The sequence below is a fragment of the Myxococcus guangdongensis genome, assembly GCF_024198255.1.
In the GTDB taxonomy this organism is placed as follows: Bacteria; Myxococcota; Myxococcia; order Myxococcales; family Myxococcaceae; genus Myxococcus; species Myxococcus guangdongensis.
Window position 1 is genome coordinate 115,343 of record NZ_JAJVKW010000004.1, and the last position, 57,355, is coordinate 172,697.

Consider the following 57,355-nt stretch of genomic DNA (forward strand, 5'->3'; position numbering starts at 1 on the left):
AGCTGACTTCGCGACGCTGGAGTTCGCGCGTCTCCTGCGCGGTGACGGCGTCGAGCTGTGCGGAGGTGATGCCGAGCTCGTCGATGACCTCGGGGTTGAGGACGCGCGTGCCGCCCGTGGCGATGGCGCCCATCGCGAGCTCCTCGTGGCCGGGCGTGCCCAGCTTGCGGACGATGAAGACGTCCAGCGGGGCGCCGAGCGCGCGGGCGACTTCGTAGGCGACGGGGACGCCGCCGCGTGGGAGCGCGAGCACACGGGTGTCGGGACGGTGGGCGTGACGGATGAGCAGCCGCGCGAGGGCCCGGCCTGCCGTGGAGCGATCCTGGAACGCGGGCCCTTTCATGCGTGGCTCCTTGGCACGTGCGTCGGGCACCTGCCTCCAGGTCTCAACGTGGGCATGAAGGCCATGGCTGTGAACGGTCGAGGACCTCGGATTCATGCCCCCTGCTCCGGGAGCGGCGGCGTGGCTCCTCACGGCGGACTGACCCGGATGATCTGCGTGCAAGTCGATGAAGGGCGTTCGGTCTGCTCACGCTTGAAGGTCATTCCCAGGGGAAGCACGAGGAGCGTGAGGACGATGAGCATCAGCGCTATCCGAGCGGGGGGCGCGTCATCGGAGGACAAGCCATCGAGCGCGCAGGCCACTGTCGCCAGGAGGAGCGGAATCATGAAGACCAGCAGGACGATGGTGTAGCGAAGGGTCGACGTATCCGTGCACAGACTCGAGATCACGGCGATGACCAGGCAGAACTGCCCGAGGCGTTTGCTGCGCAGTGCGTTCTCACGGAGGGCTCGTTGATGCGTGTCAGGGGGCATGCAGGGCTGATTGGCAAACCGCATGCCCGCGCCCATTCAGAGGGAGCCCTGCGAGTGACGCGTGTTCCTGACAACGGTGTTGCCACCGGGTGTCACCGTTGATGACACTGTTCGAAGGGATTGAAGGGCACCCATGACGACTCTGCACAACCGAGGTCTTTGGCCTCATGAGGTCATCAGAACCCGTACGAAGATGTTCCTCGAGGGGGCGGATGGATGCGGGCAGGCCGAGGCATTGCTTCGGATGGCTGTCGAGAGCATGGCTACCACCGGTGATGGTCCCGAGCGGCTACCCGTCGTGCTTCGGAGCTGGCCAGGCCCCGTGTTCGAGATGACCTGTCCCTGGCAGTTTGCTCCGTCGGGGTTTCTGAGCTGTCCAGGCTCATCACTCGCCTTCATCGACATGAGGATGCTGACGCTGCCTGTTGGCGGACCGCCGACCTGGGCGCTCATCCAGGCTCCAGGCGTGATCCTCAACGCGCTGTCCTCGCGAGTCCTCCTGCAGACCTCGAGCAGCGATGCGCGCCGGGAGAGTCACTACTCCCGAGGCGGCCTCATCTCACCCTCACAGGATTCGAGGACGGGTCCGTCGAACGGCTCACGCGTCGTGTTCGAACTGGACCCACTCTTCTTCAATGAAGCCGCGAGAGCACATGCACACTCGGATGAAGTGCTCGACGCGCTCGCGGCCCGGTTCCCCTGGCTGACCATCGCCCAGCGCGCATCGGATGTGCGCGCGGGCGACCCGTGGTAGCCGAAGAGCGGCTCTACGCGATGATGTTCGGCTTGCCCGGTTGCCCGGGAAGCGGCGGGTCATGAATCCCCGGCGGCGAGATGTCCGGTGGCAGGGGAGGCTCGATCTCCGGCGGCTGCTTGCGCGGCGGCTCCTCGGCGGGCGGCTGCCGGAAGGGCGGCTCCTGCTGAGGGTGCCGAGGGTCCGGCTCCTTGACCGGCGCGTTGGGCTCGGGCTCGGGAGGCAGGGGCGTCGGGTGCGGCGTCCCAGGAATCGGCGGCTGCTGCGTGGGCATTCTTGCGGCGCTCCTTGAAGGGATTCGGTCCGTCTGCCCGCTCAAGGTGTGCACGCCCGGCCATGCGGGCACCTTCCCGCACACACTCACGCGCAGCACCCAGGCACTCGTGCCCGTCACGAGCGGCGGCCGTGCCCTCGGGGCGTGGCTCGGACGTCCCGTGGCTGCTGCACCGCGCCACGTCCGCCTTCAGTTTCTCCCGATGGGACTTATCGACAACCCAACAGGAGGCACTTCATGAAGGCAGCCATTTGGGGGCTCGGGGGACTGGGGCTGGGCGTGGGGCTGATGTACTGGAGCGATCCACGCAGCGGTCGCTGGCGCAGGTCTCATCTGCAGGGCAGGGCCGTGCACGCCGCCCACGAGGCCGGCTCCGCGGTCGATGTCGTCCGCCGCGACCTGGCCCAGCGCTCACGCGGCCTGTTCTTCGAGTCCGTCAGCCGCTTCCGCTCGGAGACCGTCGACGACGTCACGCTCACCGAGCGCGTCCGCGCGGCCCTCGGCCGGGTCTGCTCGCATCCGGGCTCCGTGAAGGTGTCCGCCAGGGACGGCATCGTCACGCTCGAGGGCTCCATCCTGCTCGAGGAGCTCAAGCGCGCCGTGCCCGCCCTGGGCCGCGTCCGTGGCGTGCGTGGCGTGGACAACCGACTGCTTCCCTTCGCCCAGTCGGGCCGTCAATCCGAGCTCCAGGGCGGCATCGCGCGGCGACGCCCCTTCGGCTCCAAGCACTGGTCCCCCTCGTCACGCTTCTTCGGCGCGCTCGGAGGCATCTCCCTCGCATCCTGGGCGCTCCAGCGACGCGGTGTCCTGGGCTCGTTGCTGGGACTCGGTGGCGCGGTGCTCGGCATCCGCGCGCTCAGCAACCTGGAACTGCGCCGGCTCACGGGCATCGGCGTGGGACCCCGCGCCATCACGCTGCACAAGGACATCACCGTGAACGCGCCCGTGGAGGAGGTCTTCGCCTTCTGGGACGCGATGCAGAACTTCCCGCGCTTCATGACCCACGTGGACGAGGTGCGCGTCGACGAGCGCGGTCGCTCGTACTGGAAGGTCCGCGGCCCCGCCGGCCTCCACTTCGAATGGGAAGCCATCGTCACAAGGCGCGTCCCCCATCAGCTCCTCGCCTGGAAGAGCGTGAAGGGCACCTCGGTGGAGAACGCCGGCGTCATCCACTTCGAGCCGACCGCGAAGGGCGGCACCCGCGTGGACATCCGCCTGTCGTACAACCCGCCCGCCGGCGCCATCGGCCACGCCTTCGCCCGCCTGCTGGGCGTGGACCCCAAGCGGCAGATGGACGACGACCTCTTGCGCTTCAAGTCCCTGCTCGAGCGCGGCAAGGCCACGGGCCACGAGACGGTGACGCGCGAGTCCCTCGCTCCGAACCGGAGCGGGCGCACCTCGCTGATGCACTGAGGCGACGCCGTCACCCATCCACGCAGGATTTGCGCGCCCAGGGACACGAATCCCGAGGCGCGCATTTCTTGCGCGTCGCCGGGTCGCCCGGACCCGCTGCGGGCTGGCGCGTTGCTTGCTGCGGAGTTCCTCGTCCGATGTGGGGCGAGCGGTTAAGGTCCGCCCCGAAACCATGGCGGAAACCTTGTTCGAGGAGCTGAAGCGGTACGTGGGGTTCGGAGCGCGGGACGAGCTGTCACTCGTCGGCCTCCACGCCCTCGCGAAGCCGCACTTCCCCCGCATCTCGCGCGTCTTCTACGACCGCATCCTGGAGCACGAGGGCGCCCGCCAGGCGCTCGAGGGCGGCGAGAGCCAGGTGGGCCACCTGCGAGGCACGTTGCAGGTGTGGATGGACCAACTGCTGCGCGGCCCGTGGGATGAGGCGTACTTCGCGCTGCGCTGCCGCATCGGTCGCATGCACGTGCGCATCTCCCTGGAGCAGCACTACATGTTCGGCGCGATGAACGTGCTGCGCCAGGAGCTCAACGCCATCATCGACACGACATTCACCACCCAGCCCCAGGTGCTCCACGACACGCGCGCCGCGCTGGGCCGCATCCTCGACCTGGAGCTGGCCATCATGCTCCACACCTACCGCGAGGATCTGCTCGCGCAGCAGGCGCGTACGGAGCGCCTGGCCACCTTCGGTCAGCTCGTGGGCTCCATCGGCCACGAGCTGCGCAACCCGCTGGGCGTCATCGAGACCTCGCTCTACATCCTGCGCAACCGCCAGGGCGCCACGGTGGACGAGCGCACCGCCAAGCACCTGGACCGCATCGGCGAACAGGTGGGCATCGCCAACCACATCGTCTCTGACCTGCTCGACATGATTCGCGACCGCCCCCTCCAGCGGCAGGAGGTCTGGCTGGACGAGGTCTGGCAGGAGGCCCTCAAGGCCGTGGTCCGTCCCGAGGGCGTCCGCGTCAGCGCGGAGGGTCTGGTGTCCCTGCCCGCGGTGCACGGCGACGCGGGGCAGTTGCGCCAGGTGTTCGTCAACCTGCTGGAGAACGCGGTGCAGGCGCTCGAGGAGTCCGGCGGGGACGTCTCCCTCCAGGGTTCGACGAGCGACGCGGGCCACGTGGAGCTGGTGCTGGAGGACTCGGGGCCCGGCCTCAGCGAGGCCATCCGCGAGCGCCTCTTCGAGCCGCTGATGACCACGAAGGCGCGAGGCATCGGCCTGGGCCTGCCGCTCGTGCGCCGCATCCTGGAGCGGCATGGCGGCTCCATCTCCTACGCGCCCCGGGACGGCGCGGGCGCCCGGTTCGTGATTCAGCTCCCCAAGTCCCCCGAGGAGGGCACGCGTGCGACGCTACCTCCTGCTGGATGACAACCAGGCGTTGGCGGAGAACCTCGCCGAAATCCTCCGCGACGAGGGCCACCAGGCCACCGTCGTCTCCACGGGCGACGAGGCCCTGCGCGCGGTGGGCGTCACGCGCTTCGACGCGCTGGTGACGGACATGCGCATGCCGGGCATGAGCGGCGCGGATGCGGTGCGCAGCATCCGACGCGTGGACCCGGGCATCGCCACCGTCGTCATGACGGCCTATCCCCGCGAGGACGACCTGGAGACGGCCCGGCGCGAGGGGCTGCTCGCGGTGCTGCCCAAGCCCGTGCCCATCTCCACGCTGATGGAGCTGCTCGCCAACGCGCGACGCGACGGGCTGGTGGTGGTGGCCGAGGACGACCCGGCGCTCAGCGACAACCTCTCCGAGCTCCTGCGCGAGCGGGGCTTCTCCTGCGTGACGGTGAGCTCCGCGCTGGACACGGAGCTGCTCTCCTGCGCGACGCCCTTCGCCGCGCTGGTGGACCTGCGCATGCCGGGGGGCCCGGACGGCGAGGCGCTGCGTCGCCTGCGCGCGCGCTTCCCCCGTCTGTCCACCTTCGTCATGACGGCCTGGCCGGACCTGGCGTTCCTCGGTGAGGGCGTGGACGTCTACGCCAAGCCCTTCGACACCGGCGCGCTCATGGGCGCGCTGGAGACCGCGCACGCCGCGCGCCCCGTGCCCTCTCCATGACCGAGCCCAACGCCCAATCCCCCGCGCGCGTCCTCGTCGTGGATGACAACGCGGCGTTCCTGGACAACCTCGATGAGTTGCTCGGCGACGCGGGCTACGTGGTTCACGCGGCGTCGACCTGTCGGGGCGCGCGGGAGAAGGCCCGCGACGGCTTCGACGTGGCGCTGGTGGACCTGCGCCTGCCGGACGGTGACGGCACGGCGCTGGCCGCGGAGCTGAAGGAGGGCGCGCCGGATTCGGAGGTCGTGCTGCTCACCGGCTTCGCCACGTTGGAGACGGCGGTGGCGGCGGTGCGCGCGGGCGCGTGCGCCTATCTCATGAAGCCCTGCGCGCCGCGCGAGCTGCTCCTGACGCTGGAGCAGGCGATGCGGCAGGTGCGCCTGCACGCGGAGAAGCGCGAGCTGGCCCGGCGCGCGCAGGTGACGGAGAAGCTGGCCGCGGTGGGGACGATGACCGCGGGGCTGTCCCACGAGATTCGCAACCCGCTCAACGCCGCGGCCCTCCAGCTGTCCGTGCTGGAGCGTCGGGTGCGCAGGTTGCCGGACCACCAGCAGGGCACGTTGCTGGAGCCGCTCTTGCTCGTGCGCGACGAGATTCGCCGGTTGGACCACATCCTGGAGGACTTCCTCCAGTTCGCCCGGCCTCGCGAGTTCCGCCCCGGCTCCGTGGACGTGAAGGCGCTGGTGCGCCGCGTGGTGGACCTCCTGAGCAGTCAGGCGGAGACGCGCAAGGTGTCGCTGACGCAGGTGGTGCCGGAGTCGAGCCTGCCCGCGCTCTCCGGTGAAGAGGAGCGGCTGCGGCAGGTGCTCATCAACCTGTGCCTCAACGCGCTGGAGTCCACGCCCGCCGGCGGCCACGTGACGCTCACGGTGGGCACCGAGGACACGCGCGTGTGGCTCACGGTGGACGACACGGGCTCGGGCGTCCCGGAGGCGATGAGGGACCGCATCTTCGAGCCCTTCTTCACCACCAAGGCGCAGGGCTCCGGGCTGGGGCTGCCCATCGTCCACGCCATCGTCACGCAGCACGGCGGGACGCTGGAGGTGGGCACCGCCCCGAGCGGCGGCGCCCGTTTCCTCTTGCGGCTCCCGGTGGCGCGCTAGGACGACGCGCCGCCGGAGGCTCCACTTCAGAAGCCGGCGACGGGCGGCCTCACCACGCTGGAGGCGGAGACGCTCGCGCAGAGGATGCAGGCGCTCTGGTTGGAGCCGTCCGCGCGCGTGCCGGGCTTGTCCGCGCTGGCGAACTGCTGGTCCCTGCCGCCACCGGGCTCGTTGGTGAACCAGATGTCGAACTCGTAGTGCACGGGCACCGGCTTGCCGTCGAGCGTGGCGGGCGCGTAGCGCCACGTCGTCAGGGTGCGGATGACGCCCTCCTCCAGGCCGGAGAGGCTCTGCAGCGACTTGCAGTTGGTGACGCTGCCCTCGGCGGTGATGGTGCACCGGGTGACGATGGCGCCCTTGGGCACGGCGGAGATGCGCGAGCGCAGGTTCTGGGTGATGTCCTGGAAGGCGAGCCGCTGCCCGGACACGAAGCGGGGCGGGGTGATGCCGGGCCCCAGCGAGAAGACGCCGTCGTCCTCGGGCTGGGGGCGGGGGGGCGTCGGCGCGGCGGGCGGCGTCGCGGCCGGAGTGAGCGCGGGGAGCGCCGCGGTCATCACCTGCATCGAGATGCTGTCGTGCTCCACCTGCGCTTCGTCCACCGGGGCCTGGTCCACCGGCGCCGTGTGGCCCTGCGCGGCCACGGCCTCGGAGGGGACGGTGGGCTCCACGTCGAGCGGGTAGGGCGTCCTGGGAAGCTGCGTGCGCGCAATCCCCTGCGTGTCCGGGATGAGCAGCGGCCGGGGGCTGCGCTCGCGCGCCGGCCGGGGCGTGGAGGAGACCTTGTGGAGCACGCGCGTCGAACGGCTGGACGGCTTGGTGGTCAGGTCGAGCGGGAGGATGCGGGGCGCCGGAGCCACCAGGGGCCGATGCACGGGCGGCGTGACTTCCGTGAAGGCGCGCTCGTGCGTCGCCAGCGGTGCCACATCCAGGGCCTGGGGCGCCACGGCCATCGCCGTCAGCGGCACCTGCGAGGAGCCCAGCGCGACGGCCAGCGCCGCGCCACCCAGTCCACTCACCAGCCTCCACGAGCGACGCGGCGCCCGCGCGTCGGGGACCGCCAGGAGGCGCCGGATGCGGCCCAGCAGCGAGCCCCCATCCGCGCCCAGGGCGAGCAGGGCGGACGGCGGCGCGCGCAGTTGCTCGATGTGCGCCAGCGCGCGGGCATAGAGGACCGCGTCGCCGCACGACTGCACGGCCTGGTCATCGGCGCAGTGCTCGCGCTCCTCGCGGATGCGGTGGGACAGCCACCAGACGGCCGGGTGGTAGAACAAGAAGGTCTCCACCAGCGCCTGGAGCAGGTTGACCAGGTAGTCGTGCCGCTGGATGTGCGCGAGCTCGTGGGAGAGCACCGCCTCCAATTGCTGGGGCGACAGCCCGGTGATGGCCCCCGCGGGCACGAGGATGAGCGGACGCCACAGGCCGATGACCTGGGGTACGTCGATGCGCGTGGACGCCATCAGCCGCACGGGACGCGACATCCGCAGCTTCGTGAGCGCGCGCTCCATCGCCTCGCGCCAGACGCTGTCGGGCTCGCGGGTGTGCAGCCGCGACAGCCGCTGCGCCGCGTACCAGGAGACGAGCGTCCGGGCCGACAGCAGCAGCACGCCGACACACCATGCCGGCAGCAGCCAGGGCCGCAGCAGCTCCAGCCAGGTCACCGTGACCTCGGCCGTGGGCGCGAGGTCCGCCACCACGACCTCCCGGGCCACCGCCGCCGCCGGGGCGAGCACCTGGGGGGAAAGGCCTGTCGACAACGCGGCGACCGGCGCCTCCATGAGGGTCCTCAGGAAGGTCACCAGCGGCAACACCGCCATGGTCGCGAGCCCCAGGCACGCGACGACATAGCGCCCCTTCGCCGAGCGGCGCGACATCATCGCCAGCAGCCCCGCCACGACGAGGGCCACCGCGCCGCCCTGCCAGACGAAGTCGATGAGGGCCCGTTCCAGCGCGTCCAGCACGTGCATCACTTCCCCCGCCTCTCGTGCTCGTCCAGCAGCTTCCGGATCTCCGCCAGCTCCTGCGCCGAGGCCCGCTTCATCGACAGGGCCTGGGCGACGACGCTCGACGCGGAGCCCCCGAAGGCGCGGTCCATCAGGTCGCGCAGCAGGTCGCGCTGCGTGCGCTTCTGGCTGAGGGCCGCCTCGTAGACGTGCGTGCGCTCACTCTCGTCGCGCTGCACCAGCCCCTTCTCCGTCATGTTCTGGAGGAGCTTGAGGACGGTGGTGTAGCCGGTGTCCTTCTCCTGCGTGCCTCGGAGGGACTCATGCACCTGCCGCACGGTGCTGGGCCCCAACTGCCAGAGGACTCGGAGGATGGCCAGCTCGGCGCGCGTCGGCTGCGGTGGAACGGGCGTCATTCGGGAAAGTATTACGACGTGTGTCGTATCTGTCAACGACGCACGTCGTAGATGCCCGGGGCGGGACACCGCGTCAGCGGGAGGAGGGGTGTCCCGGGCCGGGGGTCAGGACTCCGCGGCCAGGTCCGGGCCGGTGGGCTCGTCGCCGTCGAGCCGGGCGGGGGCGCCGTCCGACTGGGCGCCGTACTCCTTGAGGCGGTACTGGATCTTGCGCACGCTGATGCCCAGCACCTCCGCCGCGCGCGAGGTGGAGCCCTGCACCATCTCCAGCGTGCGCAGGATGGCCTCCCGCTCGATGGCGGCCAGCGTGGCGCCGGGGATGAGCGAGCCCTGGCTGGTGCCCGAGGGCCGGGGGCCTCTCAGCACCGGGGGCAGGTCATCGGTGGTCAGCTCCTGACCCTGGGTGAGCACCACCGCGCGCTCGATGGCGTTCTCCAGCTCACGGATGTTGCCCGGCCAGTCGTGCGCGAGCAGGGCCTGGAGCGTGCCCGGGGCCAACCCCCGGACCTGCTTGCCGTAGGAGTCGCCGTACTTCTCCAGGAAGTGGTTCACCAGGGCGGGGATGTCGCTCTTGCGCTCGCGCAGGGGCGGGAGCGTCACGCTGACGACATTGAGCCGATAGTAGAGGTCCTCGCGGAAGCGGCCCGCCTTCACCTCCGCGGCCAGGTCGCGGTGCGTGGCCGCCACGATTCGCACGTCCACCTTGAGCGTCTGGGTGCCGCCCACGCGCTCCAGCTCGCGCTGCTGCAGCACGCGCAGGAGCTTCACCTGGACGGTGGGGGAGATCTCCCCGATTTCGTCCAGGAACAGCGTGCCGCCGTCGGCCAGCTCGAAGCGGCCCTCCTTGCGCGCGATCGCGCCAGTGAAGGCGCCCTTCTCGTGGCCGAACAGCTCGCTCTCCAAGAGGCTCTCGGACAGCGCGGCGCAGTGCACGCGGATGAAGGGCTTGTCGCGGCGGGGCGACTCCTGGTGCAGGGCCTGGGCGATGAGCTCCTTGCCCGTGCCGGACTCGCCGAGGATGAGCACCGTGGCGCGCGTGCTGGCCGCGCGGCGGACGACGTCGTAGATGCCCTGCAACTGCGGCGACTCGCCGATGATGTCGTGGAAGCGCCGCACGCGGGTGCGGACCTGGTCTCTGAGCGCCTCCGCTTCCTGGCGCAGGCTGCGCTTCTCCAGCGCCTTGGACAGGGTGACGAGCACCTGGTCCGCGTCCAGCGGCTTGAGCAGGAAGTTGTCCGCGCCGGACTTCATCGCCTCCACCGCCATCTCCACGCTGGCGAAGGCCGTCATCATCACGAACGTGGCGTCGCTGCCCTGCTCGCGCGCGGCGCGCAGCAGGCTCAGGCCATCCATCTTCGGCATGCGCACGTCGGTGAGCACCACCGCGGGGGAGAAGTCCGCCACGCGCGCGAGCGCCTCGGCGCCGTCGGCGGCCTCGGCCACGTCGTAGCCCTCCTCGTTCAGGATGGTGGCGATGGCTTTGCGGGCGTTGTCCTCATCGTCGACGACCAGGATGCGCTGTGCGGACATAGGCGGGGGCTCGGGGTCAGGGGAGTGCGAGACTCTGGGTTTCGCGAACGACGGGGCGGGCGGCGCGGGCATGCCACGTCTCCACCACGGGCTCGATGCGCGGGGATATCTGGATGACGGAGCTGGGGAAGCAGTGCGCGGGCAGCTCCGAGAAGATGCGGCGTACCACCTCTGCCTCCGAGTCGGTGGCCACGGCGACGTGGGGGCGGACGATGATGTCGGTGAGGTGCGGCGTCTGGCCGGGGCTCGCCACCAGCCGGGCCACCGCGCAGCTCTGGTAGAAGAGGATGGACACCTCGGCCTCGCGTGCCCGCTCGAGGAAGGCCAACAGCGTGCGGCCCTCGACGGCGCCCACCAGCAGCGTCTCCGGGGCCCAGCGGCCGGCCTCCATCGCTCCGGGTTCCACCAGGGGCAGGCCGATGGGGACGGGGGGCGCACGGTCGCTCGTCAGGACGGCGCCGTGGTCGCCTTGCCAGTAGAGGCGCGTTTCGTACTCTGTGACGGTAACGGATGTCATGGGCGTTCCTTCCGCCAGGCCCTGTGCCGGCATTGCCCTTTCAACCCGTGTGCCGCGACGGTGCTTCATGGTGGACCCAGACTTCGCCCTGGAGTCCTGGCGGTGCGGGCGAGGGTAGCTCATGGCAGCCCGAAGATTCGCAGGACAAAGGGGCCTGTCGCGCTGACCAGCAGACAACCGGCCACCATGAGGGGAAGTCCCAACCGCAGCAGCTCCGAGGTCTCCAGTCCCTCTCCCGCGGCCATGGCGTTGGGAGGTGTGCTGATGGCGAAGGGGATGCCGAACGCGCACCCCATGGCGACGAGGATGGGCGTGGACGCGGAGGGCTCCACGCTGAGCGCCAGCGGCATGAGGAGCGCGGCGGTGCCGGTGTTGCTCATCAACGCGGACAGCGCCGCGGCGACGACGACGAGCGCGCCGAGCCGGGCCGCCTGGGGCCACGTCTCCAGGCTCGCGCCGTCGAGCGCATGGGCCACCAGGCCCGAGTGCTCCAGCAGCTTCCCCAGCGCCAGTCCCCCGGCGATGAGCAACAGCGTGGACCAGTCGAGCTTCTTGAGGTCCTCGCGCTCGAGCAGACGCGTACCGAAGAGCAGCGCGGTGGCTCCCAGGGCGACCACGGGAGCGGGCACGCCGTGCACGGGCTCCGACAGCCAGGCCACCACGCAGGCGGCGCTCACCCAGAGCACCCGTCGGCCGCGGCCGTCCAGCGAGCGCGTGACCTGTGCGGGCAAGGTCAGGGTGTCGCCCAGGCGGAAGCGCAGCAGCACCAGGCCGAAGCCGAGCACCAGCATGAGCGCCGTGAGAGGCAGGGCGAACGCCATCCAGCCCGCGAAGGTGACGTGCGCGTAGGCGCTCGCGGCGGACACCGCGAGCGCGTTGGGGCCGCTGCCCACGGGTGTGGCCATGCCGCCCAGGTTCGCGCCCAGCGCCACGCCCGCGAGCAGCGCGGGCCGCAGGGACGTGCCTGGAGCCGAGGCGAGCAGCACGGGACGGAGCGCCGCGAGCATCATCGCCGCCGCGGCGACGTTGGACATCCACATGGAGAGGAACGCCACGCCGCCCATCACGAACAGGAGCAGCCGCCGGGGGCGTCCGCGCGACAGGCGCACCACGTGGCCCGCCACCGCCGAGTCGAGTCCGTGACGCATGGCCGCGACCTCGAGCGTGAAGCCGCCCAGGAAGAGGATGAGCACCGGGTCCGCGCACCAGGTGAGCACGGACGCGAGTGCATAGTCCTTTCCCAGCGGGCCGAGCACCACGGGCGTCGCCCCGAGGAGCAGCAGCGTGGGGACGAACGGCGGCACCAGTTCGGTGAGCCACAGGACCAGACAGACGCCGGCCACCAGCACCGTGCGCGACGCCACCTCGCCCTGCCCCCCGAACGCGGACAGCCACGCCACCGCACCGAGCCCCACCAGCGCCAGCGCGGGCCGCACCCAGCGGCGCCCAGGCGGCGAGGGCGCCAGGTCGGGCGAGGGGGAGGTGAGGGCCTCGGCTTCACGCATCGAGGCGAGGGGAGCGTTCATGGCGGCGGGCAGTGGCGCGGCGGAGCAGGGGCCTGCGTCGAGGGCGCGTTCGTGTCGGGGTTCAGTGCTGCGGTCGAGTGGGGCGCTGCGTCCGGGCCGCGTTCATGTTGGGGACCCGCGATGCGGTGGAGAGGGCGCTCTGCATTCGGGAGACGCGTTCGTGTCGGGGTTCAGTGCTGCGGTCGAGCGGGGCGCTGCGTCCGGGCCGCGTTCATGTTGGGGACCCGCGATGCGGTGGAGAGGGCGCTCTGCATTCGGGAGACGCGTTCATGTCGAGGCCTTGGTGCAGTGCGGATTGGGCGCCTCTTGCGTCAGGAGCACGTTCGTGGCGGAGGTCCGCCGATGCGAGGACGCTTCGTCCTGGTCGGAAGCTGCTCGGCGGGACGAGTCGACGAGGGACCGCGGTCCCTCGTCAAAAGAGGCTCAGGCGTTGAACTCGCGCGCGAGCTCGCGGCGGTCTTTGTCCTCGATGAGGTGTTGCGCGTAGCGCACCAGGTCCGCCTCGGTGATGAGGCCCAGGAGCGTGCCGTCGCCGCTCACCACCGGCAGGCAGCCGAACTTGTTGCGCAGCATCATCACCACCGCGTCGCGCAGGGACGCCTCGGGCCCCACCGTCGTCACCTCGCGCGTCATGATGTCCGCGGCCCACAGCGGCTGGGCGGCTGGATCATTCGCGCTCGTGGCCGCCGCCCGCAGCAGGTCGCGGTGGGTGATGAGCCCCACGAGCTTGCCCTGGCGCACCACGGGCAGGTGCCGGATGCGGTGCAGCCGCAGCAGCTCTTCCGCCTTGCCCAGGTTCTGTGTTTCCTTGAGCGTGACCACCTCACGTGTCATCAGCTCTCCGACGATTTGCATGGGGCGCTCTCCAGGTGAGGGGGGATGCCGGGAGTCATTGCAGGACGGGGGCCAGCCCTGGTCCCCTCGGGACACGGTGATTGCGGCCCGTGGCGCGCGCAAGGTTTGCGCGTCGAGGGGGCGCCCCGCATTCCTTGCGCCCGACTGTTCGCCGGGCCGCGCCGGCCTCCGCCCCCAGGCCGGGTTGAACCCCGTCTCCATGTGCGCTAGATGCTCACCCAGTCGCTAGGGGTGCCCCTTGGAAGGGGCTGAGACGGCCGCGCGGCGCGGCCAACCCTTGGAACCTGAACCGGGTCATACCGGCGGAGGGAAGCGGCCCGAAGCCTCCTTCCGTGGGGCTTCGTCTGCCTTCCCGCCCGTCCTCGAGGAGAGAGAGATGAGCGGAGCATCCAAGAGCCTGAAGGTCGATGGGAAGGTGTTGGAGGGCATCAGTCGCGGCCCCCTCCCGGCCTCCCGCAAGGTGTACGTGAGCGGGGAGCTGCACCCGGACGTCCGCGTCCCCCTGCGCGAGATTTCGCAGACGCCCACGCGGCACGGCCACGGCCCTGACGCGCGGCAGACGCCGAACCCCGCGGTGCACGTCTATGACTCCAGCGGCCCGTACACGGACCCGGAGGCGGACATCGATTTGCGCCGGGGGCTGGCGGCGACGCGCGAGGCGTGGATTCAAGCGCGCGGCGACACCCACGAACTGGAGGGCATCACCTCCGAGTACGGCCGTCAGCGTGAAGCGGACCCGCGCCTGTCGGGCCTGCGCTTCGGCCACCGCCGCAAGCCGCGCGTCGCGCGGACGGGCAGCAACGTCACCCAGTTGCACTACGCCCGGCGCGGCGTCATCACCCCGGAGATGGAGTACGTGGCGCTGCGCGAGAACCTGCGCGTGGAGGCGTCGCTGTCCGCGCAGCACCCGGGACACTCGTGGGGCGCGTCCATCCCGCGCGTCATCACCCCGGAGTTCGTCCGCGACGAGGTCGCCCGGGGCCGCGCCATCATCCCCGCGAACATCAACCACCCGGAGCTGGAGCCGATGATCATCGGCCGCAACTTCCTGGTGAAGATCAACGCGAACATCGGCAACTCCGCCGTCACGTCCTCCATCGAGGAGGAGGTGGAGAAGATGGTGTGGTCCATCCGCTGGGGCGCGGACACCGTGATGGACCTGTCCACCGGCCGCAACATCCACGAGACGCGCGAGTGGATCCTCCGCAACGCGCCGGTGCCCATCGGCACGGTGCCCATCTACCAGGCGCTTGAGAAGGTGGGCGGCAAGGCGGAGGACCTCACGTGGGACATCTACCGCGACACGCTCATCGAGCAGGCCGAGCAGGGCGTGGACTACTTCACCATCCACGCCGGCGTGCTGCTGCGCTACGTGCCCCTCACCGCGAAGCGCCTCACGGGCATCGTCAGCCGAGGCGGCTCCATCCTCGCCAAGTGGTGCCTCGCGCACCATCGCGAGAACTTCCTCTACACGCACTTCGAGGAGATCTGCGAGATCATGAAGGCGTACGACGTCAGCTTCAGCCTGGGTGACGGGCTGCGGCCGGGCTCCATCGCCGACGCGAACGACGCGGCGCAGTTCGGCGAGCTGGAGACCCTGGGCGAGCTGACGAAGATCGCCTGGAAGCACGACGTGCAGACGATGATCGAAGGCCCGGGGCACGTCCCCATGCACCTCATCCAGGAGAACATGACGAAGCAGCTCGCGGTGTGCGGCGAGGCGCCGTTCTACACCCTGGGGCCCCTGACGACGGACATCGCGCCCGGGTACGACCACTTCACCAGCGGCATCGGCGCCGCGATGATTGGTTGGTTCGGCACCGCGATGCTCTGCTACGTGACGCCCAAGGAGCACCTGGGGCTGCCGGACCGCGACGACGTGAAGGAAGGCGTCATCACGTACAAGATCGCCGCCCACGCCGCCGACCTGGCCAAGGGGCACCCGGGCGCCCAGGCGCGCGACAACGCCATGTCCAAGGCCCGCTTCGAGTTCCGCTGGGAGGACCAGTTCAACCTCTCCCTGGACCCCGAGCGCGCCCGCGCCTTCCACGACGAGACGCTCCCCGCCGAGGGCGCCAAGGTCGCCCACTTCTGCTCCATGTGCGGACCCCAGTTCTGCTCCATGAAAATCACCCAGGAGGTTCGCGACTACGCCGCGAAGACCGGAGTCTCCGACGACGCCGCGTTGGGGACGGGGATGGAGGCGAAGGGGGAGGAATTCAAGAAGGCGGGCAGCGAGTTGTATCGCTGAGCAAGAAACCCGGAATCGAGGGCGTCAAACGACGCCGCGCCTCACCTGTCCGAGACGTGACAATCAGAGTGTGTGCATGCCATGGTAGGTGGGCATGGGCGCGGTGTTCGCGCCCTCGATGATCGGGAGGGGAGACTTCGTGGAGACTCCGCCGAGGGAACAAGTGGGTTCGTACATCACCGGCACGCCGATGCCGACCCAGGACGAGAAGACGATGGCGCTGATTGCCCATATGGGCACCATCCTGGGCAACTTCGTGGGACTGGGTTTCGCCGTTCCGCTGGTGCTGATGCTGACGAAGGGCAAGGAGTCGTCCTTCATCCGTGAGCACGCGGTGGAGTCGCTGAACTTCCAGATCACCATCTTCATCGCCGCGGTGGTGGCCTCCATCACCCTGTGCGTGGGCATCGGCTTCGTCCTGCTGCCCCTCGTCGGCGTGGTGGCGCTGGTGTTCTCCATCATCGCCGGCCTCAAGGCGAACGAGGGTCAGCTGTACAAGTACCCGTTCGCCATCCGGTTGGTGAAGTAGTCCAGCACGGGCTCCCACGGGAGCCCTGGTTGCACCCGGGCGGGCCATGCGCGAGTCGCGGGCCCGCCCGTCGTGTTCCTGGGGTGCGGCCTCAGCCGCCGATGCCCATCATCGACAGCAGCGTGGCGCCGTTGCCGGGCTCGGTGAAGCGGTGGCCCTCCGGCTTGTCGCCCAGCGCGGCGCGGATGGCGCGCGCCAGCTCCACGTCGGTGGCGCCTCCACGGATGAGCTGGTGCAGCGGCGCCTGCGCGCGTCCTCCGAGGCAGCTCCTCAAATCCCCGTTGGAGGCCACGCGCACGCGATTGCAGCCGCCGCAGAAGTTCTGGGTGAGCGGTGAGATGAACCCCACGCGTCCCCCCGGCGCGCGCCAGTACCGCGCGGGTCCGGAGGTGATGGAGTCCGCGGCCGCGCCCGTCTCCTCGGGCTCTGGCGACAGCGCGAGGCCCTCGCCGCGCAGCCGCTCGATGAGCTCCGCGGTGGGCACGGGCTTGCCCTGTCCGAAGGGCATCAGCTCGATGAAGCGCGGGGTGAGGCCTCGCGCGTGTGCGTACTCCACCAGCGCCCGGGCCTCGTGGTCGTTCACCCCGCGCATCACCACGACGTTGAGCTTGAGCGAGCCGTAGCCGACCTGGGCCGCGCGGTCGATGCCGGCCAGCACCGCGTCGAAGTCACCCTGCTTGGAGATGCTCCGGAACGTCTGGGCCGACAGCGTGTCCAGGCTGATGTTGAGCTGGTCCACCCCCGCCTCGCGCAGGGGCGCCGCCAGCGACGCCAGATGGCTGGCGTTGGTGGTGATGGCCAGGTGCTGGATGCCGGGGATGCTGGCGATGCGCCGGGCCACCTCCAGGATGTCCGGGCGGATGAGCGGCTCGCCGCCCGTCAGTCGCACGCGGCGGATTCCCAGGGCCGCGAAGAGGGAGGCGATGCGCCCGAGCTCCTGCGCGTCGAGCAGGTCCTTCTTCCCGCCCCACGACGCCGGAGAGCAGTACGTGCAGCGGAAGTTGCAGCGGTCCGTGATGCTCAGCCGCAAATACGTCATGCGGCGCCCCTGCGCGTCCAGCAGGGGCGGAGCGAGTGGATCCGTGGGGAGGGCGGGCATCGTCACGGGCGGCCTGACCTCGTAACAGCCGACTCGCGGCTGTTCATCTCATTCCCCGACGGGCTCAGCCTTCGCTGCCCGTCGCGGAGCGGATGGCGGTGACCTTCGGCTCGGTCGACTCCGCCGTGTTCGAGCGCGGGGGGGCGGGGACGGTCTCCAGCTCGTCGTCCAGGTCCGTCAGGCGGGCGAGCTCCGCCTCGGCTTCGTTCGCCTCCTGCTCGGCCACGGGGAGCTGGAGCTTCTTCTTCTTCATCTCCTCCTTGATGTGGATGAGCCCTTCCTCGCCGATGTCGAGGAACGCGCGCACCACCTCCGGATCGAACTGCGTGTTCGCGCAGCGGCGGATCTCCTGGATGGCGTTGGCGAACGTCGTGCCCTTGCGGTACGGGCGGTCGCTCGTCATCGCGTCCAGCGTGTCCGCCACGGCGAAGATGCGCGCGCCGACGTGGATCTCCTGCCGCGACAGGTTGCGCGGATAGCCCGCGCCATCCCAGCGCTCCTGGTGCGACAGGACGATGGCGGACGGCGTGGACAGGAACGGGATGGCCTGGATCATCTGGAAGCCGATCTCCGGATGCTTGCGCATCTCCAGCCACTCGTCCGGCGTCAGCTTGCCCGGCTTGAGCAGCACCGCGTCCGGCACGCCAATCTTGCCGATGTCGTGCAAGAGCGCGCCGCGGCCGATCTCCTCCAGCTCCTTGCCCTGGATGCCCATGCGCCCGGCGATGGCGGACGTGTAGCTGACGACGCGCTGCGAGTGGTCGCTCGTCTCGTGCTCACGCGCGTCCAGCGCGGCGACCAGGGCGAGCAGCGTGTTCTGGTAGGTGTTGGCGATGTTGTGCAGCGCGCTTCTCAGCTCCGCCGTGCGGTCGCGGACCTTGCGCTCCAGCTTCTTCTGGTAGCGCTTCCGGGCCATCTCGATGCGGCGCTTGGCGAGCGCCCGCTCGATGGCTCGGATGAGGTCCGTCAGCTTCGGTGGCTTGAGCAGGTAGTCCACCGCGCCACGGCGCAGACAGTCCACCGCGGACTCCGTGTCCCCATAGCCGGTGAGCATGATGACGGACGTGTCCGGCAGTCGCTCCCGCAGGTTCTCCAGGAGCCAGAGGCCGTCCTTGCCCGGCATCTTCATGTCGCTGATGACGAGCGGGGTGTCCTCTTCGCCCGCCACGTCCAGCGCCATCTCGGCGCCGCTCGCGACGACGCAGTTGTAGCCCTCTTCACGCAAGAGGACCGAGATGACGTCTCGCACGGAGTCGTCATCGTCGACGATGAGGATTCGGGGTGGTGCAGGGGGGATGGCTTCCACGGCGGGAGATTCTAGAGGTTTCCGGGTTTCAATGGCGAATGCGTCAGGGAAATTACCACCTTCCTCCACTTGCAGGTTGACAGTCCAGTGCGGCGGTCCAGAAGGCGACCCTGGAAGGCAGGGCGAGCAGGCGGGCGGAGCCCTTCGGGCAGGTGGGATGCGAGGCGCTCAGGCGCGGGCCCGGACGCCTCCTCGATCATAGCGGAACGGAGCGAGGTCCAGGGTGGTGCGCTCCCCGAGGACCGCCTGGGCGACGAGCTTCGCGGTGATGGGGGCCAGGAGGATGCCGTTGCGGAAGTGTCCGGTGGCGAGGAAGAGGCCGGGCGTGGGCCCCTCGCCCAGGTAGGGCCGCTTGTCCTCCGTCCAGGGACGGAAGCCGGCCCACGTCTCCGTGATGGGCGCCGAGCCCAGCTCCGGACACAGCTCGAGGGCCATGTCGAGGATGCGCGCCAGCCCCGCCGCGGTCACCTGCTTGTCGAAGCCCACCAGCTCCATGGTGCTGCCGGCGATGACGCGCCCGTCCGCGCGCGGCACGACGTAGCCCTTCTCCGAGGTGAGGACGCGCTGCAGCAACGGCAGGCGCGTCTGGAGCTGGATCATCTGCCCGCGCGCGGGGCGCACCGACTTCGCCTCCACGCCCGCGCCCTGGACCAGTGAGGACCACGATCCCGCGGCGAGGACGATGGCGTCCGCGCGCAGCACCTCGCCATCCAGGTCCACGCCCACCGCGCGGCCGTCCTCGTGGACGATGCCGCGCACATAGCCGCTGCGGAACTCGGCGCCCACGCGCGCGGCGGCCATCGTCAGCGCGCGCACCAACAGCCGGTTGTCCACCTGGTGGTCGTCCGGGAAGTGCGCGGCGGCCACGGCCTTGGCGGACAGCTTCGGCTCGAGCGCTCGGGCCTGCGCTCCATCGAGCAGCTCCGCGCGCAGGCCCATGCCGCGCTGCCACAGCACGGTGGCCTCCAGGTGATGGACGGCGGTGTCGGCGAAGGCGACCTTGAGGATGCCGCAGGGCTGGTAGGCGATGTCCACGCCGGACAGCTCGCGCAGCTCCTCCGCGAAGGCGGGGTAGAGGCCGCGGCTGCGCAGGCACAAGTCGAGGAAGGGGCCCGGACCGTCCGACTCCATCTGGGGCGCGAGCATGCCCGCGGCGGCGCTGCTGGCCTCCGCGCCGGGGATGGAGCGTTCCAGGACGGTGACGCGCGCGCCCGCCTGCCGCAGCCGCAGCGCGATGCCGCAGCCCATGATGCCCCCGCCCACGATGATGACGTCCGAGACTCGCATGGCCTTGCTTCCTGCTCGCCCCGTCGAGGGTTTGCAAGCGACATGACGCAGGCCGAGTTGACGGCGGGGCACCTTTGCCATTACTGATGGAGCCGTGCGTTTCTCTTCCGTGCATCCCCATCATGCGCATCATCGGCTCGGCCCCGACGGGACCGTTCGCCATGCGCATGCCTGGGTGAGCCACTAGACGCACCACCCTCCCGGCACCTGCCGCAGCGACCGAAGGCCCGTCCCCCCCGGACGGGCCTTTTTTCGTTTCCGCGCGGCCACCCTTCCCCCGCAGTCCCCCGCAAGGTCCACCCATGTTGCTGAAGATCGCTCTTCCCAACAAAGGCCGCCTCTCCGAAGAGGTCCGTGAGCTTTTCAACGATGCGGGCCTGGAGGTCCGGGCCCGAGGAGACCGCGCGCTCACCGCGTCGCTCGGCGGTGAGTTCGAGGCCATCTTCGTCCGCGCGCAGGACATCCCGGAGTTCGTCGCGGACGGCGCGGCGCATGCGGGCGTCACCGGCTGGGATTTGGTGAACGAGGCGGGCCGCGAGCTCGAGCACCTGATGGACCTGGAGTTCGGCCGCTGCCGGCTGGTGGTGGCCGCGCGCGAGGAGAGTGGAATCAGCCACGCCAACGACGTGCGTGACGGCATGCGCGTCGCGTCATGCTTCCCGCGTCTGACGCTGGACTACTTCGCGCGCCGGGGGCAGAGCGTCACGGTGGTGCCCGTCTCGGGCGCGGCGGAGATCGCGCCGCACCTGGGCATCGCGGACATCGTCGTGGACCTGACGTCCACCGGGTCCACGTTGAAGATGAACGGCCTGCGCGAGGTGGCCACCGTGCTGGAGTCCAGCGCGCGGCTGGTGGCGTGCCGGACGAACGTGCCGGAGGCGCAGCGGAAGCTGGACGAGTTGAAGCTCGCGCTCGGCTCGGTGCTCGCGGCGCGGGGCAAGCGCTACCTGATGGCGAACGTGCCGAAGGACGAACTGCCCCGGGTGCGTGAGGTGTTGCCGGGGCTCAACGGTCCCACGGTGGTGGACGTGCTGGACGGAGGCCGCTTCGTCGCGGTGCACGCGGTGGTGCCGGCGAAGACCATCTACCGCACGGTCAACGCGCTGAAGACGCTGGGCTGCGAGGGCATCCTCGTCACGCGCATCGAAAGGCTGGTGGCGTGATGATGTCGCTTCCTTCGTTCCTGCGGTACCGGGGGCCGCTGGCCAGCCTCTCGCGTCAGGACCGCCAGCGGTTGTTGGAGCGCGGTGGGGATGTGGACACGCGCATCGCCGCGCGGGTGCGTGAGCTCATCGCCCGGGTCCGGTTGGATGGGGACTGGGCGCTGTTCGAGATGGCGCGGCAGTTCGACCGGGCGGAGCTGTCCGCGTTGGAGGTGCCCCGCGCGCGCTGTGAGGAGGCGCTCGCGTCGTTGGAGCCCTCGGTGGCGCGGGCGTTGGGGCGCGCGGCGCGCAACATCGCTCGGGCCCACGAGGCGCAGAAGCCTCGCGCGGTGGAGGTGGAGACGGAGCCGGGGGTGTTGGTGGGACGCAGGCCAGACCCGCTGGGCCGCGTGGGCGTGTATGCGCCCGGTGGGCGCGCGGTGTACCCGAGCAGCGTGTTGATGGGCGTGGTGCCCGCGAAGGTGGCGGGGGTGGGGGAGGTCATCGTCTGCTCGCCGCCGGGGCCGGATGGCTTGCCGCACCCGAGCGTGCTGGCCGCGGCGGTGCTCGCGGGCGCGGACCGGGTCTTCGCGTTGGGCGGCGCGGGCGCGGTGGCGGCCATGGCGTACGGCACGGAGAGCGTGCCCCGGGTGGACCGAATCGTCGGGCCGGGCAACGCGTACGTGGCGGAGGCCAAGCTCCAGGTGGTGGGCGCGGTGGCCATCGAGGCGCCGGCGGGACCGAGTGAAATCCTCGTCGTCGCCGACGAGACGGCGAGTCCCGAGGCGGTGGCGCGGGAGATGCTGGCGCAGGCCGAGCACGACCCGGATGCCGCGTGCGTGACGGTGGCGCGAGGCGAGGGGGTGGCGGAGGCCGTCGCGGAGCAGGTGCGTCGGTTGGCGGAGGACGCGAAGCGGCAGGAGATCGTCGCGGCGGCGCTGCGCTCACGGGGCGGGGTGCTGAGCGTCGCCTCGCTGGAGGAGGCGTGGCCCTTCGTGGCGGACTTCGCGCCAGAGCACCTGCTGCTCGCCACGGCCGCGCCCTCCGCGGACCTCGCGCGGGTGCGCAACGCGGGCACCGTCTTCCTCGGTGAGCGCTCCTCGGTGGCGTATGGCGACTACATGACGGGCTCCAATCACGTGTTGCCCACGGCGGGGCTGGCGCGGGCGTACTCGGGGCTGAACCTGCTCGACTTCTACCGGTGGACCACCTACCAGCGCGTGGAGCGCGCCGCCTCCGAGGCGCTGGCGGAGGACGTGGGGCTGCTGGCCGACAGCGAGGGCCTGTTCGCGCACGCGGACGCCGCGCGGGCCTGGAGGGGCGCATGATTCCCCTGCGCGAGTCCTTCCGGGACATCCCGCTGTATTCACCGCCGAAGCGGCCGTGTCGCGTGGACCTGAGCGACAACACGAACCTCTTCGGCGTGCCTCCCGCGGCGGAGCGGGTGCTGCGCGAGTCCCGTCCGGAGGCCCTGTCCCGCTACCCGCGCGGCTATGCGCCGGACTTGCGGAACGTCCTCGCGTCGAGGCTCGGTGTGGGGGCCGGGTGCGTGACGACGGGCTGTGGCTCGGACGATGTGTTGGACAGTGCGCTGCGCGCGTTCCTGGAGCCGGGCGAGGTGCTCGCGTTCCAGGACCCGACGTTCGTGATGATGCCGTTGTTCGCGAAGGTGAACGGCTTGAGGACGGCGGCGGTGCCGCTGCGCGCGGACTTCGACGTGGACCCGGAGGCGCTCTTGGCCACGGGGGCGAAGGTCATCTACCTGTGTTCACCGAACAACCCCACGGGCACGGTGCTGTCCCGCGCGGCGGTGGAGCGCGTGGTGGAGCAGGCGCCGGGCGTCGTCATCATCGACGAGGCCTACGTGGAGTTCTCCTCGGAGCCGGGCTTCATGGACCTGGCGCGCACGCGTGAGAACGTGCTGGTGACGCGGACGTTCTCCAAGGCCTACGGGCTCGCGGGCATGCGGGTGGGCTGGGGCGTGGGCAGCGCGGCGCTCATCGCGGAGGTGGAGAAGGCGCGCGGACCGTACAAGCTCACCACGCTGGCGGAGTCGATGGCCGTCGCCGTCCTGTGCGAGGACGCGAGGTGGGTCGAGGTCCAGGTGGTCGAGGCGAGGAGGAATCGTGAACATCTCCGCGCCGGGTTGATGGCGATGGGGCTGTCGCCGCTGCCCTCCGAGGGCAACTTCCTGATGGTGCCGATACCGGACGCGCTGGGGGTGGCTCAGCGGATGCGTGAGCGGGATGTGAACGTGAGGGCCTTCCAGGGGCTGACGGGCGTGGGGGATGCGCTCCGGATCGGCAGTGGACCGTGGCCCATGCTCGAGGCGGCGCTCGCGGCGCTGCGGGAGTCCTTGCGATGAGAGTCACCCTGTTCGATTACGGCGCTGGAAACCTGCACTCGCTCTCGAAGGCCCTGGCCATGGAGCCGGGAGTCGAGGTCCACGTCGAGGAGGACCCTCGAAAGGCCGTGGACTCGGACGTGCTCGTGCTGCCCGGCGTGGGGGCGTTCGGCCTGGCGGCGGCGCGATTGGCGCCGGGACGGGACACGATGCGGCTGGCGCTGGAGCGAGGGCTGCCGTGCCTGGGCATCTGCCTGGGCATGCAGCTGCTGTTCGACTCGAGCGATGAGGGCGCGGGGAAGGGGCTGGGCTACTTCGCGGGCCACGTGCAGCGGCTCGCGGCACGGCGGGTGCCGCAGATGGGCTGGAACCAGGTGGACGAGGACAGCACGTTGTCCGGGGCGAAGCTGGACACCGTGTACTACGCGCACAGCTTCGTGTGCCGCGTGGCGGACCCGTCGCTCGTCACCGCGTGGACGACGCACGAGGGGGACCGCTTTCCGGCGGCGGTGCGTCGGGGGAAGGTGGTGGGCGTGCAGTTCCACCCGGAGAAGTCGTCGGCCTCGGGTGTGGCCTTCGTGCGGGCCTTCCTTCGGGAGGTGCGCTCATGAGGGCCATCCCCGCCATCGACCTGCGCGAGGGGGCCTGCGTGCAGCTCGTCGGAGGCTCGTATGACGCGGAGCGGGTGCGAGTGGAGGACCCGCTCGATGCGCTTCGTCACTGGCGCGGCTTCGGCTTCCGCTCCTTTCACGTCGTCGACCTGGACGCGGCGCTGGGGCGTGGCTCCAACGCTCAGGTGGTGTCGCGACTCACGTCGCACGAGCCGGGGCTCGCGTTCACGGTGGGCGGTGGTATCCGGGACACCGCGCGGGTGACGGCGCTGCTCGAAGGCGGTGCCTCGGGGGTGGTGGTGGGCACGCGCGCCATCGAGGACGCGGGGTGGTTGGCGGAGGTGACGGAGCGCTTTCCGGGACGTGTGGTGGTGGCGGCGGACGTGCGTGGGCGGGAGGTGGTGACCCGAGGGTGGACGGCGGGGAGTGGCAGGACGCTGGAGCAGGTCCTCGCGGCGCTGGAGCCGTTGTCGCTCGGTGGGCTGTTGGTGACGGCGGTCCACAAGGAGGGGCAGTTGGAGGGCGTGGACCTGTCGCTGATGCGCGAGGTGGTGGAGCGCAGTCGGCACCGGCTCTACGCGTCCGGAGGCGTGACGACGCTGGACGACCTGCGCGCGTTGGCCTCGGTGGGTGCGTACGGAGCGGTCATCGGAATGGCGCTGTACACGGGACGACTGGATGCGCGCGCGGTCGCGCGGGAGTTCGCGGAATGACCACCGTCACTCGGGAGACGAAGGAGACGCAGGTCCGCGTGGAGGTGTCGCTCGGGCGCGGGGTGACCCAGGTGGACACGGGGCTCGTGTTCTTCGACCACATGCTCGCGACCTTCGGGCGCTACGCGGGGCTCGACTTGAAGCTGCATGCGCGGGGCGACCTCAAGCACCACGTGATGGAGGACGTGGCGATCACATTGGGGACCGCGGTGCAGCGGGTGATTCCCGCGACGGCGGCGCGCTTCGCGGAGCGGACCATCCCCATGGACGACGCGCTGGTTCAGGCGTGCCTGGATGCCGGAGGGCGCTTCTTCTACGAGGGCCCGTTGAAGAACCGGCTGTACGAGCACTGGATGCGCTCGTTCTGCGAGCACGCGAAGGTGACGCTGCACCTGCGGGTGCTGCGCGGGAAGGACCGTCACCATGTGACGGAGGCGGCGTTCAAGGCGCTGGGGCTCGCGCTGCGGGACGCGATGGTGGACGGCGGCACGGTGTTCAGCATGAAGGGCTCCGTGGCCCTGGAGGTGACGTGATGCTCACGCGACGACTCATCGTCTGCCTGGATGTGAAGGGGGGGCGGGTGGTGAAGGGTGTCCGCTTCGAGGGGCTTCGCGACGTCGGAGACCCGGTGGAGCTGGCGCGGCGCTACGAGCAGGAGGGCGCGGACGAGGTGACGTTCCTCGACATCTCCGCGAGCGCCGAGGAGCGCGAGACGCTCTGGGACCTGGTGCGACGCACCGCGGAGCGGCTGTTCATCCCGCTGACCGTCGGTGGCGGCGTGCGCACGGTGGAGGACGTGGGTCGGGCGCTGCGCGCGGGGGCGGACAAGGTGAGCATCAACTCCGCGGCGGTGGCTCGGCCCGAGCTGCTCACCGAGTGCGCCGAGCGCTTCGGAGCACAGTGCGTGGTGGCGAGCATCGATGCTCGCAAGGAAGGGGAGCGCTACCGCGTCTACACGCATGGAGGGCGAAGGCCCACCGAACTGGACGCGGTGACCTGGGCCCAGGTGTGCGTGGCCCGTGGGGCAGGGGAGGTGCTGCTCACGAGCATCGACCAGGACGGCGCGCGCTCGGGCTACGACCTGGAGTTGACGCGGAGGGTGGCGGAAGCGGTCGACGTGCCCGTCATCGCCTCGGGTGGCGCGGGCAGCGCGGAGCACGTGCGAGACGGGCTCACGCGAGGTGGCGCGGACGCGGCGCTGGTGGCGGGCATCCTCCACGATGGGCTCACCTCGGTGGGCGCCATCAAGTCGCTCCTGCGCGCGAGCGGCCTGCCGATTCGGAGCACGCCATGACTCATGGGCGACGCGGCCGATTGAACCGCGCGAGCGCCGCGCAGAACAGGACGCACTCCATGACACGACGTCGTCGCGGCTTGACGGGTGCGCAGGAGGCCCGAGGGATTCCCGCCGGCGGAGGTGCTCCTCACGAGGCCCTCCGGCCACGGCAGACGCGCAACGCGGAGAACAGGAGCAATCCATGAGGACGCAAGGACTGATGCACGCAGCCGAGGAGGTCGCGCGCGCCGCGGGCGACGTCGCGCTGAGGTTCTTCCGAGGTGGCATCGCGGTGGACACCAAGAGCGACGGAACCCCCGTCACCGTGGCGGACCGCACCGCGGAGCAGACCGCACGCGAGTGGCTGGAGAAGCGCTTCCCCGAGGACGGAGTCCTCGGCGAGGAGTTCGGAGAGACGCGCCCTGGCGCGAAGCGCCGCTGGATTCTGGACCCCATCGACGGCACCAAGACCTTCATCCGTGGCGTGCCGCTGTGGGGAACGCTCATCGCACTGGCCGAAGGCGAGCGCATCCTCGTCGGCGCCGCGTACTTCCCCGCGGTGAGCGAGCTGCTCGTCGCCGCCCCCGGAGAAGGCTGCTTCTGGAACGGCCAGCGCGCCCGCGTCTCCGGACAATCCGACCTCTCCCGCGCCGTGGTCCTCTCCACCGACGAGCGCTTCGCCCAGTTCCCCGAACGAGGCGAGGCCTGGCGCCGCTTCACGCGTGACACCGCCGTGTCTCGCACCTGGGGCGACTGTTACGGCTACCTGCTCGTCGCCACGGGACGCGCCGAGGTGATGGTGGACGAGCTGCTCTCCCCCTGGGACGCGGCCGCGCTCCAACCCATCATCGAGGAGTCCGGCGGCGTCTTCACCGATTGGACCGGCCAGCGAACCGCCTTCGGCGGCAACGGCATCGCCACCAACAGCGCGCTGGCCCGCCTCACCCGTGAGCGCCTCGGCGCGACGAGGACCACCTGATGCTGGACCTGGACGCACTCGACTTCACCAAGGGCAACGGGCTCGTCACGGTGGTGACCCAGGACGCGGCCACGGGCGACGTGTTGATGGTCGCGCACGCGGACCGCGAGGCCCTGGCGCTCACGCTCTCCACCGGAGAGATGCACTACCGCTCCCGCTCACGAGGCCTCTGGCACAAGGGCGCCACCAGCGGGAACACCCAACGCGTCGTCTCCCTGAGCGCGGACTGCGACAGGGACGCGGTGCTCGCCCGCGTCCACAAGGCCGGCCCCGCCTGTCACACCGGTGAAGAGACCTGCTTCGGCGCTGGCCGCTGGGATGCGCTCGCCGCGCTCGACGCCACGCTCACCGAGCGCGCCTCCCACGCGCCCGCGCACGACGAGAAGCCCGGCTACACGCGACGCCTGCTCGGTGACAGGAACCTGCGCCTGAAGAAGCTGGGCGAAGAGGCCGCGGAGCTGGTGACGGCCTGCGCGGACGCTGACTCGAGCCGCGCGGTGGAGGAGGCCGCCGACCTGCTCTACCACCTGCTCGTCGCCATCAAGCCCCTGGGCCTCTCGCTCGAGGACGTGAAGGCCGTGCTCGCGCGTCGCGCGACGCCTCCCGTTTCAAGCAACACGAGATGAAGCCATCGCACTTCACGTGAAATCCACGCGGGGCTGTCCGGACATTCCACGTATCAGTCCCCGAATTCCGGACGTGTCAGCGTCGACCCAGCGGGATTTGTCCGTCACGGCTGCATCCTCACAGCAGCACTGCGACGAGGAGGTGATCGCACTGAGCAGTGACTCTCTTCAATGAAAGGAGTGTTCCTGCTACACATCCAGACGCGCGGCGCAGTGGAGAACGCCGGCCGGGCGCTTCTTGGAATCGAAACCGTCCGCCTCACCGGAGGCATCGTGAACGGCCCCACCACGTACAAGGCAGAGCTCATCGACCGAGTCATCTTCTCCCGCTGGCAGAATCCTCCGACCAAGGAGGATGTCGCGGCGATCCTGGCTCAGATGGAAGAGGCGGCGACGAGCCTCAACACGCGCCTCATCTACATCGGCTCCGTGAGCCCGAAGTCCAAGGTGCCCGACGCGAACGAGCGCACCATCCTCAACAACTTCCTGGTGGACGCGCGCAAGAAGTGTGTCGAGCAGGCGTGGCTCATCTACGAGGGCACGGACCTGCAGCACAACCTCCAGCGCGTCATCATCTCCGGCGTGCTCATCCTCACCCGCACCTTCGACAACTTCCTGTCGGTGGCGAAGTCGGGCGAGTCCATCGTCAAGGACGTGAGCACCGTCCTGAAGAAGGACGCGGCGCCCATCTTCCAGCTGGCCAAGGAGCGCGGCCTCGTCGCCTGAGGCCGCCCCGGCGCCGCTCACCGGGCGCCGAGTATCTCCATCTCCGCGAGCTGGCCGTCCGCGCTCTCCGGGAACACGCTGACCGCGTCCACGTCCACCAGCGGCACGGTCAGCACGCAGCGCTCCCACGCGCCCGTGCCCTGGTAGCGGCACACCGTGGGATTCACGAACGAGAAGCCTCCCTCCGGGTCCGCGAGCCCCACGCCCTTCGGGGTGCGCACGATGGCGCGCAGCGAGCCTGCGCCCTTCGCCCGGACGCTCACGCCCACCAGGTGCTTGAGCGTGGGCGCGTAGCCCGCGCGCAGCGCCCCATCCGCCGTCCAGCGCGAGGTCCTGGCCGCGTTGCTCACCGCGACGCGCGTGTTCTCGTCGCCGTCGAAGGCCTGGAAGCCCGGCTGCGCTCCGGTGACCTGGTCGGGCTTCACCGGCGCGGTCTCCACGCGCGGCCCGCTGGCGAGCGTCCGCAGCGTGGGCACCTTGTCCCCCTGCTGGAGCGCCGCCGCGCGCAGCACGGACACAGGAAGGTGCCCGGCGCCCTGGCAGCGGGGCGCCAGGCCCTCCAGGAGCGGAAGCACGGTCGCGGGCAGGGCGACGTCCGCCTGGGCGGCCGGGGCCAGCCCCAACCGGACGATGGTGTCACAGGCCCCCGCCGTGCCCGGCCCGGCGTGCTCCAGGTTCCACTGGAGCTCGGGGACCTCCGGCGCGCGGCCCACCGTGGCGTCCAGCAGGGCCTGACCCACGCGCTGCGCGCAGGGATTCACCCGGCCGGGGCACTGCTCGCACAGCGTGGCCAGGAGGCCCCGCAGCGGAGTGTCCACTCCCTGGCTGAACGGGGCCCGGGCGTTGAGGGCCGGGCCCAGCTCACAGGCGCGCGCGGTGGGCTCGGCGCAGGCCTTCAGTCGCGCTCGGGCGTCGTCCAGGACGCTGGGGACCTCGGGGGCGCGCAGGGCTGCGTCCAGGGCCCGCTCCAGGGCGAGACAGTCGGGTGACGGGAGCATCACGGGGGCAGCCGGGGAGGCGGCGGCCCGGGCGGGGGGACGCTCGGGCGGGGCAGCGCTCGTCACATCCGGGTGCGTCACGCACCACAGACGGCCGAAGGCGATGAGCCCCACGAGCATCAGCAGGAGGGTCCTGAGCGGGAAACGGCGCACGAGCAATCTCCTTGATTCCAACCGGGAGCGGGGGTTATCAGCCCCACCGGGTTCCATCCGCAAATAATGACGGAGGCATGCGTGGCTGAGACGTTCGACGTGGTGATCATCGGTTCGGGCCCTGGCGGCTACGTGGGCGCCATCCGCGCGGGGCAACTCGGGCTGAAGACGGCCATCATCGAGAAGGACAAGCGTCTGGGTGGCACGTGCCTCCACCGCGGGTGCATCCCCACCAAGTCCCTGCTGTGGACGGCGGAGCTGTTCCACCACGTCAAGGAGGCCGGGGACTTCGGCATCGACCTGTCGAGCCCGACGGTCAACTGGCCGAACGCGATGAAGCACAAGGACAAGGTCGTCACCAAGGGTGCCAACGGCATCGACTTCTTGATGAAGAAGAACAAGGTGACGGTCATCAAGGGCCACGGCCGCATCGCGGGCAAGGGCAAGGTGGAGGTCACCGCCGCCGACGGCACCAAGCAGGTGCTGGACGCCAAGAACATCATCATCGCGACGGGCTCGGTCCCCAAGTCCCTGCCGAACGTGCCGGTGGACCACAAGCGCGTGCTCAACAGCGACTCCATCCTGCAGATCGAGCGCATCCCCAAGAGCATCATCGTCCTGGGCGCGGGCGCGGTCGGCTGTGAGTTCGCGTCCATCTTCAACCACGTGGGCAGCAAGACGGCCATCGTGGAGTACCTGCCGGCGCTCCTGCCCATCGAGGACGCGGACATCTCCAAGGAGCTGGAGAAGATCTTCCGTCGCCGCGGCATCGACGTGCACACGGGCTCCGCGGTGGAGAAGGTGGAGCACACGGCGGACGGCGTGCGCGTCACGATGAAGGTCGGCAACGAGACCAAGACGCTGGAGGCGGAGATCCTCCTGTCGGCCGTGGGCCGCTCGCCGGTGACGGACGACGTGGGCCTGGACAAGACGTCCATCAAGACCGACCGCGGCTACATCAAGGTCGACTCGATGCTGCGCACCAGCGAGCCCAACGTCTACGCGGTGGGCGACGTCATCCCCACCCCGATGCTGGCCCACATGGCCAGCTCCGAGTGCGTGCTCGCCGTGGAGCACATCGCGGGGAAGAACCCGCAGCCTATCAACTACGACCTCACCCCGTCCGCCACGTACTGCTACCCCGAGGTCGCCTCGGTGGGCCTGACGGAGAAGAAGGCCAAGGAGCGCGGCTACGACGTCAAGATCGGCAACGCCCCGTTCGGCGCGGTGACGAAGTCCGCCATCACCAACGAGTCCACGGGCCTCATCAAGATCGTCTCCGACAAGAAGTACGACGAGGTGCTGGGCATCCACATCATCGGCCCGCACGCCACGGAGCTGCTCGCCGAGGCCTGCGTCGCGCTGAAGCTGGAGATCACCACCGAGGAGCTGGCGGGCACCATCCACGCCCACCCGACGCTCTCGGAGATCGTCCACGAGGGCGCCGAGGCCACGCTGGGTCACCCGCGCCACTTCTAGTCGGCGAGGGTAGAGGACGGGCGCCCCCATGGGTGCTCGCCAGGGCCGTCCCCGGAGCGAGCGCTTCGAGGGCGGCCTCGTGCTTTCCGGGGGCCAGGCACGACTCGCCAGGAGGGCCGGCAACAGGGCTGTCGGGCCGCTGGAGGGTTGGCGCGGGGGCCAGGGCGCTCTCACGGGGGCTGCCCGGCCGGGACGCGGGCATTAGTAGGGAGACGACGTGCGCGAAGGCCCTGCGGGTGCTAACGCCTCGCGTTAGAGGCTTCCCGCTTGAACGTCTTCCGCCCAAACCATAGAAGGCCCGCGACCCATGGCGACTCCTGACCGGTTCCCTCTCCCCCAGGTGACAGAGACGACCCGCAAGCCGGACTGGCTGAAGGTGCGCCTGCCTCACGGCGAAGGGTACGAGCGGGTGAAGGCCATCGTGAAGCGCACGAAGCTGGCCACCGTGTGCGAAGAGGCCCGCTGCCCGAACATCGCCGAGTGCTGGGGTGGCGGCACGGCCACGGTGATGTTGATGGGCGAGGTCTGCACGCGCGCGTGCCGCTTCTGCCACGTGAAGGTGGGCGCTCCGCCGCCGTTGGATCCGATGGAGCCCATCCACCTGGCCCAGGCCGTCAAGGAGATGGACCTGGAGTACATCGTCGTCACGTCGGTGAACCGGGATGACCGGCCCGACGGTGGCGCCAGCCACTTCGCCTCCGCGATTCGCGAGCTGCGCCGCGAGAGCCCGCGCACCATCGTCGAGGTGCTCATCCCCGACTTCAAGGGCGTGGAGAAGGACCTGGCCACGGTGGCCGAGGCCCGGCCGCACGTCGTCGCGCACAACGTGGAGACGGTGGAGCGCCTGACGCCGACGGTGAGAGACCGCCGCGCGAAGTACGCCCAGTCGCTGCGCGTGCTCGAGTACCTGAAGCACCGCCCCGAGGGCATCTACACCAAGACGTCCGTCATGGTGGGCCTGGGCGAGACGGACGCCGAGCTGGAGCAGACCTTCAAGGATTTGCGCGGCGTGGGCGTGGACGTGCTCACGCTGGGACAGTACCTGCAGCCCTCGCAGTACCACCTGCGCGTGGAGCGCTTCGTCACTCCGGCGCAGTTCGAGTCGTACAAGAAGCTGGCCGAGTCCTACGGTTTCCTCTACGTGGCCTCGGGTCCGCTGGTTCGTTCCAGCTATCGCGCCGCCGAGTTCTTCATGAAGGGCCTGATGGAGCGCGAGCGCCTGGAGCGGCTCGGCTGAGCGGGCCCGAATCGAGCCTTGACGCAACCCCCGTTCCTCTCGGAAAGACACCCCATGGCAACCTTCGAATTCAAGCTCCCCGACCTCGGTGAAGGCGTGATGGAGGGCGAGCTGGTCAAGTGGCACGTCAAGGCCGGCGACGTCGTCAAGGAAGACCAGGTGCTCGCCGAGGTGATGACGGACAAGGCCACCGTCACCGTCCCCAGCCCGAAGGCCGGTCGCGTCATCCAGACGCACGGCAAGGAAGGCGACATCGCGAAGGTGCACCACCCGCTGGTGACGATGGAGATCGAAGGCGCCGCGCCGGCCCAGGCCGCGGGCCACGGGGCTCCCGCTCCGGCCGCGCAGACGGCGGCTCCCGCGCAGGCGGCGGCGGCTGCGCCCGCGCAGGCGACGAAGGTGCTGGCGACGCCGGTGACGCGTCGGATGGCGCGTGAGCACGGGCTGGATTTGACGACCATCTCCGGCAGCGGTCCGCAGGGGCGGGTGACGAAGGCGGACGTGGTGGCGGCGCTGGAGGGCGGCGGCGAGCAGAAGAACGTGGTGGCGCCGGCCCAGGCGCGTCCCGCGGCGCCCTCCGTGTCGACGGGACGGTCGGACGAGCGCGTGCCGCTGCGGGGCCTGCGCAAGAAGATCGCCGAGAAGATGGTGCGCTCGAAGTTCACGATGCCGCACTTCGCCTTCGTGGAGGAAGTGGACGCGACGGAGCTGGTGGCGCTGCGTGCCCGGCTCAACGCGCAGCTGGCGGCGGTGGGCGACAACACGAAGATCAACTACCTGCCCTTCATCATCAAGGCGACCATCGCCGCGCTGAAGCGCTTCCCGCACCTGAACGCCAACTTCGACGAGGCGGCGCAGGAGCTGGTGGTGCGCGGCGAATACAACATCGGCATGGCGGTGGCGACGCCGGACGGCCTGACGGTGGCGGTGGTGAAGGACGCGGACCGGCTGACGCTGGCCGAGCTGGCGCGTGAGACGTCGCGCCTGGGTGTGGCGGCGCGCGAGCGCAAGCTGAAGATGGAGGAGCTGACGGGCGGCACCTTCACCATCACCTCGCTGGGGCAGACGGGCGGCCTGTTCGCCACGCCCATCATCAACCACCCCGAGGTGGGCATCATGGGCGTGCACAAGCTCAAGAAGCGCCCGGCGGTGGTGAAGGACCAGGTCGTCGTGCGCGACATGATGAACCTGTCGCTGTCGTGCGACCACCGCGTCATCGACGGCTCGGTGGCCGCGGAGTTCGTGTACGAAGTCATCAAGTACCTCGAGAAGCCGGACATGCTGTTCCTGGCGATGTCCTGAGGTTCCTGGAGGCGGGCCCGGTGAGCGGAGGCTCCCGGGCGCCTTGTCCACGGTAGGGCGTCCCGTGGGGTTGCCAGGGGACGGACCGCCCGCTCGACGGTGGTGTCCGTCGAGCGTTCGAGGTCGGGCGGTGGTCCTCCAAGCCGGTTAGGCTCTGTCGGTATGGCCGAGAACCCTCGCGAGCTGATCCGCGCCGCACAGTCCGCCGAGCTGAGCGGTGACGCGCCTCGTGCGGTGGAGCTGTTGTTCCAGGCCGCGACGCTCCTCCAGCGCGCGGGGAACGCACCTCGGGCGCTCCAGTTGCTGCGCCATGCGCGCCGACTGGATGAGTCCCGCACGGATGTCGCCGACGCGATGGCGCGGATCGAGCAGATGTCGGCGCAGGAGTCGTCGGCCTCTGCCATGGATGTTCAGTCATCGACCTCGTCGATGGGGCGCGATGAGGGAGTCTCGTCGTCGGAGCTGGCGCTGAGGCAGCGCCTCATCGAGGCCGCGCTGCGTGAGCAGGAGGAGCCTCGGCTCGCGGAAGCACAGGTCGAAGCCCCCGCGTGGGTGTTGGACACGGAGGTGAGCGAAGACCTTCAGCGCCTGGAGGCCCAGCTCTCTCGCGGGAGTGACTCGTCCGGGGCCGTGTGGCCTCGAGCGGATGACGACGACAGCGGAGGGGCCGCTCCTGAGCGGGCCGGACCGTCGTCGCGGGCGCGGAGCAAGGGCGCGGACGGCAGCGCGAGCGCTGCTGGGCCCTCGCGCGCGAGCGTCGGAGCGTGGCCTGACACCCGACCCGATGATGAGGGGCGCGGAGCTTCTCCAGGGCGGAGTGGAGCGTCGTCGCGGGACGGGAGCATGGACGACGACAGCGTGCGTCCTGGCGCGACGCGTGCCCAGGCCTCGAGTGTGTCGCCAGGGGACGAAGGGGGCGGGGCCCGAGCGTCGTCGCGGGACTGGATCATTGACGTGGACGACCTCGTGAGCGCCGATTCGACGTCTGGCGAGGGTTGGAGCGTGACGGCTGGCGTCTCGCCAGACTCCCGATTCATGGCGCGGAGCGCAGGTTCGCGAAGCCGTGCTCGGAGCGCTGGTGAGCGATTCATGGGTCGCCCTGGCGCTGACGATGCGTCCTGGAGTCCAGGGCTGCTCGATGAGTGGGAGGATCCGGTGACAGGCGAGTCCGGATCCATGGGCGCGTCGGGGGCGGCGGAGCCTGGACGCGCATCCGGGGAAGAGGATGAGACCTGGCTCCTCGGGGACGTGGGCGAGTCCGTGACCGCCGAGGCGAGCCAGCTTCGCCCCATGGGTGCAACGGACTCGGGTTTGTTCGGAGCGCCGCAGCGAGCGTTGTCAGACGAAATCGAGGGAGGCGACGACACGCAGCCCGAGCGTCGACGCAAGCCGCGCATCATCGAGCGTGGGCCCACTCGCGCGGACGTGACGCTGGATGCGTGGTGCTCGTTCTGCTGCCGACCCCGCGCGGAGATTGGCGAACTCGTCGCGGGACCGGCGGGCGCGTTCATCTGCAAGTCGTGCCTCACGGCCTCCGCATCCCTGCTGGGTGACTCCGTGCGCCCGATGCGTCCTCGGGTCGAGACATCGACTCCGACTCCGAATGCGCCGGACTTCATCGGCCAACCGGAGTCGCGAAGCGCGCTCGTCGATGCACTCCGCACGGGCGTCCGCTGCGTGCTGCTCATCGGCGCGGAGGGCTGTGGGAAGAGCACCTTGCTCCGGATGCTCCAGCGAGAAGGGCAGGGCGTGCTCACCACCGTCGACGCGCTCGCGGAGGCTCCGTCTTCCACGCCACTGTTCATCGAGGATGTGGCCTCACTGAGCCCCGAACATGAGCGCACCCTCGGCGTCTTCCTGGCCCGCGCCGCGAGGCCCACGGTGGTGCTCTGCGCGCGGGGCAAGGCACCGACGTCGAGCAAGCTCACCCTTCGTGCAGAGGGCGTCCGCCTCGACATCCCCACCACGGACTCACTGTCTCGCGCCGTGGGGGGCGCCCTCCCGATGAACATCCTGGAGCACGTCCAGCGCCTCGTGGGCCTGCGTCAGCCCACGCTCGCGGAATACAGGGACATGGCGCGGGCCCACCTCGCCTCGCGCGAGCACGGGACGACGTTGTCCGAGAAGGCCCTCTTGGTGCTCGTGGCGGAAGCCGCGCGCTCCCCTCGCGCGGGCCATGAGCTCCAGGCGCTCCTCCAGCGCATCCCCCCAGGCACCTGGGACCTCGACAAAGTCACGAAGCCGGCGCCTGCTCGCAAGGGGCGGCGCAAGAAGGGAACGTCGTGAACACCATCACCGTCTACCGGCTCGGCCGGGTGGAGTACGAGGACGGCCTCGAGCTCATGCGCCTCTTCGGCGACGCGCGTCGCGAGGGGCTCTGCTCCGATGCCCTGCTCCTCCTGGAGCACCCGCCCGTGCTGACCCTCGGCCGAGGCGCGAAGCGCGAGAACATCACCGCCTCCGACGCGAGCCTCTCCGCCGAGGGCGTGCAGGTCTTCGAGACCAACCGCGGCGGCGACGTCACCTACCACGGCCCGGGACAAATCGTCGGCTACCCCATCTTCCTGCTCCCCGAGTCGCGCCATGACGTGCGTCGCTACGTGCGCGACGTGGAGCGCTCCATCATGCAGGTGCTGTCCGAGTGGGGCATCACCGCCGGCCCCATCCCCAAGTGGCCGGGCGTGTGGATTGGCGAAGAAGGCGCTCCGGACGCGCGGAAGATCGCCGCCATCGGCGTCCACATCTCCCGCTGGCTCACCACGCACGGGTTCGCGCTCAACGTGAACACCAAGATGGAGCACTTCCGCTTCATCGTCCCGTGCGGCATCCGCGAGGCCGGCGTCACGTCCATGCAGCGCGAGCGCGGCAACGCCATCCCCGTGCCCGACGTGGAGGAGGCCCTCGCTCGCAGCTTCTGCGCCGTGTTCGACAGCGAGCGCGTGGATGCGCCGCCGCCCATGTCCACCGTCAGCGTCGCCGTGGTTCGCGGCCACGGCCCGGAGGCCCGCGTCCTGCTCGTGCGCCGTCGCCCCGAGCGCGGAGGCTTCTGGCAGGTCCTCACGGGTCGGGTGGAGTCCGGCGAGTCTCCCGCCCAGGCCGCCGCTCGCGAACTGGAGGAGGAGACCGGACTGCGCCTCACGCCCGAGGACCTCGGCTACCAGCACGCCTTCGCCATCGGCGAGACGCTGCCCCCCGTGCTCGCGCGTGAGAACGGCTTCGCCGTCCAGGCCCCTCCGGACGCGGAGGTCCGCCTGGGCCCGGAGCACGACACCTTCGAGTGGGTGGATGTCCCCACCGCCCTGGAGCGCCTGCCCTTCGTGGGGCTGCGCGAGACGGTGAAGCGCGCGGTGGCACGCCAGCGCGGCGCCTGAGCTACAGCGTGAGGACCATCGCCTCCTTGGCGGCGATGGCCTCCGGGCGGTGCTTGCGCACCTGCCGCAGCAGCTTGTCCATGGCCACGTCGTCGCGGGACGGGTCGTGGTGGAAGAGCACCAGCGTCTTGACCTCGGCCGCGTCCGCGGCGGCCACGGCGGCCTGCCACGTCGAGTGCCCCCAGCCCGTGCGCGCCGGCCCACAGCGGCCGTGGTACTCATCCTCCGTGTACATGGAGTCGTAGATGAACAGGTCCGCGCCGCGCGCGAACTCGAACATCGCCGCATCCATCTCGCTGCCGTGCTCCACGTCCGTCGCGTACACCACGGACCGGTCGCCACACTGCACGCGATAGCCCAGGGTGCCACCCGGGTGGTTCAGCTCCAGCCACCGCACCTTCGCGGGGCCCACCTGCAGCGTGTCCCCAGGCGCCAGGTCCCGGTACGTCAGCTTCGCGCGGAACGCGCCCTCGGCCGTCACCGGGAAGTAGGGCTGCACCATCTGCCCGCTGAGCAGCTCGCGCGTGCTGCGCCCGTTGCGCGCGGGCCCGTTCACCGTCAGCTCGCTCGTCGGCACGAAGATGGGCGCGAAGAAGGGCAGCCCCTGCAGATGGTCGTAGTGGTAGTGCGAGATGAAGATGTTGCCGCGCACCGGCGACGTGCCCGACGCCAGCAGCGCGTCACCCAGCGCGCGCGCGCCGGAGCCCAGGTCGAAGATGAGCAGCTCGTCCCCACACCGCACCTCCACGCACGGCGTGTTGCCACCGTAGCGCTTCGTCTGCGGACCCGGGGCGGGGATGGAACCGCGCACACCCCAGAAGCGCACCTCGAACGGCACGCGCGCCTGATTGCGCACGGCGGTGTTGCGCCGCCGCGCGGGCGTCTTCTCAGCCGGCCTTGGCTTCCGTGTCGTCGTCCTCGGCGAAGAGCTCAATCAGGTGCCCCGTACGCTCGCGCTTCGTCCTCAGGTAGTCGACGTTATGCGGATTGTGCTCGGTCCGGGAAGGGATTCGACGCAGGACCGGAATCCCTTCCTCCACCATCCCGGCGATCTTCAGCGGGTTGTTGGTGATGAGGTCCACCGAGCGTACGTCCAGCGAGCGCAGCATCTCCGCGGCGATGTCGTAGCTGCGCAGGTCATCCGCGAAGCCCAGCTGCCGGTTCGCCTCGTACGTGTCCAGCCCCTTGGCCTGCAGCGCGTACGCCTTGATCTTGTTCCCCAGGCCGATGCCCCGGCCCTCCTGACGCAGGTAGAGCACCACGCCCACGCCCCGCTGGGTGATGAAATCCAGCGCCCGGTCCAGCTGCTCGCGGCAGTCGCACTTGAGGCTGCCGAAGACCTCGCTCGTCAGGCACTCGGAGTGGATGCGCACCGGCACCCCCTCCACCCCCGACACACTCCCCGCGACGAGCGCCACGTGCTCCCGGCCATTGCGCTTGTCCCGGAAGACGATGGTCCTCAACGGTCCACGCCCCGTGGGGACGTCCGCCTCCGAGAACCGCTCCAGGTGCTGGGTGGGCTTTCGGGTCGGAAGGACCTGGGGTGAGCGAGTGTCCGACATGGTGTTCTGGTCTCCGGCTGCGAGGCCCCCTGTTTGGTGCCCCACGGAACGCAAGTCAAGGCGGACTCACCAACGGAGCCCACCCGGAATCGTGGAAAGGATGCGTGACGGACGCCTTCGGTTTCTCAAGCCCCCCAGGAGACGGGTAGCAACTCGACGCCGTCCCCATGAGACAAGCTGCTGGCTTCCCTCGGGAAGTGAAGCAGGTGTGTGGCGGAGGCCGCGGAGCGCAGCGCCCCGGACGTCTGGGTGGACAACGGCCGGGCCCACAGGCTTCCTTCCCGCCAGGTGGCCGTCACCCGCACGAAATGCGCCAGCCCCGGCGTCTTGGACAGCCGGCCGTCCAACCGCCCGGGCACCCGGGTGGGGGCCACGTCCGCGTGCCCCAGCAGGCGGCGCAGCGCGGGCCGGACGAACAGCTCGAACGTCACCAGCGACGACGTGGGGTTGCCGGGCAGGCCGAAGAACAGCGTGCTGCCGCGCTTGCCCACCACCAGCGGCTTGCCGGGCTTGATGGCCACGCGCCACAGGTGCTGCTCCACGCCCAGGGCCGCGAGGACCTCCTTCACGTAGTCCCGCTCGCCCACGGACACGCCCGCGCTGGTGAGCACCACGTCGAAGCCGTGGGCGCGAGACAAGGCCTCGCTCACCGAGTCCCGCGTGTCCTGCGCGATGCCCAGCAGGGACGGCAGCCCGCCCGCGCGGCGCACCGCCAGCGCCAGGGACGGGGCGTTGGTGTCGACGATGCGGCCCTTGGGCGGCTCATCGGCCCGGCACAACTCGTCCCCGGTGGAGAGGATGGCCACCCGGGGCGCGCGGGGAACGGGGATGGAGAGCTGGCCCTGGCCCCACAACAGCCCCAGCTCGGGGATGCCCAGGGGCGTGCCCCGGGCCAGCAGCAGGGCCCCCTCGTGGGCGTCCTCGCCCCGGGGCCGCACGAACTGGCCGGACTCCACGGCCTCCAGGATGTCCACCTGATCCGCGCCGCCGTTGGGGACGGGGCGGGCGCGCTCGCGCATCACCACCGCGTCGGCGCCGTCGGGCAGGGGGGCGCCGGTCATGATCCGCACGCAGGTGCCCGGGCGGACCTCGTGCCGGGGCGTGGCGCCCGCGTAGACCGTCTCCAACACGGGCAGTCTCACCGGCAGGGGACCCGCGAGGTCCGAGGCGCGCACCGCGTAGCCGTCCATGGCCGAGTTGTCCCAGGGGGGCAGGGTGCGCTGAGCCATCACGTCCTCCGCCAGCGTCCGGCCCAGGCCCTCGTCCAGGGACACCCACTCGGTGGCCAGGGAGGGAACCAGGGCCAGCACCCGGGCCCGGGCCTCGTCCTCCGGCAGCAGTGTCGCGGCGTCGTTCATGCGTGTGTTCTCCAGGGCTGTTCGCACCCAAAGTCCGAAGGAAAATCAAGTGTTAGTTTGACAGCCCTGCTGATCATCGTTACAAGCTCCAATCATCGCGAAGCCTGCCAGTCCTCCTGGGGGTGGCTTGGCAACCCGTTGAAAGTACACGGGAACTCTCAAGGAGACAGCGTCGATGGCCAAGCCCAAGTCCGGGGCCAAGAAGGCGACTCCCGCTGGAAAGACTGGCGCGAAGCCCGCCGCGAAGAAGGATAAATCCGCCCGGCTGGATCTGATCAAGAACGCGTCCAAGCGCGTCGCCACCTCGACGACGAAGGTGGTCAAGGCCGTCGCGGAGACGGTGACCAAGGGCGCGAAGTCCGCGGCGAAGAAGGCGGCCGCGGAGGTCGCCCCCGAGAAGGGCAAGGCCACCGAGAAGGTCGACAAGGCGGAGAAGACCGAGAAGGTCGCGGCGACGAAGAAGTCCGCCGCCAAGCCCGCTCCCGCCGCCAAGTCCGCCACGGCCAAGGCTCCGGCCGCCCCCGCGGCGAAGGCGCCCGCTGGGAAGGCCGCCGCTGGCAAGGCGGGCGCCAAGGCGTCCGCGCCCGCCGTCCCCGCCGTGGAGAAGCCCCGTCCCCGCGCCACCAAGCTGCCGCCCCCGGGCGAGCCGCTCACCAAGCGCGAGATGGAGCAGCTGCTCACCGCCGGCGAGGGCCGAGGCGTGACGGGTGAGGGCAGCCTCAAGGGCCGCCTGGTCGTCCTCAACGAGATGCCCAACCTGGTGGTGGTGGGGCGCGACAAGCGAGAGCTCACCTTCCTGCTCCAGGGGCCGGACCAGGAGGTCCTGCCGGCCTACGTGAACCACAAGGTCTCCGTCAGCGGGTTGATCCGCAAGACGACCAACCACGGCGGCGTGGTGGACGTGCGCAAGTACTCCGCCAAGAAGCCGGAGGCCGAGGTGGTGGAGGCGCCCCCCGCGGACACCGAGCCGCGGCTGCGCTACCTGTCGCCCGGCGAGGTCTCCATGGTGACGGCGGCCGGCATGGGCGCGGGCATCAAGGGCTTCGCGGCGGTGCGCGGCAACCTCGAGATGACGGGCGAGGAGTTCGTGCTCGTCGTGTCCAACGGCGGCACCCGTCAGCAGGTCTCGTTCCTCATCGAGGGCAAGGCCGCGGTGAAGGGGCTGCGCAAGTTCGTGGGCCACACGCTGCAGGTCATGGGCGTGGTGGACAAGACGTCGGGTTGGGGTGGCCGCATCGGCGCGGAGAACGTGGAGCCCCGTCCGTCCGAGGCGCGCGCGGTCTCTCGCGACGAGATGGAGCTGGTCCACATCGAGGGCGAGGTGCCCACGAGCGTGGACGTGAAGCTCAACCACGGCCTCACCGTGCGCCTGCCCGAGCAGCCGGGCTTCACCTGGGCCATCGAGCCGACCGCCGCCAAGCGCGTGGGTCTGCGCGAGGCCAACTTCGAGCCGGGTCCCAATGGGGGACCGGCCACCCGCGAGTTCTTCTTCACCCCCCGCAACCCGGGGACATCCGAGGTGGAGTTCTTCCTGGCCAAGGCGCTCGCGCCGGGCCTGGTGGATCGCTCCTTCAAGATCAACGTCACGGTCAAGCCCTGAAAGTCGCTTCCCGGAGGAGGACTCCGGGAAGCAGTCGGTCGCCGGGGGGTTCCCGCCCGGCCGCTTCGGGCTTACCCGTTCCCGTAGCGGCCGAGCCGCGACCCCACCGTGAGCATTCCTCCCGACCTTCTCCAGCAGATTCTTTCCGACGCAGACCACCCGCTGGGCATCAAGGAGCTCCTGCGACTCGCGGGCCTGCATCCTGGCCAGCAGACCGAGCTCAAGCGCGCCCTGCGCGAGCTGGTCCGACAAGGCGCCATCGTCAAGGAGGGCAAGCGCTTCCTGCGCCCCGGCCCCCGTCGTGACGAGGCCGTGCGTCCTCCTCCCGCGGTCCATGAACAAGCGCTCCCGGACGCGCCCCCTCGCTTCGGAAAGGCGCACTCGAACGAGTCGCGCGCCCGCTTCCAGGGGCATGGAGGGCGCGGCCAGGAGGGCGGCGGTTTCCAGGGCCGGGGTCCCGCGCCACGCGGTGCCCGCGACGCCGGACGCCAGGGGGGTGGCCGGCGCGACGAGTGGCGTGAGCGCTCCGGACAGCGAGGCCGGCGGGAGCGGCGCTTCGGCGAGGTGCTCGACACGGTGGAGGGCATCCTCCACGTGCATCAAAATGGCTTCGGCTTCGTGCACCCGGTGTCGGGCGAGGGCGAGAACATCTTCCTGCCGCCCGGCGAGGCGCAGCGCGCGCTCGACAACGACAGGGTGGTGGTGGAGGTCGCGGGGCGGCCCGGACGGTACGAGGGCCGGCTGGTGCAGGTGGTGGACCGACGCCGCGAGCTGGCGGTGGGCGTCTACACCGCGCACGGGCGCCACGCGCTGGTGCTGCCGACGGACACCAGCCTGCCAGGCCCCATCCGCGTGCCCTTCACCCAGATGGCCCAGGAGGGCGACCTGGTGAAGGTGCGCCTGGGCGTGGGCGCGAACCTGTTGGATCCGGGGCGTGGGCTGATCGGCGAGGTGGCCGGCTCGCTCGGCAAGCCCGGCACGCCGAGCTCCGAGGTGATTGGCATCGCCTACTCGCAGGGCTTCTCGGACGAGTTCCCTCCAGAGGTCATGGACGAGGCGGACCGCTACGCCGTGACCGTGTCCGAGGACGAGGCGCGCGGCGAGCAGCGCAGGGATTTGCGGGCGATGGCGCTGGTCACCATCGACGGCGAGGACGCGCGCGACTTCGACGACGCGGTGTACGTGGAGGAGCAGCCGGGTGGCTGGCGGCTGGTGGTGGCCATCGCGGACGTGACGCACTACGTGCGCGAGCGCAGCGCGCTGGACACCGAGGCGCTCCGGCGCGCGACGTCCGTGTACCTGCCGGACCGCGTGCTGCCGATGCTCCCGGAGCGGTTGAGCAACGGCATCTGCTCGCTGCGTCCCGACGAGGACCGGCTGTGCATGGTGGCGGACATGACGTTCGACACCCAGGGCCAGCGGCGCTCCTCCACGCTGTACCCGGCGGTGATGCGCAGCCAGGCGCGGTGCACGTACAACGAGGTGCAGGACGTCCTCGAAGGCAAGGACGTGCCGCACCGCAACGCCTTCAAGCCGCACTTCGAGCGGATGATGTCGCTGGCGCGGGCGCTGATGAAGATGCGCAAGGCGCGCGGCGCCATCGACTTCGACCTGCCCGAGCACAAGGTGGTCGTGGGCAAGGACGGCCTGCCCGAGCGCATGGACAAGCGCGAGCGCAAGGACAGCCACCGGCTCATCGAGGAGTGCATGCTCGCCGCGAACGAGGCGGTGGCGCGCTTCTTCCAGGACGAGGGGCTGCCCACGGTGTACCGGTTCCACGGCGAGCCGGACGAGGAGAAGCTGGCGGCCTTCGCCGCGCTGGCGCAGGCGTACGGCTTCAAGCTGCGCTTCGAGGACGGGGTGTCGTCGAAGGAGCTGGACGCGTTCATCAGCCAGCTGGCGGGCCACCCGGAGCAGCGGGCGCTGAACCAGCTGCTGCTGCGCTCGATGATGCAGGCCGTGTACACGGCCTCGAAGGTGGGGCACTACGGGCTCGCGGCCGAGCACTACCTGCACTTCACCTCGCCCATCCGGCGCTACCCGGACCTGTTGGTGCACCGGCTGCTGAAGGCCCACTGGGCGCGGCAGGGCCGCAAGCCTTCTGAGGCCGTGCTCGAGCGCGAGGAGGAGAAGCTCGAGGACATGGCGATGCAGTGCTCGGATCGCGAGCGCGCGGCCATGCAGGTGGAGCGCGAGGTGGTCTCCTTCTACGCGGCCCTGATGATGAAGGACCGCATCGGCGAGGAGTTCGCGGCCACCATCGCGGCCATCACCGACTTCGGCTTCTTCGTCGAGCTGGACGAGGTGCACGTCGAGGGGCTGGTGAAGGCGGAGACGCTGGGGCTGGGCTCGAAGCTGGACAAGCAGACGCACGCGCTGGTGTACCCGAACGGGCGCCGCGTCCGCGTGGGCCAGAAGCTGCGCGTGCGTCTGCTGTCGGCGAACCCGACGGCGCGCAAGATTGACTTCGAGGCGCTCCAGTTCGACGGCGAGGCGCAGCTGGCGCGCCGTGAGGGCGGGACGTCCTCGCACCGTCGTCCCGAGCGCCGCGAGCAGGTGGCGCACGGCAAGCACCGGACCGATCGGCCGGGGCGCTGGGAGCGCGACGAGAAGAAGCAGGGCTCCGCCCGTGGCTGGGCAGCCCGCGAGGAGCCCGCGAGTCCCCGTGGTCGGTTCGTGAGGGAAGGGCGCCGCGAGGAGCAGCCCGCGCGGGGCGAGGAGCAGCCCAAGCAGCCCTGGCGCGACGAGTCCGCGAACAAGCCTCGCGAAGGCAGTGCCGAGCACCAGGGGCACGGAGAGAAGCGTCGGGTCTTCATGCGGCCCGAGCAGCAGGGCGTCGAGGCGCGAGTCGAACAGCCAGTGGAGCAGGTGTCCCCGACCGTGAAGGAGTGGGAGGTGCCTTCCGCTCCCGAGGCGACGGGCGGCTCGCCGCATCCTGGTTTCGACAGGCTCCGGGCCTTGGCTTCGCAGGGGCAGCGTGGCGGCGGTTCCGGCGGTGCCAAGGGTGGGCGTCCGCACGCGCCGCAGAAGCATGGGCACGGTGGGAAGCCCGCGTCGAAGGACGCACGCTTCCACAACAACCGGCCTCCGCCGAAGTTCGAGCCGCCGAAGCCTCGTGAGGAGACGGATGCCGCGTTCTCTCCCGAGAACTGGCAGCCCTCCGTTCCCGCCGAGCCTCCCGCGAAGCCCGCGGTGGCGCGTGAGTCGTATGTGGAGCCGCCGGCTCGTGTGACGCAGGAGGTGGTGTTGACCGCGGAGCCCGTGGTGACGGCCTCTGCGGAGGCGGGTTCCCGCACCGTGGCGCCGCCTGTTTCGCAGGTTCGTCCCTCGGACGTGATGGACGCGGAGGTCGTGGGAGAAGCGCCCGCGAAGAAGCGCTCACCGCGTGCGAAGACGAAGCGCGAGTCCTCCACCGCGAGCACGCGGAAGACCGCCAGCAAGCCCGCAGCCACGGCCACGAAGAAGTCCGCGAAGAAGCCCGTGGTCGCGAAGAAGCCCATGGCCGCGAAGAAGGCGCCCAAGGTGAAGGCCGCCAAGGCCAAGACGACGACGCCCAAGTCGAAGCCCGCGAAGGCCAAGGCGACGACGCTCAAGTCGAAGCCCGCGAAGGCCAAGGTCGTGCCCGCGAAGGCCAGGACGGCGCGGGCTCCGACGAAGGCCGTCGCGAAGAAGGGCAAGAAGGCCGCGTCCGCGAGCAAGTCTCGCGGCACGAGCAAGCCTCGGACGAAGCGTTGAGCGCAGGTGCCGCGCGCGCGAGCGACAGTCGCTCGCCGCGCGGTGTGGGGCAGGTGGGCCACACGATGTGGGGTGCGCCCCCCTGAATCCACGCGGCGACAACTGTGACGGCAGCACTTGCTCCCAGGTGACTCCGTGCGAGCGCCCCATGGCATGTCACTTGCCTTGAGGGTGCGGACACACGAGGCGTGTGCGCACAGTCATCTTGTCGAGGAGTGGAGCATGCGAGCAGTCCGGCCGGGCCGACGTTCGTCACCTTGGATTCTCTTCCTCGCGCTCGGTGTCGCGAGCGTGCTCACGGGCTGTTCATCGGATGATCCGGCCGAGGGGAACCCCAATCCCGACGCGGGCGTGAGCGCCGACGGTGGCACGGGCTCCGACGCGGGCGGTACTCCCGACGCGGGTCCATCCGGCTCCGACGGTGGTTCGTCCACGACGGATGGTGGACCGCGCCCGCTGCCTCCATTCACTTGGGGCCGCGGGCCCGAGACGGGCTCCATCTCGGGAGATGTGTGGACGCCCGGACGTGACTCGACGGGGTTGGTGAACGAGGCGTCATGGGCGCTGGTTCCCAAGGGCCGTTGGATTGAAGTCGCGGGGACGCCGCTCACCACGCTCGACGCGGACGTCAAGGCCGCGCTCCCGGGCTACAGGGATTTGGGCTCGCAAGGCCTCGCCGGCGTCATCAACGCGTACTCGGGCATCGCGCTGGATGCGCCGAGGGCGCGGTGGTGGGCCTTCGGCGGAGGTCATGCCGACAGCTCCAACAACGGCCTGTATCGCTTCGACATGGCGCAGATGCGCTGGAGCATCGAGCAGTTGCCGGACAACTCGGCCCACTGGACGAACGTCCCCTGGGGCAACACGTACAGCGGCTATCCACCCGCCGAGGCGTACGCCAAGGCGCATCCGGACAGCGACGTCTACTCGGACGAGTTCTTCGACCCGGACCGTCCCGCCGCGTCGACGCGCAACCCCACCGCGCGCCACACGTACAACGGGCTCGTCTACAACCCGGACCTGGACGAGGTGGCCACCGGCATCCGCCGCATGTGGCGCTACAGCCTGAAGACGCGCGCCTGGACGCGCCACAACCCATTCAACACGCCGGGAGCCTCCTATGACGGCTCGAAGGGCTACGGTGGCGGCGCCGGCTGGACGTTCTACGACGAGGTGCGCGGGCGCTACATGTTCGGCCCCACGGAGAACTACAACTATTCGCAGTGGTGGTCTTTCGGCATCGAGGACAAGTCCTGGAAGTGGGAGGTCGTCACGCCGCCCGCCTGGCACTTCGCGCAGATGGTCCGGGTAGGCCGCGTCCTCGTGAGCTTCCCGGCGCCGGGGCACGAGGAGCCGCGCGACGTGCACATCCCCAGGCTCATCACCTACGACATGGACACCACGAAGTGGAACGACATCCCGCTGCAGAGCGACATCGTTCGCGCGCGCTGCTACAGCGAATACTTCGAGGGCATGATCTTCGCCCACGTGCCACCGCTCAATCGCTACATCGCCGCGTTCCGGTATGACCGCGATGGGGACGGCTCCTTCGAGTACCGCACCTATGAGGTCGACGCCGAGGCGCGCACCCTGCGCGAAGCCCCCGAGTGGGAGGCGGGCGCCTTCGGCGGCTGGCATGACCTGGTCAAGAACCGCTTCTTCTACCAGGCCACGCACGATGCCCTGGTCTATGTGCGCAAGGGCGAGGAGAACCTGCGTGTCTTCAGGCTCCCCTGAGCTGGTTGCTTTCACGCTCAGCGCGTGAGTGATGTGATTGGGAGCAAGAAGGCCCTGCCATTGCTGGCGGGGCCTTTTGTTTTCACAGGCACATGAAAAAAAGTCCTGGATCCGCGTAGTCCGTAGAGTGGGAAGGTCCAGTGAGAGCAGCCCTTTCCGCATGTATCGTCCTTGCAACAAATCATGAATATGCGGGATCAATTGAATCCCGCATGATAGGTTGCGCGCCCATGCGCACTTCCCTTCGGCTGTCTTCCCTCGTCCTTGCGTCGTCCTTCATCGTTGGTTGCCTCGGTCCCGAGGCGGAGCCGACGCCCGAGCCCGTCCAGGCCACCCAGGAGCAGGAGGCCACGGACCCCAACTTCCGCGTCTACAACATCGTCGAGGCCGTGCTGCCCGCCGGCAACTATGACGGCGTCGCGGGCAACGAGTGTGTCGCCCTCCTGAACCCCGAGCACCGTCTGCGCAAGGTCATCCTGGTGGCGCCCGCCGGCGCCAACGGCTCCTGCGCGCTGAGCGGGTACACGGTCGGCTCCGCCCTGAGCTTCACGTGGGGCGACACGTCCGTCTACCAGGGCGCCGGTGGCATCGCGGCCATCCGCACCGCGCTGTCCGACTCGAACGGCGCCGTGCACCGCGTCGTCGGCTCCATCACCAACGAGGCCGCGGCCCTGGCCAGCCTCAACGCGTTCCTCGCGCAGCCCACCGCGACGCAGGGCGCCCAGCTGGGCAACTTCACCGCCGTCCGGGTCCACTCCATCTATGACTTCGAGGGCCAGGAGCAGGTCAAGGCCGAGGCGGCCTACCAGTCCGTCCGCGTCACCCAGTCCTGCGAGCAGCCCGGCACCCCCGAGCTCGTGGCGCGCGTGAACAACGGCTTCGTCTACGGCTACTCCGCCAGCAACACGGGCAGCTGCCACAGCGGCTGGTTCACCGTGACGCACCGCTACAACCGCAACTGGCAGCTCGTCTACAGCTACTCCTACTCGGAGTGATTCACCGCGATGCTCGGGCGCTCTCCGGAGTGTTCGAGCGTCGTGAGGTGCCCTGGCATCCGTCGGGGCGATGATGTTCCGCCGGTGCCCGTCATCCTGGGCGGGCGCCGGTGTGATGCCGCACCCCTCCATCGTTGACTGCCATTGCGCCTCGTGAGGCGCCGGTCCCTTCCGCGTGGGCGCAGGTGTGTGCCTTTGGGGGTGACTGTCGTGCGGGTGGGCGTGGGTGCCACACCTGGGATTGCCGCCATCCCCCTACCCAGACGCCGCGCAAACAGACATCGTGTGGCCCGCAAAGTGCCACTTCGATGCGCCTCGAGCGTGCAGGACGGGTGACCCGATGGCCCAGGAGCCGCAGCAGAGCCTCGGACGTTATGAGCTCCTCGCCCAACTCGGCAGGGGAGGCATGGCGGAGACGTGGCGCGCGCGGCTGGTGGGCGCCGCCGGAGTCACCAAGCCGGTCCTCATCAAGAAGGTGCTCCCGGAGCACGCGAACGACGAGGCCTTCATCGCGATGTTCATCAGCGAGGCGCGCATCTCCGCCACGCTGTCCCACGGGAACATCGCGCAGGTCTTCGACTTCGGTCGGATGGATGGCCAGTACTTCCTGGCCATGGAGCTGGTGGATGGACAGCCGCTGCACCGCGTGTTGCGGCGCGCGGCGAAGACGGGCCTCGCGTCGATGCCCATCCCCCTGGCCACGTACATCGCCTTGGAGATGTGCCGGGGGCTGCATTACGCGCACTCGCGCACGGATGACCAGGGCGTGCCCCTGCACATCGTCCACCGCGACATCTCCCCCGACAACGTCCTCATCAGCTACGAGGGCCAGGTCAAGATCGTCGACTTCGGCATCGCCAAGGCGCGAATGCTGAGCAGCTTCCACACCGAGCCCGGCATCGTCCGAGGCAAGTACCTCTACTTCTCGCCCGAGCAGGCCCGGGGCCTGGCGGTGGACGCGCGCACGGATGTCTGGGCCACGGGCCTGGTGTTGTACGAGATGCTCTGCGGCCAGTCTCCGGTCTCCGGCACCGAGGCCCTGGTCATGTCGAAGCTGGCGCACGGCGAGTTCCCCTCGCCCAGGGAGGTGCGCAAGGATCTGCCGGCGGCGCTGAATGAGATTGTCATGCGGGCGCTGTCCGTGGATGCCTCGCTCCGCTACGAGTCCGCGAACGCCTTCGGCGACGCGCTGGCCGCGTTCCTCCATTCCTTCGCGCCCCGGTTCGGCACGACGAACCTGGCGTACCTCGTCCGCGAGCTCTTCCGGGAGGACCTGCTCCAGCAGGGGAGAGACCTCGCGGTGCCGGCCTCCTTCGTGGAGGAGCTGAGCGCCTGGCGCGGCACGCAGCACGCTCCGACGCGGGCGCTGTCGAAGCCCGTCCGCATCCCGACCGAGGCCGTGCCCACGGCGCGCATGCCCGGGAGGCTCAAGTCCGAGGCCCCCGCCACGCCTCCGGAGCCGGAGGCCCGGTCCTCGCGTGGGTGGCTTCTGGCCGCCTGTGGGCTCGTGGCCATGGTGTCGCTGGCCATCCTTCCCTGGGTGCTGGATGCGGGGCCTCCACCCGCGCCGCCTCCGCCGCCGGAGCCCGTGCTGCCGCAAGAGCCGTTGGGGGACGTCGGCTCCACGGACTCCCCCGGACAAGGGTTTGTGCCACAGACGCCGGAGCCCTCGGACCCGACCTCCGAGGTCGAAGGGGCCGCCGTGGACCCCCGGGAAGCGTCCATCGCGGAGTATCGCGAGCCGACCTCGCTGCGCCTGGACTCCCGCCGACATGTCTTCCGCGCGCCGGTGGACATGGTGGCCTTCTCCCCGCTGGACGAGTCCGTCACCTACTCCCTCTGGGAGCCGGCCTACTCGGCGGGGCTGGGGCAGCGCGCCGTCCTGGAGCCGGATGCGCACCTGGGCCAGCCCATCTTCTACTTGCTGGGTGGTGATGCCATCCCTGCCGCTCAACGGCAGGGAGTCGTCCCAGCGCGTCCCCTGGCGCTCCAGGGCATCCGGTCCATCTCCCTGTTCACGGTGGGCGAGCCCATCAAGGCGGACCTTCCGCAACAAGGGGTGTCGCTCAGGGATTCACGCGAGCGCGTCGAGCGGCGCTTCGTCTTCCATCCGGAGCCCATGCGTGTCTCCGCCCTCGACGGGTTCGAGCTCCGCGGTCTGGATTCCCGACAGACGTACACCGTGTCCCTGGCCCCCGTGGGGGAGGGCGTCTTCCTGAGAGGAAGGACGGGGGGAGCGTCGAACCACGCGGCTTGCGTCGGGTGGGCGCCGAGCAGCGTCACGCCGAAGTTGGACAGGTTCGGCAACACGCTCCGCACGCCGCCCGTGCGCTTCTTCTTGTCGGGGACCCGTGAGGTGGTGAAGGTCCGGGGTCTCCAGGTGATGCGCTGCGGCCTGCTCGATGATGACGTCTCCGACAACGAGGGCGAACTCGAGGTGCGAATCGCCTCGGCGGACGCGCGACGCGCCAGAGGCCCGAGCCCCGGGGCGTCGCCCCGCGACGAAGAGGCGGCGCGCCTGTACGCCCAGGCCCAGCGACTGTCCCGCGCGGGGAAGGACCATGATGCCTTCCTGCTCGCCGAGGACTGTCTCTCCAACGTCCCGGAGCAGGCCAGCTGTCTGCTCCTCTCCGGGGCCATGCAGGCACGACTGAACCGGATGGATGGTGCCCTCGAGCGTTACCGGACGTTCGTGAAGCGCTATCCCGCCCACCCCGAGACCGCCAGGGTGCGGCGGCTCATCGAGGAGTACGCCAGGACACGCTGAGTCCTTGAGGTCGCCCGCGGGGGTGTTCGCCGCGGGCGACGTTGATTCAGGGGGAACCCGGGTGGGCCTGACACACGCGCTTCGTGTCACGCCCGGAGAGATGTCTCAGAGGGGCTTGGCAATCTTGGACAGGAACGCATCCGGGGCGCCCTGCAGCGTGTTGCCCTGGTAGTTGCCGTCCACGTAGCCACCGACGTAGAGATCACCCGCGAAGTCCACGACGACGCCCATGCTGCGCACGTCCTTGGCCGCGTTGTTGAGCGTCGCGGGCTCCTGCTGGACGATCCACTGCAGGTTGCCGGTGTAGTCCAGCTTCGCCACGTAGTTGTGGACCATGCCTCCGCTGGTGTCCGTCACCTTCGTGATGTCCGCCACGCCACCGCCCGTCGTGTAGATGCCGGTCGCGTCGACATGGAGCCCCATGGCCCAGGAGCCGGAGCCCGAGTCGAGCTCCCACACCCACTGCTTCACACCCGCGGGGCTGTAGCGGGCCACGAACACGTCGATCTGCGGGATGACGTTGGGCACGCCATCCATGCCGCCACCCGAGTAGCCCGCGAGATACACGTTCCCGGTCGCGTCCACCTGCGAGGCGTAGAGGTAGGCCGCCGTACCGGGCGCGCCCGCCAGCCGGGTCCACTGCTTCACGCCGTCCGCGTCGTACTTGGTGACGAAGGCATCCTGGGGGCCCGTGAGGGTGTTTCCATCCAGGTTGCCGTCTGTCCAGCCGGACACGTAGACATTGCCGGAGGCATCCGCCGCCGCGCGTCGACCATGGGTCGTCTTGCCGGGAGTGCCCAGCTGACGCGTCCACAGCTTGGTGCCGTCCGCGGCGTACTTCACCACGAAGGCGTCATAGCTCCCGATGCGCGTGTTTCCATCCAGGCCACCATTCGTCAGACCCACCAGGAATGCATTGTCATTGGCATCCACCGCGACGCCGTAGGCCTCCGTCTGGGCACCCGCGACGCCAATCTGTCGCGTCCAGCCGTGGACGCCGGTGTATCGATAGCGCATCAGGAACGCCGTCGACCCTGAGATGGGCGGATTGCCGTCCAGGGAGCCCCCCGTCCAGCCCGCGACGTAGATCTCCTCGAACAGACGGTTTCGCGCCACGCCGTAGCCCAGCGTGGCGGTGCCGGGCGCGCCGATCTGCTTGTGAAACACCACATTGCCATTCCAGTCGCGCGCCGTGAGGAACGCGTCCATGACGCCCACCGCGGGCTGACCCGCCAGGCCCACGCTGGTCATGCCGGTGGAGTAGGTGCGGCCCGCCGAGTCTCCCGCCAGGTCATGGATGCGGCTGAAGCCTCCCGGTGCTCCGTGGGTCCGCGTCCACAGTGAGGGCGTGAGAGGGATGGGGTCGCAGTTGTAGAGCTCCAGCCGTGAGATGGAGACCACGACATTGCCCGTGCTGCGCACGTCATTGTCATCCGTCACGTTGATGCGATAAGCCCTGTACGCGCCGGGGTTGGCGACGGCGAACTCGCGTCGCTCGTGACCGGCCCAGCCCGTCTGGTTGGTCCGGGTGTCCAGGATGGTCCAGCCCAGGCCGTTGTAGGCCTCCAGCGTCCAGTTCTTCGGAGCGCGGGAGGTGATGGTGCCGTTGCCGTAGGTGACGGCGTATCGCTGCACGGGCCGGGTGGTGGTCGGAAACTCATAGGCCAGCCACGCGGGTGTCTGTCCTCGGGTCGATAGCCAGAAGCTCGCGGAGTTGTCGAACCCGAGCCATGGCTGATAGCTGGGGTCATACATGCTCGAGGCAGATGCGACGCCCGAGGGGACGTTGTTCCCCGACATCACGGGGATGAGGCTGGTGCAGGTCAGTCCCTGCTCCTGGGACGAAAGACTTCCGTCCGCCTTCTCCTCCTTCTCGTCCATTCCCTGGCAGCCGACCAGCGCCAGTGCGCCGGCAACAAAAATGCTCCGAATCGTTCGATGACTCATCACGGTGTCTCCTCTCGACTTCCGCGTGCCGGATGGCACACGTCTTCCGGGCGCGTTCTCTCGTCGTCCCGGTCAGGCTTGAATCCAGATTTATTCGGGCCTGAGTGACTCTGGGACATGTGAAGTCTGACGGACTCTTTGTGTCAGTGTGTTTCTGGCGCGCTGGAGTAGGCTCGGGCGCGAGCGAGGGAGTCCCCTCGTGTGAAGGGGGAACTCCATGCGTTTCGTCGTCCCGTTCGTGCTGCTCTCCGCGACTCCCGTTGTCGCATCCACGCCGGCCCCGGAGGTGTCGGGCGGGGAGTTCGTGGCGGTCATCTGGGGAGGAGGCAAGGACGCGGAGGCCGCGAAGGTGTCCCTGGCGAAGTGGGAGTCGGAGCGGGAGCTGGTCGCGAAGGCGCTGGTGCTGGCGGAGGGTTTCCCGAAGACGGTGTCGAGCGGCTCGGTGCCGGGGCTCAACCCAGGGTTCGAGGTCGTGTTGCTGGGGTTCTGTCGGAGTGACGAGTCCGTGGTGCAGCGCCGCTTGTTGAAGGCGTATCACCCGTTCGTCTACGAGCGGCCGGTGACGCAGGCGGTGTCCGCGTGTCCGAAGTGGAAGGAGACGGGGGCCGGGCGCGAGCTTCAGGACACGGCGATGTTGAAGGTGGGGTTCAGTGGCGTGACGCTGACGCGCATCGTGTCCGAGTTGAAGCCGCCGGTGTCGTTGGGCGATGGCCGCGTGGTGCTGTGGCTGGACGTGGTGGCGCGCGACGCGACGGGCAAGTACCTGGGCAAGGTGAGCATGGAGGACGAGCACTCCCCGACGGGCATGGGGATGCAGGGCTGCGACACGACGCTGGAGCCCTCGCGCAAGACGGCCTTCGTGGTGACCCGGCGCTGCACCTACCCGGTGGGGGCCGCGTGCAACTTCCTGCCGAGCGACACCACGCGCACCGTCGTGAAGTGGGACGGGCAGAGGCTGGTCGAGGAGGACAAGGTCATCGAGAAGCGGGAGGTGAACTACGACAAGGACTGCGCCGAGTAGCGGAGGGGCTCACGGCGACACGAGGCGATGACCGCTGTCATGGGGCTGATGACTCCCGTCATCAGGGGACGCGGGGGCGAGGGAAGGGCACAGTGGCCAACTGACTGAAATCAGGAGGGCGGCACGTCCATGTGACGTGACCTGGGCATGGCATGTCGGGTGCAATGGGGAGAGGCATCGCTGGCACGACCCCAACCGCCGTACTTCGAAGGAGCCTCCCATGTCCCCCCGCATCGGTAAGAAGCTGCCCCGCTCCAACACGCTGCCGTCCTCCTCCACCCCGAAGGTGTCGCAGCCCAAGCCGCTGGGGCGGGCGAACACGCTGCCGGCCTCGGCGCCGTCCTCGCAGGTGACGAAGCCCGCGGTGGGCGCGCAGCCCTCGGTGGAGCCCAAGCCGCTGAAGCACCCGGGCATGCTGGAGGGCCAGCCTTCCTACAGCCCCTACGAGAAGACGACGGGCCAGGCCTCGGACATCATGGTGAGCGGTGGGGACAACAAGCTCACGGCGCCGGCGGGCGCGCAGCCGAACATGCTGGTCGATCGGCCTGGCAAGACGTTCCAGAAGGACACCTTCGGTGGGGGTTCGCTGAGCGGTGGCACGGGCTCGGTGCAGGCCTCGACCACCCGCTACGACGCTCCGGGCGTGCACCACTACTCGGCGCAGGGCGAGGTGAACGGGCCCAACGCGGCGTTCGAGCTGCAGAAGACGCACGCGGGCCGGTTCGGCGTGACGACCGGGCAGATTTCGGGTGAGGCGAACAGCTTCAAGGCGCAGGGCCAGGCGGGGCTGTCGTACGACCGGAACGAGCACGCGTACACGGCCGCGCTGACGGGCAAGGCGGAGACCGGCGTGGGCGTGACGGCGAGCGCGAGCCACGACTTCAACCGGCACGTGGGTGGCTACGTGAAGGGCGAGGCGAAGGCTTCGGCGACGGCGTACGCCGAGGGCGTGGCGAGCCTGGACCCGAGGACGGCCACGGCGATGCTCTCCGGTCAGGTGGGCGCGGCGGCCACGGCGGGTGCGTACGGCACGGCGGGCGGGCACCTGGGCCGGCTGCACGGCTCCGTCACGGGCGGCGTGGTGGCGGGCGCGGCGGCGCAGGCGGGCGGCAAGATTGGCTTGGAGAATGGGTTCTTCAAGCAGTCGGCGGACGTGAATGCCGCCGCGGGTGTGGGCACGCACCTGAAGACGGACGTGGCGGTGGACCTGCGTCACCACATCAAGCCGGGCATCGCGGCGGGTCTGCGTCCGGCCGCCGGGTTGGGCACGAGCGTGGCCTCGCCCGCCAACACCCTGGAGCCCGAGAAGTCCCGCATGGAGAACTTCTTCGCGAAGGTCTTCCCCCAGTCCTGAGCGGTTCGCCTGCTGGCGGCCCGTGGCCGTCCGGGAGGAAAGAAGCCCAGCTCCTTCGTGGGAGCTGGGCTTTTCCACGTCATCGGCTGGGATGCGCGGTCGATTCGGCCCGCTCGCAGGGGGGCTGATTGGGATTGCCGGGGCCACATGGGCTGGCGTCGCCGGAGTCGCTCACGGAGTAGCCACCGCCGGTCCGCCTTTGTTGGCGTTGAAACCGTCATGGGTTCGAAAGCCCAACGAAGAGGATGGAGGAAATTCTCAGTCTGGCTGGAGGGCTTCGAATGGAGATGTCTGGGGTGGGGCTGCCAAGACCTACCCTGGCTCTCATGAGGAGAGAGGGAGGGACCGTCTGGGGTTGGATTGTAGTGCCCACTTTCTTACCTCTGTCGGCCTGTTGGCCTAGGGTGGCCCATCGCCCGCAAGCGTTTGGATAGAACACAGGCCATGACCGCCGCCCCTTTCCGTCTGGGAATGCTCATCCCGGAGTTCCCCACGCAGACCCACGCCTTCTTCTGGCGGGAGATCACCGCCCTGCGCGCCATGGGCGTGGAGGTGCATGTCTTCTCGACGCGGCGCCCGGTGGAGGAGTGTCCCCACGAGTGGGCCGAGCGCGCGGCCTCCGAAACCACGTATCTCTTTCCGCCGAGGCTCTCGTCGGCGCTGGTCTCTCCAAGGGACTTCCCGGGCATGGCCCAGGCGCTCACGTACGTCTCCAAGCTCTCGGTCAACGTGAAGCAGAAGGCCCGTGCGTTGGGGATGCTGGCCTGCGCGGTGGACTTCCTGCACCACGCGCGGGAGCGGAAGCTGGACCACGTGCATGGCCACTCGGCCGCGGATGCCGCGCATGTGCTCGCGCTCTGCAGAATCCTGGGTGGGCCGCGCTACAGCTTCCATCTCCACGGGGATTTGCCTGTGTATGGGACGGACCACGCCGCCAAGGCCTGGGATGCCACGTTCGTGGCCGCCGCCGCGCGCCCGATGCAGCGCGAGCTCATCGAGTCCGTGGGGTTGCCCCCCGAGCGGACCTATACCTTGTGGATGGGCGTGGACACGGATCGCTTCCTCCCTCCGGCGAAGCGCGCGGAGTCGCCCCGCGGTCTTCACCTGGCTTCGATTGGACGACTCAATCTCTGCAAGGGGCACGTGCATACCTTTGCCGGGCTTCGCAAGGCATTGGACCGGGGGCTGCGCGCGCATCTGACGTTGGGAGGGCGAGGGCCTCACGAGGAGGAGATCCGTCAATCCATCGCCCGATTCGGATTGCAGGCGCACGTGGACCTGGTGGGACCGCTCAGTGAAGCGGCCGTCATCGAGTTGCTGCAGGGGGCGGATGCCTTCGTGTTGTCCAGCACGGGGCTTGGCGAGGCCTCGCCCGTCGCGGTGATGGAGGCCATGTCGTGTGGCGTGCCCGCGGTCTGCTCCATCATTGGTGGAACGCCGGACATGATCTCCGACGGGACGGATGGGCTGCTGGTGGGGCAGGGCGATGAGGAGGGGTTGGCGAAGGCCTTCCTGTGGCTTGGGCAGGACACGGCGTTGCGTGAGCGGATGTCGCGCGCCGCGCGTGAGCGGGCCGTGCGTTCCTTCGATTATCGCGAGACGAGTCGGAGTCTGTTGGATGCCATCCAGCAGTCGCGTGCGCCGCAGCGCCGAGCCGCGTGACGGGCTGTTCGCCCGCGTCGGATGGTCCCGGGCCTGTGGTCTACTCGCGCCGCACCGCATCCATGTGCGGCGCTTGAACGACACACCTGGGGATGACCGATGACATCGACGCGTCCGACGAAGCTGGCGGTGATTGGCAGTGGCCTCATGGGAACCGCGCTGGCGCGAGCGTTCGCCGCGGCGGGGCATGAGGTCGCGGTCTGGAACAGGACCTACTCCAAGGCGAAGGCCGTGGGCCGCGGAACGCTGGCGTTCGAGAAGTTGAATGAGGCGGTCGCGGGCCGTGAGCTCGTCGTCGTCTCGCTGTCCAACTACGCTGCTTGTGCCGAGCTGTTCTCCTCGCCGGGCATCTCAGCGGCGCTCGCAGGGAAGACGATTGTGCAGCTCACCAGTGGGTCTCCGGCGGATGCGCGGAGTGGTCTGGAGTGGGCGAGCGCGCACGGCGTGGACTACCTGGATGCGGCGATACTCGCGTATCCCGCGTTCGTGGCCACGGAGTACGCGACGGTGTTCTACGCGGGTTCGAAAGCCGTCTTCGAGCGACACGTGGAGACGCTCCATTCGATTGCGAAGAATGCTGTCTATGTCGACGAAAAGATTGGTTCGGCGGCGACGCTCGACTGCGCGATTCTCGAGGCGTACTACGGTGGCACCCTGGCGGTTCTCCATGCTGCTGCCATGTGCAAGGCGGAGGGGTTGGACCCGAAGTTGTTCTTCGCCCAGAAGGGCTCGTTCCTCGGATTGATTTCCGTCACCGCCGATGCCGCTCAGGGAATGGTTGAACGCAATGACTTCACAGGCGACCAGTGCAGCCTGAACACCCACGTCGCCGCCCTCGAGCACATTGTTCGACTGAGCAGCGATGCGCGAATCAGCACCCGCTTCCCACGAGAGTTGCTGGAGAACTACCGGCGAGCCCTCGGCGCGGGGCTGGGTGAGCAAGAGTTGCCCGCCGTGTTCCGCACGTTGGGACAGGACTGACACTCCGGC

General features: G+C 69.8%; 48 protein-coding genes and 1 riboswitch (1 of these 49 only partly in view). Of the genes, 31 read left to right on the plus strand and 17 right to left on the minus strand.

Annotated features, from left to right (window positions below; all coding sequences use genetic code 11):
• A protein-coding gene (locus LXT21_RS13750) for a phosphoribosyltransferase (RefSeq protein WP_254038604.1) crosses the window boundary here: on the minus strand, window positions 1–343 show its 5' portion. 329 nt of this gene lie to the left of the window's left edge; the window shows 343 of its 672 coding nt (coding positions 1–343); its start codon is at window positions 341–343; its stop codon lies off the left edge, out of view.
• Window positions 344–471: 128 nt separating this feature from the next.
• Window positions 472–840 (minus strand): hypothetical protein, encoded by a 369-nt coding sequence (locus tag LXT21_RS13755; protein ID WP_254038605.1) that lies wholly within the window; start codon window positions 838–840, stop codon window positions 472–474.
• Window positions 841–949: 109 nt separating this feature from the next.
• Here LXT21_RS13755 and LXT21_RS13760 point away from each other — a divergent pair, with 109 nt between their 5' ends.
• Window positions 950–1,570 carry a hypothetical protein gene (locus LXT21_RS13760; protein WP_254038606.1) on the plus strand — a complete coding sequence of 207 codons (621 nt, stop codon included), beginning with the start codon at window positions 950–952 and terminating at the stop codon, window positions 1,568–1,570.
• Window positions 1,571–1,583: 13 nt separating this feature from the next.
• Here LXT21_RS13760 and LXT21_RS13765 read toward each other — a convergent pair whose 3' ends face one another.
• Window positions 1,584–1,844, minus strand: a complete 261-nt coding sequence (locus LXT21_RS13765; RefSeq protein WP_254038607.1) for a hypothetical protein — start codon at window positions 1,842–1,844, stop codon at window positions 1,584–1,586.
• A 144-nt stretch (window positions 1,845–1,988) separates the two neighbouring features.
• Between LXT21_RS13765 and LXT21_RS13770 the strand changes: the two genes are divergently transcribed.
• From LXT21_RS13770 to LXT21_RS13785, 4 genes are all read left to right on the plus strand, one after another.
• Window positions 1,989–3,257 carry an SRPBCC family protein gene (locus tag LXT21_RS13770; protein ID WP_323394433.1) on the plus strand — a complete coding sequence of 423 codons (1,269 nt, stop codon included), beginning with the start codon at window positions 1,989–1,991 and terminating at the stop codon, window positions 3,255–3,257.
• Between the two features lie 172 nt (window positions 3,258–3,429).
• Window positions 3,430–4,623, plus strand: a complete 1,194-nt coding sequence (locus LXT21_RS13775) for a sensor histidine kinase (RefSeq protein WP_254038609.1) — start codon at window positions 3,430–3,432, stop codon at window positions 4,621–4,623.
• Entirely contained in the window at window positions 4,598–5,311 is a 714-nt protein-coding gene (locus LXT21_RS13780; RefSeq protein ID WP_254038610.1) for a response regulator, read from the plus strand. The genes LXT21_RS13775 and LXT21_RS13780 overlap by 26 nt, the downstream gene beginning before the upstream one ends.
• Window positions 5,308–6,414, plus strand: coding sequence for an ATP-binding protein (locus LXT21_RS13785; protein ID WP_254038611.1), 1,107 nt, complete (start codon window positions 5,308–5,310; stop codon window positions 6,412–6,414). Before LXT21_RS13780 ends, LXT21_RS13785 begins: the two co-directional genes overlap by 4 nt.
• A 26-nt stretch (window positions 6,415–6,440) precedes the next feature.
• Here LXT21_RS13785 and LXT21_RS13790 read toward each other — a convergent pair whose 3' ends face one another.
• The 6 genes from LXT21_RS13790 to LXT21_RS13815 all read right to left on the minus strand — a co-directional run bounded on the left by LXT21_RS13790 (window position 6,441) and on the right by LXT21_RS13815 (window position 13,198).
• The gene (locus LXT21_RS13790) at window positions 6,441–8,378 is read right to left on the minus strand and encodes a M56 family metallopeptidase (protein WP_254038612.1); all 1,938 of its coding nucleotides are present in this window, start codon (window positions 8,376–8,378) and stop codon (window positions 6,441–6,443) included.
• Window positions 8,378–8,770: a BlaI/MecI/CopY family transcriptional regulator gene (locus tag LXT21_RS13795; protein WP_046714442.1), complete on the minus strand. Its 393-nt coding sequence runs from the start codon at window positions 8,768–8,770 to the stop codon at window positions 8,378–8,380. The genes LXT21_RS13790 and LXT21_RS13795 overlap by 1 nt, the downstream gene beginning before the upstream one ends.
• A 105-nt stretch (window positions 8,771–8,875) precedes the next feature.
• Window positions 8,876–10,300 carry a sigma-54-dependent transcriptional regulator gene (locus tag LXT21_RS13800; RefSeq protein ID WP_254038613.1) on the minus strand — a complete coding sequence of 475 codons (1,425 nt, stop codon included), beginning with the start codon at window positions 10,298–10,300 and terminating at the stop codon, window positions 8,876–8,878.
• A gap of 16 nt (window positions 10,301–10,316) precedes the next feature.
• On the minus strand, window positions 10,317–10,817 hold the full coding sequence (locus tag LXT21_RS13805) for an OsmC family protein (RefSeq protein WP_254038614.1): 501 nt from the start codon (window positions 10,815–10,817) through the stop codon (window positions 10,317–10,319).
• Window positions 10,818–10,936: 119 nt separating this feature from the next.
• Window positions 10,937–12,343: an SLC13 family permease gene (locus LXT21_RS13810; protein ID WP_254038615.1), complete on the minus strand. Its 1,407-nt coding sequence runs from the start codon at window positions 12,341–12,343 to the stop codon at window positions 10,937–10,939.
• Between the two features lie 423 nt (window positions 12,344–12,766).
• Entirely contained in the window at window positions 12,767–13,198 is a 432-nt protein-coding gene (locus LXT21_RS13815) for a CBS domain-containing protein (protein WP_254038616.1), read from the minus strand.
• 217 nt (window positions 13,199–13,415) lie between these two features.
• Window positions 13,416–13,526, plus strand: a riboswitch (TPP riboswitch).
• 48 nt (window positions 13,527–13,574) lie between these two features.
• On the opposite strand from LXT21_RS13815, the gene thiC reads away from it, so the two are divergent.
• Together thiC and LXT21_RS13825 are read left to right on the plus strand one after the other, a co-directional pair.
• Window positions 13,575–15,449: a phosphomethylpyrimidine synthase ThiC gene (thiC, locus tag LXT21_RS13820; RefSeq protein ID WP_254038617.1), complete on the plus strand. Its 1,875-nt coding sequence runs from the start codon at window positions 13,575–13,577 to the stop codon at window positions 15,447–15,449.
• 163 nt (window positions 15,450–15,612) lie between these two features.
• Window positions 15,613–15,978, plus strand: coding sequence for a DUF4870 domain-containing protein (locus tag LXT21_RS13825; protein WP_254038618.1), 366 nt, complete (start codon window positions 15,613–15,615; stop codon window positions 15,976–15,978).
• Window positions 15,979–16,069: 91 nt separating this feature from the next.
• Here LXT21_RS13825 and moaA read toward each other — a convergent pair whose 3' ends face one another.
• The 3 genes from moaA to thiO form a co-directional block, all read right to left on the minus strand.
• Window positions 16,070–17,077, minus strand: coding sequence for a GTP 3',8-cyclase MoaA (gene moaA / locus LXT21_RS13830; protein WP_254039104.1), 1,008 nt, complete (start codon window positions 17,075–17,077; stop codon window positions 16,070–16,072).
• A 64-nt stretch (window positions 17,078–17,141) separates the two neighbouring features.
• Complete coding sequence (locus LXT21_RS13835; protein WP_254038619.1) at window positions 17,142–18,383, minus strand: HD-GYP domain-containing protein; 1,242 nt, start codon at window positions 18,381–18,383, stop codon at window positions 17,142–17,144.
• Between the two features lie 168 nt (window positions 18,384–18,551).
• Window positions 18,552–19,670 carry a glycine oxidase ThiO gene (gene thiO / locus LXT21_RS13840; RefSeq protein WP_254038620.1) on the minus strand — a complete coding sequence of 373 codons (1,119 nt, stop codon included), beginning with the start codon at window positions 19,668–19,670 and terminating at the stop codon, window positions 18,552–18,554.
• A gap of 302 nt (window positions 19,671–19,972) precedes the next feature.
• Here thiO and hisG point away from each other — a divergent pair, with 302 nt between their 5' ends.
• From hisG to LXT21_RS13890, 10 genes are all read left to right on the plus strand, one after another.
• Entirely contained in the window at window positions 19,973–20,833 is an 861-nt protein-coding gene (gene hisG / locus LXT21_RS13845; protein WP_254038621.1) for an ATP phosphoribosyltransferase, read from the plus strand.
• Entirely contained in the window at window positions 20,833–22,140 is a 1,308-nt protein-coding gene (hisD, locus tag LXT21_RS13850) for a histidinol dehydrogenase (protein ID WP_407666987.1), read from the plus strand. The genes hisG and hisD overlap by 1 nt, the downstream gene beginning before the upstream one ends.
• Window positions 22,137–23,177 (plus strand): pyridoxal phosphate-dependent aminotransferase, encoded by a 1,041-nt coding sequence (locus LXT21_RS13855; protein ID WP_254038622.1) that lies wholly within the window; start codon window positions 22,137–22,139, stop codon window positions 23,175–23,177. The genes hisD and LXT21_RS13855 overlap by 4 nt, the downstream gene beginning before the upstream one ends.
• Window positions 23,174–23,767: an imidazole glycerol phosphate synthase subunit HisH gene (gene hisH, locus LXT21_RS13860; protein WP_254038623.1), complete on the plus strand. Its 594-nt coding sequence runs from the start codon at window positions 23,174–23,176 to the stop codon at window positions 23,765–23,767. Before LXT21_RS13855 ends, hisH begins: the two co-directional genes overlap by 4 nt.
• On the plus strand, window positions 23,764–24,480 hold the full coding sequence (locus LXT21_RS13865) for a 1-(5-phosphoribosyl)-5-[(5-phosphoribosylamino)methylideneamino]imidazole-4-carboxamide isomerase (RefSeq protein ID WP_254038624.1): 717 nt from the start codon (window positions 23,764–23,766) through the stop codon (window positions 24,478–24,480). The genes hisH and LXT21_RS13865 overlap by 4 nt, the downstream gene beginning before the upstream one ends.
• Window positions 24,477–25,013 (plus strand): imidazoleglycerol-phosphate dehydratase, encoded by a 537-nt coding sequence (locus tag LXT21_RS13870; RefSeq protein ID WP_254038625.1) that lies wholly within the window; start codon window positions 24,477–24,479, stop codon window positions 25,011–25,013. The genes LXT21_RS13865 and LXT21_RS13870 overlap by 4 nt, the downstream gene beginning before the upstream one ends.
• Window positions 25,013–25,774, plus strand: a complete 762-nt coding sequence (gene hisF / locus LXT21_RS13875) for an imidazole glycerol phosphate synthase subunit HisF (RefSeq protein WP_254038626.1) — start codon at window positions 25,013–25,015, stop codon at window positions 25,772–25,774. Before LXT21_RS13870 ends, hisF begins: the two co-directional genes overlap by 1 nt.
• A gap of 184 nt (window positions 25,775–25,958) precedes the next feature.
• Entirely contained in the window at window positions 25,959–26,735 is a 777-nt protein-coding gene (gene hisN / locus LXT21_RS13880) for a histidinol-phosphatase (RefSeq protein ID WP_254038627.1), read from the plus strand.
• Complete coding sequence (gene hisIE, locus LXT21_RS13885; RefSeq protein WP_254038628.1) at window positions 26,735–27,361, plus strand: bifunctional phosphoribosyl-AMP cyclohydrolase/phosphoribosyl-ATP diphosphatase HisIE; 627 nt, start codon at window positions 26,735–26,737, stop codon at window positions 27,359–27,361. The genes hisN and hisIE overlap by 1 nt, the downstream gene beginning before the upstream one ends.
• Window positions 27,362–27,634: 273 nt before the next feature.
• Window positions 27,635–28,087, plus strand: a complete 453-nt coding sequence (locus tag LXT21_RS13890) for a hypothetical protein (protein WP_046718130.1) — start codon at window positions 27,635–27,637, stop codon at window positions 28,085–28,087.
• A gap of 17 nt (window positions 28,088–28,104) precedes the next feature.
• On the opposite strand, the gene LXT21_RS13895 is transcribed toward LXT21_RS13890, so the two are convergent.
• Window positions 28,105–29,238 carry a hypothetical protein gene (locus LXT21_RS13895; RefSeq protein WP_254038629.1) on the minus strand — a complete coding sequence of 378 codons (1,134 nt, stop codon included), beginning with the start codon at window positions 29,236–29,238 and terminating at the stop codon, window positions 28,105–28,107.
• Window positions 29,239–29,319: 81 nt separating this feature from the next.
• Here LXT21_RS13895 and lpdA point away from each other — a divergent pair, with 81 nt between their 5' ends.
• From lpdA to lipB, 5 genes are all read left to right on the plus strand, one after another.
• Window positions 29,320–30,717, plus strand: coding sequence for a dihydrolipoyl dehydrogenase (gene lpdA / locus LXT21_RS13900; protein ID WP_254038630.1), 1,398 nt, complete (start codon window positions 29,320–29,322; stop codon window positions 30,715–30,717).
• Between the two features lie 307 nt (window positions 30,718–31,024).
• Window positions 31,025–31,954, plus strand: coding sequence for a lipoyl synthase (gene lipA, locus LXT21_RS13905; RefSeq protein ID WP_254038631.1), 930 nt, complete (start codon window positions 31,025–31,027; stop codon window positions 31,952–31,954).
• Between the two features lie 54 nt (window positions 31,955–32,008).
• Window positions 32,009–33,256, plus strand: coding sequence for a dihydrolipoamide acetyltransferase family protein (locus tag LXT21_RS13910; protein WP_254038632.1), 1,248 nt, complete (start codon window positions 32,009–32,011; stop codon window positions 33,254–33,256).
• 1,290 nt (window positions 33,257–34,546) lie between these two features.
• Window positions 34,547–35,542, plus strand: coding sequence for a ClpX C4-type zinc finger protein (locus LXT21_RS13915; RefSeq protein ID WP_254038633.1), 996 nt, complete (start codon window positions 34,547–34,549; stop codon window positions 35,540–35,542).
• Window positions 35,539–36,627 (plus strand): lipoyl(octanoyl) transferase LipB, encoded by a 1,089-nt coding sequence (lipB, locus tag LXT21_RS13920; protein WP_254038634.1) that lies wholly within the window; start codon window positions 35,539–35,541, stop codon window positions 36,625–36,627. The genes LXT21_RS13915 and lipB overlap by 4 nt, the downstream gene beginning before the upstream one ends.
• A 1-nt stretch (window position 36,628) precedes the next feature.
• Here lipB and LXT21_RS13925 read toward each other — a convergent pair whose 3' ends face one another.
• The 3 genes from LXT21_RS13925 to LXT21_RS13935 all read right to left on the minus strand — a co-directional run bounded on the left by LXT21_RS13925 (window position 36,629) and on the right by LXT21_RS13935 (window position 39,547).
• Window positions 36,629–37,465, minus strand: coding sequence for an MBL fold metallo-hydrolase (locus LXT21_RS13925; RefSeq protein ID WP_254039106.1), 837 nt, complete (start codon window positions 37,463–37,465; stop codon window positions 36,629–36,631).
• Between the two features lie 49 nt (window positions 37,466–37,514).
• Complete coding sequence (ribA, locus tag LXT21_RS13930; protein WP_254038635.1) at window positions 37,515–38,189, minus strand: GTP cyclohydrolase II; 675 nt, start codon at window positions 38,187–38,189, stop codon at window positions 37,515–37,517.
• 125 nt (window positions 38,190–38,314) lie between these two features.
• Window positions 38,315–39,547 carry a molybdopterin molybdotransferase MoeA gene (locus LXT21_RS13935; RefSeq protein WP_254038636.1) on the minus strand — a complete coding sequence of 411 codons (1,233 nt, stop codon included), beginning with the start codon at window positions 39,545–39,547 and terminating at the stop codon, window positions 38,315–38,317.
• A gap of 175 nt (window positions 39,548–39,722) precedes the next feature.
• Here LXT21_RS13935 and LXT21_RS13940 point away from each other — a divergent pair, with 175 nt between their 5' ends.
• The 5 genes from LXT21_RS13940 (at window position 39,723) to LXT21_RS13960 (ending at window position 50,381) form a co-directional block, all read left to right on the plus strand.
• Window positions 39,723–41,147, plus strand: a complete 1,425-nt coding sequence (locus LXT21_RS13940) for a protease inhibitor I42 family protein (RefSeq protein ID WP_254038637.1) — start codon at window positions 39,723–39,725, stop codon at window positions 41,145–41,147.
• A 108-nt stretch (window positions 41,148–41,255) separates the two neighbouring features.
• Complete coding sequence (rnr, locus tag LXT21_RS13945) at window positions 41,256–44,882, plus strand: ribonuclease R (protein ID WP_254038638.1); 3,627 nt, start codon at window positions 41,256–41,258, stop codon at window positions 44,880–44,882.
• A 222-nt stretch (window positions 44,883–45,104) separates the two neighbouring features.
• Window positions 45,105–46,619, plus strand: coding sequence for a hypothetical protein (locus LXT21_RS13950; protein ID WP_254038639.1), 1,515 nt, complete (start codon window positions 45,105–45,107; stop codon window positions 46,617–46,619).
• Between the two features lie 230 nt (window positions 46,620–46,849).
• Window positions 46,850–47,614, plus strand: a complete 765-nt coding sequence (locus LXT21_RS13955; RefSeq protein ID WP_254038640.1) for a hypothetical protein — start codon at window positions 46,850–46,852, stop codon at window positions 47,612–47,614.
• Between the two features lie 340 nt (window positions 47,615–47,954).
• A complete protein-coding gene (locus tag LXT21_RS13960; protein WP_256571603.1) occupies window positions 47,955–50,381 on the plus strand; it encodes a serine/threonine-protein kinase in 2,427 nt (808 codons plus the stop codon).
• Between the two features lie 105 nt (window positions 50,382–50,486).
• Here the strand turns inward: LXT21_RS13960 and LXT21_RS13965 are convergent, their stop codons facing one another.
• A complete protein-coding gene (locus LXT21_RS13965) occupies window positions 50,487–52,328 on the minus strand; it encodes an SBBP repeat-containing protein (RefSeq protein ID WP_254038642.1) in 1,842 nt (613 codons plus the stop codon).
• A 217-nt stretch (window positions 52,329–52,545) separates the two neighbouring features.
• Here LXT21_RS13965 and LXT21_RS13970 point away from each other — a divergent pair, with 217 nt between their 5' ends.
• The 4 genes from LXT21_RS13970 (at window position 52,546) to LXT21_RS13985 (ending at window position 57,346) form a co-directional block, all read left to right on the plus strand.
• The gene (locus tag LXT21_RS13970; protein ID WP_254038643.1) at window positions 52,546–53,349 is read left to right on the plus strand and encodes a hypothetical protein; all 804 of its coding nucleotides are present in this window, start codon (window positions 52,546–52,548) and stop codon (window positions 53,347–53,349) included.
• 220 nt (window positions 53,350–53,569) lie between these two features.
• Window positions 53,570–54,703 (plus strand): hypothetical protein, encoded by a 1,134-nt coding sequence (locus tag LXT21_RS13975; RefSeq protein ID WP_254038644.1) that lies wholly within the window; start codon window positions 53,570–53,572, stop codon window positions 54,701–54,703.
• 444 nt (window positions 54,704–55,147) lie between these two features.
• Window positions 55,148–56,365, plus strand: coding sequence for a glycosyltransferase family 4 protein (locus LXT21_RS13980; RefSeq protein ID WP_254038645.1), 1,218 nt, complete (start codon window positions 55,148–55,150; stop codon window positions 56,363–56,365).
• Between the two features lie 99 nt (window positions 56,366–56,464).
• On the plus strand, window positions 56,465–57,346 hold the full coding sequence (locus LXT21_RS13985; RefSeq protein ID WP_256571604.1) for an NAD(P)-dependent oxidoreductase: 882 nt from the start codon (window positions 56,465–56,467) through the stop codon (window positions 57,344–57,346).
• Window positions 57,347–57,355 lie beyond the last annotated feature (9 nt).

Bases quoted from the DNA above. Each gene is read 5' to 3' on its own strand.
- LXT21_RS13755 (WP_254038605.1), bottom strand. From the start codon at position 840: ATGCGGTTTGCCAATCAGCCCTGCATGCCCCCTGACACGCATCAACGA.
- LXT21_RS13760 (WP_254038606.1), top strand. From the start codon at position 950: ATGACGACTCTGCACAACCGAGGTCTTTGGCCTCATGAGGTCATCAGA.
- LXT21_RS13765 (WP_254038607.1), bottom strand. From the start codon at position 1,844: ATGCCCACGCAGCAGCCGCCGATTCCTGGGACGCCGCACCCGACGCCC.
- LXT21_RS13775 (WP_254038609.1), top strand. From the start codon at position 3,430: ATGGCGGAAACCTTGTTCGAGGAGCTGAAGCGGTACGTGGGGTTCGGA.
- LXT21_RS13785 (WP_254038611.1), top strand. From the start codon at position 5,308: ATGACCGAGCCCAACGCCCAATCCCCCGCGCGCGTCCTCGTCGTGGAT.
- LXT21_RS13790 (WP_254038612.1), bottom strand. From the start codon at position 8,378: ATGCACGTGCTGGACGCGCTGGAACGGGCCCTCATCGACTTCGTCTGG.
- LXT21_RS13795 (WP_046714442.1), bottom strand. From the start codon at position 8,770: ATGACGCCCGTTCCACCGCAGCCGACGCGCGCCGAGCTGGCCATCCTC.
- LXT21_RS13800 (WP_254038613.1), bottom strand. From the start codon at position 10,300: ATGTCCGCACAGCGCATCCTGGTCGTCGACGATGAGGACAACGCCCGC.
- LXT21_RS13805 (WP_254038614.1), bottom strand. From the start codon at position 10,817: ATGACATCCGTTACCGTCACAGAGTACGAAACGCGCCTCTACTGGCAA.
- LXT21_RS13810 (WP_254038615.1), bottom strand. From the start codon at position 12,343: ATGAACGCTCCCCTCGCCTCGATGCGTGAAGCCGAGGCCCTCACCTCC.
- LXT21_RS13815 (WP_254038616.1), bottom strand. From the start codon at position 13,198: ATGCAAATCGTCGGAGAGCTGATGACACGTGAGGTGGTCACGCTCAAG.
- thiC (WP_254038617.1), top strand. From the start codon at position 13,575: ATGAGCGGAGCATCCAAGAGCCTGAAGGTCGATGGGAAGGTGTTGGAG.
- moaA (WP_254039104.1), bottom strand. From the start codon at position 17,077: ATGCCCGCCCTCCCCACGGATCCACTCGCTCCGCCCCTGCTGGACGCG.
- thiO (WP_254038620.1), bottom strand. From the start codon at position 19,670: ATGCGAGTCTCGGACGTCATCATCGTGGGCGGGGGCATCATGGGCTGC.
- hisG (WP_254038621.1), top strand. From the start codon at position 19,973: ATGTTGCTGAAGATCGCTCTTCCCAACAAAGGCCGCCTCTCCGAAGAG.
- hisD (WP_407666987.1), top strand. From the start codon at position 20,833: ATGATGTCGCTTCCTTCGTTCCTGCGGTACCGGGGGCCGCTGGCCAGC.
- LXT21_RS13855 (WP_254038622.1), top strand. From the start codon at position 22,137: ATGATTCCCCTGCGCGAGTCCTTCCGGGACATCCCGCTGTATTCACCG.
- hisH (WP_254038623.1), top strand. From the start codon at position 23,174: ATGAGAGTCACCCTGTTCGATTACGGCGCTGGAAACCTGCACTCGCTC.
- LXT21_RS13865 (WP_254038624.1), top strand. From the start codon at position 23,764: ATGAGGGCCATCCCCGCCATCGACCTGCGCGAGGGGGCCTGCGTGCAG.
- LXT21_RS13870 (WP_254038625.1), top strand. From the start codon at position 24,477: ATGACCACCGTCACTCGGGAGACGAAGGAGACGCAGGTCCGCGTGGAG.
- hisF (WP_254038626.1), top strand. From the start codon at position 25,013: ATGCTCACGCGACGACTCATCGTCTGCCTGGATGTGAAGGGGGGGCGG.
- hisN (WP_254038627.1), top strand. From the start codon at position 25,959: ATGAGGACGCAAGGACTGATGCACGCAGCCGAGGAGGTCGCGCGCGCC.
- hisIE (WP_254038628.1), top strand. From the start codon at position 26,735: ATGCTGGACCTGGACGCACTCGACTTCACCAAGGGCAACGGGCTCGTC.
- lipA (WP_254038631.1), top strand. From the start codon at position 31,025: ATGGCGACTCCTGACCGGTTCCCTCTCCCCCAGGTGACAGAGACGACC.
- LXT21_RS13910 (WP_254038632.1), top strand. From the start codon at position 32,009: ATGGCAACCTTCGAATTCAAGCTCCCCGACCTCGGTGAAGGCGTGATG.
- LXT21_RS13915 (WP_254038633.1), top strand. From the start codon at position 34,547: ATGGGTGCAACGGACTCGGGTTTGTTCGGAGCGCCGCAGCGAGCGTTG.
- ribA (WP_254038635.1), bottom strand. From the start codon at position 38,189: ATGTCGGACACTCGCTCACCCCAGGTCCTTCCGACCCGAAAGCCCACC.
- LXT21_RS13935 (WP_254038636.1), bottom strand. From the start codon at position 39,547: ATGAACGACGCCGCGACACTGCTGCCGGAGGACGAGGCCCGGGCCCGG.
- LXT21_RS13940 (WP_254038637.1), top strand. From the start codon at position 39,723: ATGGCCAAGCCCAAGTCCGGGGCCAAGAAGGCGACTCCCGCTGGAAAG.
- LXT21_RS13950 (WP_254038639.1), top strand. From the start codon at position 45,105: ATGCGAGCAGTCCGGCCGGGCCGACGTTCGTCACCTTGGATTCTCTTC.
- LXT21_RS13955 (WP_254038640.1), top strand. From the start codon at position 46,850: ATGCGCACTTCCCTTCGGCTGTCTTCCCTCGTCCTTGCGTCGTCCTTC.
- LXT21_RS13960 (WP_256571603.1), top strand. From the start codon at position 47,955: ATGGCCCAGGAGCCGCAGCAGAGCCTCGGACGTTATGAGCTCCTCGCC.
- LXT21_RS13965 (WP_254038642.1), bottom strand. From the start codon at position 52,328: ATGAGTCATCGAACGATTCGGAGCATTTTTGTTGCCGGCGCACTGGCG.
- LXT21_RS13970 (WP_254038643.1), top strand. From the start codon at position 52,546: ATGCGTTTCGTCGTCCCGTTCGTGCTGCTCTCCGCGACTCCCGTTGTC.
- LXT21_RS13975 (WP_254038644.1), top strand. From the start codon at position 53,570: ATGTCCCCCCGCATCGGTAAGAAGCTGCCCCGCTCCAACACGCTGCCG.
- LXT21_RS13980 (WP_254038645.1), top strand. From the start codon at position 55,148: ATGACCGCCGCCCCTTTCCGTCTGGGAATGCTCATCCCGGAGTTCCCC.
- LXT21_RS13985 (WP_256571604.1), top strand. From the start codon at position 56,465: ATGACATCGACGCGTCCGACGAAGCTGGCGGTGATTGGCAGTGGCCTC.